The 57,671-nt window shown below is 45.7% G+C and carries 41 protein-coding genes and 2 tRNA genes (1 of these 43 only partly in view); 16 read left to right on the top strand and 27 right to left on the bottom strand.

What is annotated here, in order from left to right:
* Positions 1-2,426 carry the 5' portion of a YhgE/Pip domain-containing protein gene (locus BMY75_RS11015; protein WP_074833807.1) on the bottom strand. It extends 1,222 nt beyond the left edge of the window, so only the first 2,426 of its 3,648 coding nucleotides appear in the window; the start codon lies at positions 2,424-2,426; the stop codon falls past the left edge of the window.
* 33 nt (positions 2,427-2,459) lie between these two features.
* The gene (locus BMY75_RS11010; protein WP_074833805.1) at positions 2,460-4,571 is read right to left on the bottom strand and encodes an efflux RND transporter permease subunit; all 2,112 of its coding nucleotides are present in this window, start codon (positions 4,569-4,571) and stop codon (positions 2,460-2,462) included.
* A gap of 261 nt (positions 4,572-4,832) precedes the next feature.
* Here BMY75_RS11010 and BMY75_RS11005 point away from each other — a divergent pair, with 261 nt between their 5' ends.
* Both BMY75_RS11005 and carB (BMY75_RS11000) read left to right on the top strand, forming a co-directional pair.
* Entirely contained in the window at positions 4,833-5,444 is a 612-nt protein-coding gene (locus BMY75_RS11005; RefSeq protein ID WP_074833804.1) for a TetR/AcrR family transcriptional regulator, read from the top strand.
* Positions 5,445-5,811: 367 nt separating this feature from the next.
* Complete coding sequence (carB, locus tag BMY75_RS11000) at positions 5,812-9,036, top strand: carbamoyl-phosphate synthase large subunit (RefSeq protein ID WP_074833801.1); 3,225 nt, start codon at positions 5,812-5,814, stop codon at positions 9,034-9,036.
* Between the two features lie 118 nt (positions 9,037-9,154).
* On the opposite strand, the gene BMY75_RS10995 is transcribed toward carB (BMY75_RS11000), so the two are convergent.
* The 7 genes from BMY75_RS10995 to BMY75_RS10965 form a co-directional block, all read right to left on the bottom strand.
* Complete coding sequence (locus BMY75_RS10995; protein WP_074833800.1) at positions 9,155-9,751, bottom strand: hypothetical protein; 597 nt, start codon at positions 9,749-9,751, stop codon at positions 9,155-9,157.
* Positions 9,744-10,223, bottom strand: a complete 480-nt coding sequence (locus BMY75_RS10990) for a sigma-70 family RNA polymerase sigma factor (RefSeq protein WP_074833798.1) — start codon at positions 10,221-10,223, stop codon at positions 9,744-9,746. The genes BMY75_RS10995 and BMY75_RS10990 overlap by 8 nt, the downstream gene beginning before the upstream one ends.
* A gap of 580 nt (positions 10,224-10,803) precedes the next feature.
* Positions 10,804-12,657, bottom strand: a complete 1,854-nt coding sequence (locus BMY75_RS10985; protein WP_074833796.1) for a heavy metal translocating P-type ATPase — start codon at positions 12,655-12,657, stop codon at positions 10,804-10,806.
* 52 nt (positions 12,658-12,709) lie between these two features.
* Positions 12,710-12,931 carry a cation transporter gene (locus BMY75_RS10980; RefSeq protein WP_074833794.1) on the bottom strand — a complete coding sequence of 74 codons (222 nt, stop codon included), beginning with the start codon at positions 12,929-12,931 and terminating at the stop codon, positions 12,710-12,712.
* Positions 12,932-13,077: 146 nt separating this feature from the next.
* Complete coding sequence (locus BMY75_RS10975) at positions 13,078-13,686, bottom strand: class I SAM-dependent methyltransferase (RefSeq protein ID WP_074833792.1); 609 nt, start codon at positions 13,684-13,686, stop codon at positions 13,078-13,080.
* A gap of 59 nt (positions 13,687-13,745) precedes the next feature.
* The gene (locus BMY75_RS10970) at positions 13,746-14,099 is read right to left on the bottom strand and encodes an ArsR/SmtB family transcription factor (RefSeq protein WP_074833790.1); all 354 of its coding nucleotides are present in this window, start codon (positions 14,097-14,099) and stop codon (positions 13,746-13,748) included.
* A 651-nt stretch (positions 14,100-14,750) separates the two neighbouring features.
* Positions 14,751-15,890 (bottom strand): hypothetical protein, encoded by a 1,140-nt coding sequence (locus tag BMY75_RS10965; protein ID WP_074833788.1) that lies wholly within the window; start codon positions 15,888-15,890, stop codon positions 14,751-14,753.
* 435 nt (positions 15,891-16,325) lie between these two features.
* Here BMY75_RS10965 and BMY75_RS10960 point away from each other — a divergent pair, with 435 nt between their 5' ends.
* From BMY75_RS10960 to BMY75_RS10950, 3 genes are read left to right on the top strand one after another with little or no spacing between them, the layout of a single operon-like run.
* Entirely contained in the window at positions 16,326-17,015 is a 690-nt protein-coding gene (locus tag BMY75_RS10960) for an ABC transporter ATP-binding protein (protein WP_074833785.1), read from the top strand.
* A 5-nt stretch (positions 17,016-17,020) separates the two neighbouring features.
* A complete protein-coding gene (locus BMY75_RS10955) occupies positions 17,021-19,324 on the top strand; it encodes an ABC transporter permease (RefSeq protein ID WP_074833782.1) in 2,304 nt (767 codons plus the stop codon).
* Positions 19,325-19,351: 27 nt separating this feature from the next.
* Positions 19,352-20,254 (top strand): PfkB family carbohydrate kinase, encoded by a 903-nt coding sequence (locus BMY75_RS10950; RefSeq protein ID WP_074833780.1) that lies wholly within the window; start codon positions 19,352-19,354, stop codon positions 20,252-20,254.
* A 75-nt stretch (positions 20,255-20,329) separates the two neighbouring features.
* Here BMY75_RS10950 and BMY75_RS10945 read toward each other — a convergent pair whose 3' ends face one another.
* Together BMY75_RS10945 and BMY75_RS10935 are read right to left on the bottom strand one after the other, a co-directional pair.
* Positions 20,330-22,615, bottom strand: a complete 2,286-nt coding sequence (locus BMY75_RS10945) for a putative bifunctional diguanylate cyclase/phosphodiesterase (protein ID WP_074833777.1) — start codon at positions 22,613-22,615, stop codon at positions 20,330-20,332.
* 710 nt (positions 22,616-23,325) lie between these two features.
* Positions 23,326-24,375 carry an endo-1,4-beta-xylanase gene (locus BMY75_RS10935; protein ID WP_074833773.1) on the bottom strand — a complete coding sequence of 350 codons (1,050 nt, stop codon included), beginning with the start codon at positions 24,373-24,375 and terminating at the stop codon, positions 23,326-23,328.
* Between the two features lie 236 nt (positions 24,376-24,611).
* On the opposite strand from BMY75_RS10935, the gene BMY75_RS10930 reads away from it, so the two are divergent.
* Positions 24,612-25,343, top strand: coding sequence for a MerR family transcriptional regulator (locus BMY75_RS10930; protein ID WP_074833770.1), 732 nt, complete (start codon positions 24,612-24,614; stop codon positions 25,341-25,343).
* Positions 25,344-25,448: 105 nt separating this feature from the next.
* Here the strand turns inward: BMY75_RS10930 and dcd are convergent, their stop codons facing one another.
* The 6 genes from dcd to BMY75_RS10900 all read right to left on the bottom strand — a co-directional run bounded on the left by dcd (position 25,449) and on the right by BMY75_RS10900 (position 31,267).
* Positions 25,449-25,985 carry a dCTP deaminase gene (dcd, locus tag BMY75_RS10925; RefSeq protein ID WP_074833766.1) on the bottom strand — a complete coding sequence of 179 codons (537 nt, stop codon included), beginning with the start codon at positions 25,983-25,985 and terminating at the stop codon, positions 25,449-25,451.
* Between the two features lie 197 nt (positions 25,986-26,182).
* Positions 26,183-26,980, bottom strand: coding sequence for a TraX family protein (locus BMY75_RS10920; protein WP_074833763.1), 798 nt, complete (start codon positions 26,978-26,980; stop codon positions 26,183-26,185).
* Between the two features lie 105 nt (positions 26,981-27,085).
* Positions 27,086-28,042 carry an alpha/beta fold hydrolase gene (locus BMY75_RS10915; RefSeq protein WP_074833759.1) on the bottom strand — a complete coding sequence of 319 codons (957 nt, stop codon included), beginning with the start codon at positions 28,040-28,042 and terminating at the stop codon, positions 27,086-27,088.
* Positions 28,039-29,571 (bottom strand): AMP-binding protein, encoded by a 1,533-nt coding sequence (locus BMY75_RS10910; RefSeq protein WP_074833755.1) that lies wholly within the window; start codon positions 29,569-29,571, stop codon positions 28,039-28,041. The genes BMY75_RS10915 and BMY75_RS10910 overlap by 4 nt, the downstream gene beginning before the upstream one ends.
* Before the next feature lie 14 nt (positions 29,572-29,585).
* Positions 29,586-29,825, bottom strand: a complete 240-nt coding sequence (locus tag BMY75_RS10905; protein ID WP_074833754.1) for an acyl carrier protein — start codon at positions 29,823-29,825, stop codon at positions 29,586-29,588.
* Positions 29,826-29,878: 53 nt separating this feature from the next.
* Positions 29,879-31,267, bottom strand: a complete 1,389-nt coding sequence (locus tag BMY75_RS10900; RefSeq protein WP_074833752.1) for a condensation domain-containing protein — start codon at positions 31,265-31,267, stop codon at positions 29,879-29,881.
* Positions 31,268-31,682: 415 nt separating this feature from the next.
* Here BMY75_RS10900 and BMY75_RS10895 point away from each other — a divergent pair, with 415 nt between their 5' ends.
* On the top strand, positions 31,683-32,156 hold the full coding sequence (locus tag BMY75_RS10895; protein WP_074833749.1) for a DUF6985 domain-containing protein: 474 nt from the start codon (positions 31,683-31,685) through the stop codon (positions 32,154-32,156).
* A 15-nt stretch (positions 32,157-32,171) separates the two neighbouring features.
* Positions 32,172-32,696 (top strand): hypothetical protein, encoded by a 525-nt coding sequence (locus BMY75_RS10890; protein ID WP_074833747.1) that lies wholly within the window; start codon positions 32,172-32,174, stop codon positions 32,694-32,696.
* A 54-nt stretch (positions 32,697-32,750) separates the two neighbouring features.
* Here BMY75_RS10890 and BMY75_RS10885 read toward each other — a convergent pair whose 3' ends face one another.
* The 4 genes from BMY75_RS10885 to BMY75_RS10870 form a co-directional block, all read right to left on the bottom strand.
* Positions 32,751-33,077, bottom strand: a complete 327-nt coding sequence (locus BMY75_RS10885) for a hypothetical protein (RefSeq protein ID WP_074833854.1) — start codon at positions 33,075-33,077, stop codon at positions 32,751-32,753.
* Positions 33,074-34,303: an aminopeptidase gene (locus BMY75_RS10880; RefSeq protein WP_074833745.1), complete on the bottom strand. Its 1,230-nt coding sequence runs from the start codon at positions 34,301-34,303 to the stop codon at positions 33,074-33,076. The genes BMY75_RS10885 and BMY75_RS10880 overlap by 4 nt, the downstream gene beginning before the upstream one ends.
* Positions 34,304-34,412: 109 nt before the next feature.
* Positions 34,413-35,057, bottom strand: a complete 645-nt coding sequence (locus tag BMY75_RS10875) for a potassium channel family protein (RefSeq protein ID WP_074833743.1) — start codon at positions 35,055-35,057, stop codon at positions 34,413-34,415.
* Positions 35,058-35,076: 19 nt separating this feature from the next.
* Positions 35,077-36,429: a TrkH family potassium uptake protein gene (locus BMY75_RS10870; RefSeq protein WP_074833740.1), complete on the bottom strand. Its 1,353-nt coding sequence runs from the start codon at positions 36,427-36,429 to the stop codon at positions 35,077-35,079.
* Between the two features lie 273 nt (positions 36,430-36,702).
* Between BMY75_RS10870 and BMY75_RS10865 the strand changes: the two genes are divergently transcribed.
* The gene (locus BMY75_RS10865) at positions 36,703-37,821 is read left to right on the top strand and encodes a carbamoyl phosphate synthase small subunit (RefSeq protein ID WP_074833738.1); all 1,119 of its coding nucleotides are present in this window, start codon (positions 36,703-36,705) and stop codon (positions 37,819-37,821) included.
* An 18-nt stretch (positions 37,822-37,839) separates the two neighbouring features.
* The gene (carB, locus tag BMY75_RS10860; RefSeq protein WP_074833736.1) at positions 37,840-41,895 is read left to right on the top strand and encodes a carbamoyl-phosphate synthase large subunit; all 4,056 of its coding nucleotides are present in this window, start codon (positions 37,840-37,842) and stop codon (positions 41,893-41,895) included.
* 274 nt (positions 41,896-42,169) lie between these two features.
* Here the strand turns inward: carB (BMY75_RS10860) and guaA are convergent, their stop codons facing one another.
* The 3 genes from guaA to BMY75_RS10845 form a co-directional block, all read right to left on the bottom strand.
* The gene (guaA, locus tag BMY75_RS10855; RefSeq protein ID WP_074833733.1) at positions 42,170-43,711 is read right to left on the bottom strand and encodes a glutamine-hydrolyzing GMP synthase; all 1,542 of its coding nucleotides are present in this window, start codon (positions 43,709-43,711) and stop codon (positions 42,170-42,172) included.
* 165 nt (positions 43,712-43,876) lie between these two features.
* Positions 43,877-45,517: a PASTA domain-containing protein gene (locus BMY75_RS10850; RefSeq protein WP_074833731.1), complete on the bottom strand. Its 1,641-nt coding sequence runs from the start codon at positions 45,515-45,517 to the stop codon at positions 43,877-43,879.
* A 5-nt stretch (positions 45,518-45,522) separates the two neighbouring features.
* Positions 45,523-46,005 (bottom strand): RNA polymerase sigma factor, encoded by a 483-nt coding sequence (locus BMY75_RS10845; protein WP_074833729.1) that lies wholly within the window; start codon positions 46,003-46,005, stop codon positions 45,523-45,525.
* A 654-nt stretch (positions 46,006-46,659) separates the two neighbouring features.
* Here BMY75_RS10845 and BMY75_RS10840 point away from each other — a divergent pair.
* From BMY75_RS10840 to BMY75_RS10815, 5 genes are all read left to right on the top strand, one after another.
* Positions 46,660-46,736 (top strand) — tRNA-Met (locus BMY75_RS10840).
* 19 nt (positions 46,737-46,755) lie between these two features.
* Positions 46,756-46,827 (top strand) — tRNA-Glu (locus tag BMY75_RS10835).
* A gap of 533 nt (positions 46,828-47,360) precedes the next feature.
* A complete protein-coding gene (locus BMY75_RS10830; RefSeq protein WP_074833725.1) occupies positions 47,361-48,926 on the top strand; it encodes an AAA-like domain-containing protein in 1,566 nt (521 codons plus the stop codon).
* Positions 48,927-49,528: 602 nt separating this feature from the next.
* Positions 49,529-50,491, top strand: a complete 963-nt coding sequence (locus tag BMY75_RS10820; protein WP_139199806.1) for a hypothetical protein — start codon at positions 49,529-49,531, stop codon at positions 50,489-50,491.
* A 267-nt stretch (positions 50,492-50,758) separates the two neighbouring features.
* Positions 50,759-52,312 carry an RNA polymerase sigma factor gene (locus tag BMY75_RS10815; RefSeq protein ID WP_074833720.1) on the top strand — a complete coding sequence of 518 codons (1,554 nt, stop codon included), beginning with the start codon at positions 50,759-50,761 and terminating at the stop codon, positions 52,310-52,312.
* A gap of 98 nt (positions 52,313-52,410) precedes the next feature.
* Here BMY75_RS10815 and BMY75_RS10810 read toward each other — a convergent pair whose 3' ends face one another.
* From BMY75_RS10810 to BMY75_RS10800, 3 genes are all read right to left on the bottom strand, one after another.
* The gene (locus BMY75_RS10810) at positions 52,411-53,607 is read right to left on the bottom strand and encodes a site-specific integrase (protein ID WP_074833717.1); all 1,197 of its coding nucleotides are present in this window, start codon (positions 53,605-53,607) and stop codon (positions 52,411-52,413) included.
* Between the two features lie 67 nt (positions 53,608-53,674).
* A complete protein-coding gene (locus tag BMY75_RS10805) occupies positions 53,675-53,878 on the bottom strand; it encodes an excisionase family DNA-binding protein (protein ID WP_002851741.1) in 204 nt (67 codons plus the stop codon).
* A 114-nt stretch (positions 53,879-53,992) separates the two neighbouring features.
* Positions 53,993-55,777 (bottom strand): hypothetical protein, encoded by a 1,785-nt coding sequence (locus BMY75_RS10800; protein WP_074833715.1) that lies wholly within the window; start codon positions 55,775-55,777, stop codon positions 53,993-53,995.
* Between the two features lie 194 nt (positions 55,778-55,971).
* Here BMY75_RS10800 and BMY75_RS10795 point away from each other — a divergent pair, with 194 nt between their 5' ends.
* A complete protein-coding gene (locus BMY75_RS10795; RefSeq protein ID WP_074833712.1) occupies positions 55,972-57,375 on the top strand; it encodes a DUF6076 domain-containing protein in 1,404 nt (467 codons plus the stop codon).
* The last annotated feature ends 296 nt before the right edge of the window (positions 57,376-57,671 follow it).

The raw sequence follows: 57,671 nt of genomic DNA, 5'->3' as shown, positions 1-57,671 counted from the left end.
AGAGCCTTGCCGCCCTCATCTAGAGTTGCCAGTCCCGTATCCAGAGCCTGTGCGCCATCTACCAGAGCAGCAGCCCCTGTTTTAAGGCTTGCGATGCCGTTGGTCAGCGCGGTGGTGTCAGCTGATATCTGTGAAGAACCCTCTGCCAGACCTGCGGCTATCTGTTCCTGAGAAGCGATGGTCTGCTGAAGAGTGCCTATCATTGTGGCTATATCGTCGCTGGGGTTTGAAGCGTATATCTGCTGAAGACTTGCAAGCACCTGCTTGTTGTATTCTATCGAAGAATAAAGTCCGTTTGCAGCGTTGGTCATTGAATCCGAAATACCGTTCAGCTTTTCGGGGATAGCAGCTGCGCCCTCGGCGAGAGTATCTATACCGCCGGAAAGGGACTGTGCGCCCGCGAGCACCTTTGCAGAACCTGCCTTGGAGGAGGTTATTCCTGCGGAAAGTGTTCCTGCCGATGTGCTGAGTGAACCCGCACCTGTTGAAAGCTTTGAAGAACCTGCCGCTACGTTAGCCGCACCGGAATCGAGGGTCGCTGCGCCGTCAGCCAAAGCCTTTGAACCGCTTGCAACTTTCTTTGAACCGCTGTGAACATCTGCAGCGCCCTTGTCGGCGGAACTTATGCCCTCAGCAAGCTTTTCGGTGCCAGATTTGAGGTCATCTGCGCCATTTTTCAGCTGAGAAGTTCCTTCCTTTAACTTTGCTGAGCCTTCTTTAGCTGACTTTAAGCCATCGTCTAAAGTTTTAGCACCGTCAGCCAGAGATTTTGCACCATCCTTTGCTGATGCTGTGCCGTCTTTCAGTGACTTTGCGCCTGCTGCGGCAGTGTCAGCGCCGTCTTTGAGTTTATCAGCACCATCTTTCAGTTTTGCCACGCTGTCATCTGCATTTGCCATACCTGCCGCCAGCTGAGCAGTACCTGATTTGAGGTCGGCAGCGCCAGAATTTACCTGAATGAAGCCGTCAACCAGCTGCGTAGAACCGTTTCTGGCAGCTTTTATGGCGTCGACCAGGGAATGTGCGCCGTCATCGATCGCCTTTGTGCCGTCAGCCAGTGCGCCCGAACCGCTTGCGACTTTCTGTATGCCGTCATTGAGTTTCGATGCACCGTCCGCGAGAGAAGCTGCGCCCTCATCAAGGGTCTTTGCACCTGTGTCTGCATCACCCAGACCGTTGGCCAGCTTGGCAGAACCGTCTTTCAGCTGAGATGCACCGTCATTGACCTGAGTGAAACCACCCACCAGCTTATCGCTGCCGTCTTTAGCGCTCTTTATGCCGTTTACAAGGTCGCCTGCGCCGCTGTCCAGAGTTTTTGTGCCATCAGCCAGCTTGCCTGCACCGTCAGCCAGAGATACAGCACCATCATTGAGCTGTTTACCGCCGTCTGCCAGCTTATCTGCGCCGTCTTTCAGATCGCCGACACCCTTGTTGAGTTCCTTTGTGCCGTCGTAAAGCTGCTGTGAGCCATCAGAAAGCTGATCTACTGCGTCAGCCAGTTCGCCAAGTTTGTCTTCAAGCTCATCAAGCTTGTTGATGCCGCCAAAGTCGATATCATTGAAGAAGCTGTTTGTGCCTGCGGTGAATACGGTTTTCAGCTCGAAATCTGTAACATCGGCGGTGAACTCGAAGTACTCTGGTATGCCGATATCCTCATTGTCCTCAAGACCAAGGCTTGATGTCAGCCCCGGCAGAGCATAGCCGATAACTGCCTGTCTGTCGCCGTCGGAAACCAGTTTGCCGTTAGTTACCTGAATATTCTTAAATTTAGTGCCGTCCAGAAGTGAGCCCGTAGCCATCAGGAAAGGTGTGCATATAGTCTCGTTCTTGCCGTTTATCTTGACTGTGGTAGTCGAATTGTTGACATAATCGTATCTTACAGTTACCTTGCCGCTCTTGCCTGCAAGCTCCTCAGGGGTGATGCTCCTGCCGTCAAGAGTGTAGCTCACCTTTATCTCAACAGGCAGAGCTGCATTTGTGTAGCCCTTGTAGTAAATATCTCCGCCAGAAGTGTTCCACTGCATACCCTTTCCGCTGCCTGAGAAAGTATCATCGTTTTTCAGGTTCTCGATGTCGGTCAGGGTGGACATATCCATCAGTGTTGTAAGTCCCTGAGGGTTTACCAGATGATCGCTGACAATGATCTTGGTGGGATTGCCATTCGCATCGGTGAGTACGTAAACTGTCTCTTCCTTGCGGGTGGTGGTGCCGTCAGATGTCTTTGTTTCGTCCGACTTTTTATTGTCGCGCTTCTTTAGCTCGGGGGACTTGTAATCATCATCTTCCGAACTTTCCTTGTCGGAAGTTTTAGAAGAATCATTCGACTTTGAAGATTCATCTTTATTTGCAACTGCGTAAAATCCTGTTGAACCTGCTGATATCAGCACTGCCAGGACACCTGCTAAAAATCTGCCGTACTTTTTCATAACTATATCTCCTTTTTGATGTGAATTCTTTTGTTAACTGTTCAGCGCTGGCTTGCTGTAACCGCTCTCGCGTCTCGCAGTATCTTTCATGCCTATGGTGCTGTTGATTATGACCTTGTCGAACAGCAGAAGCATCGAGGGCAGAGCGCATATTACCGTTACCATGGATATGAGCGCACCTCTTGACATCAGTGTGCAGAGCTGTGATATCATATCAACGCTTGAATACAATCCCACACCGAAAGTCGATGCGAAGAAGCCAAGCGCGCTTACCATGATGGATTTCATCGAGGTGGCAAGTGCTATCGTTACGGCTTCCGTCTTGTCCTTGCCCGATACGCGCTCCTGCTTGTAGCGGGTGGTCATCAGTATCGCATAGTCAACGGTAGCACCCAGCTGTATCGTACCTATAACTACCGATGCTATGAAAGGTATCTTTGTATGAGTGAAGCAGGGAACTGCCATATTAACAGTTATGGCAAATTCGATGACTGCCACCAGAATTATCGGCAGTGAGAATGACCTCAGTGCTATCATGATTATCACAAATATAGCCGCGATGGAAACTGTGTTAACAACAGTGAAATCGCGCTTTGTGATGCTAATGAGGTCCTTTGTAGCGGCAGCCTCGCCGATCACCATGCCTGTATCATCGTACTTTTTAAGTATGTCTATCAGCTTATCCACCTGAGCGTTTACTTCAGGAGATGCTACCTTGTAATCTGAGCCTACCAGCATCAGCTGCCATTCGCCCTCTTTCAGCAGACCGCTTATGGATTCGGGGACAGCTTCCTCGGGGATAGATGAACCTATCAGCGTATCGAAAGCCATGGTCATGTTTACACCGTCAACTTCGTTCATTTCGTCGGTCATCTTGACAACGTCCTTGCGCTTCATATCCGACTTGCAAAGGATAATGTGTGTTGAGGATATATCGAACTCTTCCTGAAGCTTAGTGTTTGCCAGTACGCTGTTAAGGTCAGCGGGGAGAGTATCTGTCAGGTTGTAGTAAACATCCGTGTGAGTCTGTCCGTAAATTCCGGGGATAAGCAGTGCGATGAACAGTACCACGAATGCCGCGTGATGCTTTACTATGAAATCGGCAGCTTTGTCCATGCTGGGAATAATATCTCTGTGTATGGTCTTTTCCAGAAGTCTGTCAAATACCAGTATCATCGAAGGCAGTATTGTTACACAGCATATAACACCGATGATAACGCCCTTTGCCATTACTATGCCCATATCAAGACCAAGAGTGTAGCTCATGAAGCACAGTGCCAGAAATCCCGCAACGGTAGTTACCGAGCTTGATACTACAGAAGATATCGTCAGGGATATGGCTTCTGCCATAGCCTCGTATTTATCAGCGAATCTCTCTTTCTGTTCCTTGTAGCTGTGCCAGAGGAATATGGAGTAGTCGATCGTTACCGCCAGCTGTAATACAGCCGTGAGCGCCTGTGTGATGAAGCTTATCTGTCCGAGGAAAATATTTGTGCCCAGATTGTAAAGTATCGCCAGACCGACGCTCAGCATGAAGAATACAGGTATCAGCAGTGAATCCATAGTCACTGCAAGTATAATGCTTGTCAGCAGTACCGCTATGCCGACGTATGCGGTAGTCTCTTTCATGGTCAGGTCTTTTATGTCTTCGACTATGGCGGTCATGCCGTTGATGTAGCACTGCTTGCCCGCTATCTTTCTCATCTCAACAACAGCTTCAAGGGATTCGTCTGCCGATGTAGCCTTGTCGAAGAAAACAGCCATCATAGTGGAATTGCCGTCCTTGCTGTTAAAGACTTCATAAATGTCCTGTGGAAGAACTTCCTTCGGTATGGAGATATCAGCTATGCTGTCATACCAAAGCACCTCGCTGACCGTATCCACTTTCTCAAATTTCGATTTAAGGGCGGCTACGTCCTTGTCCTCCATGCCCTCAACTACCACAAGAGCAAAACCGCCCTTGCCGTATTCGTCCAGCATTATCTGCTGACCTTTCATCGTGTCGATATCTTCGGGAAGATATGAGAGTATGTCGTAGTTTATCCTTGTTTTCAGCATACCTATCGCCGCAGGCACCGCAAGCACGAATGCCAGTATGACGATGAGTATCCGCAGCCTTACCACTGCCTTACCGAAGTTTTTCATACTACCGTTCCTTTCTTTGCTGATTTAATGACTCTCGGTCATTTCTATTATCATATGCAAGTATAGCACTAAAATGACCATTGGTCAATAGGTGAAATGACCTTTGGTCATAATTTTGTAGAGATAAACAAAATGACTGTTAGTCATTTGCTATTGCTGTTACATTTGCCCTATTGACAAAAATTTCTAAATATCATATAATAAAAATAATGACCCATATAATTTTTGAAAGCATGGCTGTAAAAAACGGAGGATTGTCAAATGGGTAAGCTTGATAATAACAAAAAAGCCAAGGAAGATTCGCTCCTTGCCACTGCATATAAGCTGTTCACCACAAACGGTGTCAGCAAGACCTCGGTATCTGATATAGCTAAAAGTGCGGGGGTCGCAAAGGGTACTTTCTACCTTTATTTTAAGGATAAGTACGATCTTAAAAACAAGCTGGTGGCTCACCAGTCTTCAAAGCTTTTTAAAAGTGCTCTTGAATCTCTTGAAGCTGAGAAAAAGGATATGACTTTCAATGAAAAGATGATTTATGTTATCGACCATATCCTCGACCAGCTTTCGGGCAATCCGCCTATGGTGGCATTTATTGCGAAAAACCTTAGCTGGGGAGTATTCAAGCACGCTGTAACTTCGCCCACCAAGGGTGACGACATGGATCTCCGTGCCATATACGATGCTATCCTTGCTGACGCTCCCGACGGCATAGAAGAGCCCGAGATAATGCTCTTTATGATAGTAGAGCTTGTAAGCTCAGCCTGCCATTCAGCCATACTCTACGGTGAGCCTGTCAGCCTTGAAAAGCTGAAACCCTACGTTTACCGCAGTGTAAACGACATTATCAACCACCACACCGGGGTTAATTCATAATTCATAATTCACAATTCATAATTGTTGGCAGAGGACGTAAATTTCTTGCGCTCATATCGGGGGATGTGGGCGCAATTTTTGTGCCTTGATTTTTTTGTCAGAAGATAAAATATACTGCATAAATCATAAAATATACAAAAAACTCTGTTTGATTTTCTGCTTGTAAATGCAAACATAGGACAAGAAAATCATTCGTCAGTCCTATGCCAAATAATTATGAATTATGAATCATGAATTATGAATTATTAAGATTTTGGTCTTGCATTTTATGCGGAAGTATGGTATGATATACGTTAGGAATTTTTTAAGAGAAGTTTTTGGTAAGAAAAAATTTTACGCACGATACAGTGCGGGATAGGAGTTTAGTATGCCAAAGAAACAGGATATCAACAAGATAATGATAATCGGTTCCGGTCCTATTATAATAGGTCAGGCTTGCGAGTTTGACTACTCCGGTACTCAGGCTTGCAAGGCGCTGAGAAATCTGGGTTATGAGATAGTGCTGGTCAATTCAAACCCTGCTACCATCATGACAGACCCCGATGTTGCCGATATCACCTATATCGAGCCCCTCAATCTTGACAGGCTCACCCAGATAATCGATAAGGAGCGCCCCGATGCACTTCTGCCTAACCTTGGCGGTCAGTCAGGTCTTAACCTCTGTTCCGAGCTTGACAAGGCAGGCGTGCTGAAAAAGTACGGCGTACAGGTCATCGGCGTTCAGGTAGATGCTATCGAGCGCGGCGAGGACAGGATCGAGTTCAAGAATGCTATGAGCGAGCTGGGTATCGGTATGCCCAAGAGCCAGGTGGCTTATACTGTTGAAGAGGCTGTAAAGATAGCTGAGGAACTGAAATACCCCGTAGTTCTTCGTCCTGCTTATACCATGGGCGGCGCAGGCGGCGGTATGGTATACAACGTTGATGAACTCAAAGTTGTATGCGCAAGAGGTCTTCAGGCTTCTCTCGTTGGTCAGGTGCTTGTTGAAGAATGTATCTTCGGCTGGGAAGAACTTGAGCTGGAAGTTGTAAGAGATGCCGCAAACAACAAGATAACCGTTTGCTTCATCGAGAACATCGACCCCATTGGCGTGCATACAGGTGACTCCTTCTGCTCCGCACCTATGCTGACTATCCCTGAGGACGTTCAGAAGGAACTCCAGGATATGTCCTACCGCATTATCGAGAGCATCGAAGTTATCGGCGGATGCAACTGCCAGTTCGCAAGAAACCCCGTTGACGGCAGAATAGTTGTTATCGAGATCAACCCCAGAACTTCACGTTCTTCCGCACTGGCTTCAAAGGCTACAGGTTTCCCGATAGCACTGGTTTCCGCTATGCTTGCCTGCGGTCTTACTCTTGACGAGATACCCTGCGGCAAGTACGGAACTCTTGACAAGTATGTTCCCGACGGAGACTATGTAGTTATCAAGTTCGCTAGATGGGCATTCGAGAAGTTCAAGGGCGCTGAGGACAAGCTGGGCACTCAGATGAGAGCTGTCGGTGAGGTCATGAGCATAGGCAAGACCTACAAGGAAGCTTTCCAGAAGGCTATCCGTTCTCTGGAGACAGGCAGATACGGTCTGGGCTTTGCAAAGAACTTCCACGATCTTTCCAAGGAAGAACTGCTGGAAAAACTGCGCTATCCCACAAGCGAGAGACAGTTCGTTATGTACGAAGCTCTCCGCAAGGGCGCTACAATAGATGAGATATGGGAGCTCACCAAGATCAAGCACTGGTTCCTCGAGCAGATGAAGGAACTGGTCGATGAGGAAGAAGCTCTGCTGAAGAATAAAGGCGCTGTTCCCGCTGAAGCTGTACTGAAGCAGGCTAAGCTGGACGGTTTCTCCGACAGATATCTGTCCACTCTCCTTGAAGTTACCGAGGAGGAGATAAGAAATGCCCGCATCGGCTTCGGTATAAAGGAAGCTTGGGAGGGTGTTCACGTAAGCGGCACCAAGGATGCAGCTTACTACTACTCCACCTATCACCTTGCTGAGGACAACAGCCCCGTTAATACCGATAAGCCCAAGATCATGATACTGGGCGGCGGTCCTAACCGTATCGGTCAGGGTATCGAATTCGATTACTGCTGTGTACACGCTGCTCTGGCACTGAAAAAGCTGGGCTTTGAGTCCATAATCGTAAACTGCAACCCCGAGACAGTATCTACTGACTATGATACTTCCGATAAGCTGTACTTCGAGCCTCTGACACTGGAGGACGTTCTGGCTATCCACGATAAGGAGAAGCCCGTAGGCGTTATCGCACAGTTCGGCGGTCAGACACCTCTGAATCTGGCTAATGACCTGAAAAAGTACGGCGTAAATATACTGGGTACAACTCCCGAGACCATCGACCTTGCCGAGGACAGAGATCACTTCCGCGCAATGATGGACAAGCTGGGTATCCCCATGCCCGAAGCAGGCATGGCTGTCAATGTTGACGAAGCTCTGGAGATCGCAAACCGCATAGGCTATCCTGTAATGGTTAGACCTTCCTACGTTCTGGGCGGCCGCGGCATGGAGATCGTTCATGACGACGAGATGATGAGAGTTTATATGTCTGCCGCAGTAGGCGTTACTCCCGACAGACCTATACTTATAGACCGTTTCCTCAACCACGCAACAGAGTGCGAGGCTGACGCTATATCCGACGGCGAGCACTGCTTTGTTCCCGCTGTTATGGAGCATATCGAGCTTGCAGGTGTTCATTCCGGTGACTCCGCTTGCATACTGCCTTCCAAGAACCTTAGCGAGAAGCAGGTAGCTACCATCAAGGAATATACCAAGAAGATAGCTGTGGAGATGAACGTAAAGGGTCTGATGAATATGCAGTACGCTATCGAGGGCGATACCGTTTACGTACTGGAAGCTAACCCCCGTGCATCGAGAACAGTTCCGCTGGTATCCAAGGTTTGCTCCATCAACATGGTAAAGATCGCTACTGAGATCATCACAAGCGAGCTGACAGGCAATCCTTCTCCCGTACCTTCCCTGAAGGACAAGAAGATCGGTCACTACGGTGTTAAGGAAGCTGTATTCCCCTTCAATATGTTCCAGGAAGTAGACCCCGTTCTCGGACCTGAGATGAGATCAACAGGTGAAGTTCTGGGTATTTCTCCCAGCTTCGGCGAAGCTTACTACAAGGCTCAGGAGGCTACCAAGACCGCACTTCCCAAGGAGGGCACAGTTCTTCTCAGCGTATGCGACAGAGATAAGCCCGAGCTGGTTGAGATCGCAAAGGCATTCAACGATCTTGGCTTCAAGATACTTGCAACAGGCAAGACCTACGAGATGATAGTTGACGCAGGTATCCCCGCAAAGAAGATCTTCAAAATCTACGAGGGCAGACCCAACATCGCTGACGAGATAGCAAACGGCGAGATACAGCTGATAATCAATACTCCCGCAGGCAAGACCAGCGTTCATGATGACAGCTACATCAGAAAGAATGCTATCAAGCACCGCATACCTTACATCACCACCATGGCAGCTGCCAAGGCAAGTGCTGAGGGTATCAAGGCTATCAAGCAGAACACCCACTTCGGCGTTAAGTCTCTCCAGGCTCACCACGCTGATATCACCGAATAATTTTGATTATCGGTCAATAGAAAAAAATACAGCGCTCGCATCATTTCGATGCGGGCGCTTTTTCACATAAACACAGCGGAAAGTCTGTTGAACTTTCCGCCGTGTTGTTTTTCATATATCAGTCATTGCTTGTAATAAACTTGTCAGAGCTTGTGCAATATCCGCCGTCAGGTTCAACAGTCAGATATATTACGTCATCGCCGTCTTTCAGCTGAACATAGCAGTAACCGTCCTCATCGAACTTGTCGGTAATATCCATGGAGCAGCCCTTGTAGTATGCCCATACACTGCCGTCTTCCTTGTGGAGTACTTCCACCTGATTGCTGATATGCTCCATGATATCATCTTCGGAAAGAGGTGTTTCATTTCCGAAAGCATCCAGCGCAACTCCGCCACCGTGAACTTCTCTTTCCTCTCCGTTTTCATCGGTGTATTTAAGTTCGTATTGGGTCATGCTGTCCTGCTGCTGTATATCCAGCACCGCAGCGGTCTGGTCGCCGTGGAACCATATCTGCACTTTTCTCTGTATACCGCCGATATCTGCCGCATAAGCGCCGACGCTCATAGCTGCTACGATAGCTGCTGCTGCACAAACTGCTGTTATTCTCTTTGAAATACGTATACCTTTTCTCTTGTTCATTGCTGTTTCCTCCAAATCAAGTTCGGAGGCGTGAAGCACTGAAAATGTCCGCTGATATTTTTCCTTGTTAGTCATTGTTCCATTCCTCCGTCAACATTTCTTTCAACAGAGCCCGCCCTCTGCTGAGCTGACTTTTTACCGTGCCCTCACGCCGTTTCAGTGTTTTTGATATCTCTGTGATGCTCTGTTCCTCGTAGTAAAACAAGTGTATAACTATACGATATTTGTCGGGAAGCTTCATCACTGCCTCAAAAAGCTCGCTGTCCTCAGGTGCGGCGAATTCCAGCTCGTCCATGTAGTCCTCCCACGGTACGGAATTTTTTCTTGCAAACGAGCGTGTGAAGTCTTTAGCACGGTTGATAGCAGTACGCAGAAGCCACGCTTTTATATGTTCTTCATCATTGTAGTCCATATTTTTGGATATGTACTTTATAAAAGTGTCGTGTACCGCGTCATCTGCGTCAGTCTTGTCGCGGCATATACTGAACGCCGCGGCAAAGGCATTATCCGCAAATTTACGGTAGGCTTCTTCTGCTGTCAGTCTCATTGGGTGTCTCCTTTATTTTTCTGTTTGAAAGGTCCTTTCAGCAATAACACGTTTGAGAGTGTCAAAAGGTTGCAAAAAAGAAATACTTTTTCAAAAAATTTTTTTAAAGCCGTGAAACGCCGGATAAATCGGAATCTCACAAAATATGCGCCCGCAAAAAATGCGAGCGCATACGAATCTTTACGAACGCATACCAAATCATACGAGCGTATACGGATCTTTGCGAACGTATACCAAATCATACGAGCGCATACAAATCTTTACGAACGTATACCAAATAGTACGAGCGCATACGGATCTTTGCGAACGTATACCAAATCATACGTGCACATACGAATCTTTGCGAACGTATACCAAATGTTATGAGCGCATACGGATCTTTACGAACGTATACCAAATTATACGAGCGTATACGAATCTTTACGAACGCATACCAAATCATACGAGCGCATACGAATCTTTACGAACGCATACCAAATCATACGAGCGCATACGAATCTTTACGAACGCATACCAAATCATACGAGCGCATACAAATCTTTACGAAACTATACCAAATCATACGAACGTATTCGAAAAATTACGAACGTATCTTCATCGTCCTCATAGCATTGAGTATCGCAATAACCGATACTCCCACATCAGCAAAAACTGCCAGCCACATATTCGCTATGCCCAGTGCGCCCAGTACAAGCACCAGCGCTTTTACGCCAAGGGCGAATACTATGTTCTCACGCACTATGCGGACAGTCTTTCTTGCGATCTTCATGGCGAGGGAGATCTTAGCGGGGTCATCGTCCATCAGTACTATATCAGCCGCCTCGATAGCCGCGTCACTTCCCAGACTTCCCATGGCTATGCCCACATCTGCGCGGGTGAGAACGGGTGCGTCATTTATTCCGTCACCTACGAAAACCAGCGAAGAACCCTCATGCTTTTCTTTCAGCAGTTCCTCAACTTTTTCCACCTTGTCAGCAGGCAGAAGTTCAGCGTACACCTTATCCAGTCCCAGAGCCTTTGCGACTTCCTGCGCGGTGGACTCAGCATCGCCCGTAAGCATCACTGTCTGCTTAACGCCGTTTTCTTTAAGGTTCTTTATTGCCGCTGCAGAGGTCTCCTTGACCACATCGGATATAACGATGTGACCAGCATATCCGCCGTCTGCCGCAACGTGTACCATGGTGCCCCTGCATCCGCATTCCGGTACGCTGACACTCTGCTGTTCCATCAGCTTTTTATTGCCTGCGTATACTTCTCTGCCGTCGATAACCGCGCGTATTCCGTGACCCGATATCTCCTCGTTTGAGGTTATCCTGTTGTGGTCGACTTCTTTGCCGAACTTCGCGCATACCGATCTTGCTATCGGGTGGTCGGAGTAGCTTTCAGCATGGGCGGCAAGGTCGAGAAGTTCGTCCTCGCCCATGGAATCGGTGTGTATTTTCGTGACTTCAAAACTGCCCTTTGTAAGCGTGCCTGTTTTGTCAAACACAACAGTTTCAGCATTTGCGAGGGCTTCCAGATAGTTTCCGCCCTTTACAAGAATTCCGCGTTTGCTGGCTCCGCCTATTCCGCCGAAAAAGCTCAGGGGAACGGAAATTACCAGCGCACAGGGGCAGGAAATTACTAAGAATATCAGGGCACGGTGTATCCAGTCAGCCCAGCCGCCCCCAAGTATCAGGGGAGGAAGTACAGCCAGCAATACAGCCGCGATGACTACCGATGGCGTGTAGTACCTCGCAAATCGGGTTATGAAATTCTCGGACTTTGCTTTCTTCGTCGCTGAATTTTCCACCAGTTCAAGGATCTTTGTAACGGTGGAATCCTCGTATTCCTTGGTAACTTTCACTTTCAGCAGACCGCTCTGATTGATACAGCCGCTTATAACATCATCGCCGACCTTTACCGAGCGTGGCAGGCTTTCACCTGTCAGCGCAGCGGTATCCACAGAAGAACTGCCCTCAATTATAACGCCGTCAAGAGGTATCTTTTCGCCTGGCTTTACAACGATGATGCTGTCAAGCTCAACTTCCTCGGGGTCAACTTCTTCAAGCTGACCGTCCCTTTCGACGTTAGCGTACTCGGGACAGATATCCATAAGGTCGGATATTGATTTTCTCGACTTGCCCACAGCCACGCTCTGGAAAAGCTCACCTGTCTGATAAAACAGCATAACTGCCGAAGCTTCGGGATATTCGCCAACAAAAAGCGCTCCCACGGTAGCCACGCACATCAGGAAATTCTCATCAAAGACCTGCCCATGGATTATCCCGCGCACAGCCTTCCACAGCACATCATAGCCTATAACAAAATAGGGCACCAGAAATGCTGCCAGCCTCAGCAAGCTTTTTTCTTCCAGCGGGAGAAGTGCGGCTGTTACCAGCAGCACACCCGCCGCGATTATCCTTATCAGAACATTTTTCTGCTTTTTGGTCATGGTGATTCTTCTTTCTTAGATGACTTAGCTGTCGGCTTATATTAATATGGTATCAGAGAACTATCTGGCAGTCGGGCTCAACTTTTTTGCAGAGCTTAACCACCTTGTCCATCAGTGCATCCATGTCGGTGCCGTCGGGTACGCGCAGAGTCATTTTCTGGGTCAGAAAGCTTACTGTGCAGTCCTCCACCTCGGGCAGATCCTTGATAGAGTTTTCCATTTTAGCGGCGCAGTTTGCGCAGTCCAGATCGATCAGTTTGTATACTTTTTTCATAACAGTCATTCCTTTCGGGATATTTATTTTAGCCCGCCGTAATTGGTGAGCTTTACTTACTTATCATCGGCGCTTTTGTGAAATTTCACCTGCCGCCCGCCGAAGTCTGCGGCAAGTTATTGAAGAGTATGCAGTCGGTACTGCGGTTATTCCTTTGTGATTATCGCCAAAGCACAAGGCATCCTGCCATTCACCATGTCGAACTCAACGTTCTTGTAACCGCCGTCGATGAAAAACTGTTTGTAGCTGTCTTCATCGAACTGCTTTGTAAAGTGCGCCCCTGCAAAGCTGAACAGCTTTATCAGCAGTTCGCTGTCGCGTCTGCTCATGTTGATATATGTGGGGATTATAATTTTTCCGCCCTTTTTGCAGACTCTCAGCAGTTCGTCCACTGCCTTGTATGGTTCGTCCAGCAGGTGGATCACATTTCCCGCAACTACCGCATCGAAGTAGTTGTCCCTGCATTTCAGCGCCATAATATTGCATTTGCAAAGTCTGACGTTCCTGAACCAGCGAAGATTCTTTGCCGCCTGTCTAAGCATACCGTCCGAAAGGTCGGCGGCAGTCAGTCTGCCTGCTTTCTGTGCAAGAAAACGGCTTATAGAACCTGTCCCGCAGGCACATTCCAGAACTCTGCTGCCCTCTTTGATATATGAAGCGACTTTCGCTCCAGTGCCATCGTAGCATTTTCTGTTATATAGTCTCTCAAAAAGGTCGTAAACACCTGCTATGTTGTCCCAGAAGCTTTTTTTCATTTCTGAGGACTCCTTTCTTGCGTTCGCTGTTCTTTTACTTTATCTGTCCGAATTTTTGGTCATTCAAGGATATGTTCCATGCCCAGGGCGAGTATGCTCCTTACGTGCTCATCAGCCAGCGAATAGAACATTATCTTGCCGTCGCGCCTGAATCTGACCAGCTTGCTGTTTTTCAGCACCCTAAGCTGATGTGAGCAGGCGGTGGGGGTTAGTCCCAGCAGCTGAGCCATATCCCCGACACACATCTCTCTTTCGAGCAGTGCGTAAAGTATGCGTATCCTCGTGCTGTCACCGAATACCTTATACAGCTCGGCGAGGTCGTAAAGCTGTTCGTCCGATGGTGTCTCTCTTTCAAGCCTGTCTATATCTTCCTGGGAAAGCGCCAGATATTCGGGATTTTTGGATTCTTTCATCTATTTCACTGCCTTTCTGTTTATTCTTTTATCGACTGTTCATCACAACATCTGAACCACTGTTCATATGATAACATATTTGCAGTTGTTTGTCAAGGTGTTTTTGAAATTTTTTTGGGGGAAATTTTTTAGGGCGGGGTGAACGCAATTCTTAGAAATATGCCAAAGAAAAAAGTGCTCGGTTTATGCGACTGCGTCGGCATATGCCTCGCGGTCAAGGCGCAAAAGCGACGCGGCATCAAAGCCGTAAATAGAACAGCAAACTCCCGCCCATAAAATCGGGCTTTGCCGGTATAGTCATTGGTTTTGCTATGGTCGGAAGTTTGCGAGCTTTCGCCCCTCGTTCCTCGGGTCAAGCTGTCGGATAACAGCGACTGCGTCGGCTGTGGCTTCGCTGTTTGACCGCGGGCGGTCATTTCACACGTATAGAAAGAGCGTAGACGTTTGTATTGTCCACGCTCGTGATTTTGTTATTGCCGCGCCTTTTTGACAGGGCGGGTCGATTGCTGTGCTCTTAATGTTCGCTGTGCATTTTAGTTTTGTACCTTGGTGATTGAGGGACTCCGCCCCTTAAACTCCTCGCAAGCTTTTCGCGAAAAGCTTGACCAAAAGCTCGCCTCTTCGGAAGTTTTCCGCTGGTTTGATCTCTGCTCAAAATATCCCGCTCACAAACTTTGCATCAGCATACTTCATATTGAAATACAGCCATACATTAGTATTGGTTTCAATGCTGTCGAAAACCATGGGGTCTATCCTGATATTATCTACATACTGCTTACTTTCGGGAAGTATGATGCTTACTATACACTGTCCCGAGAACTTTTCTTTGCGTATTACAACGCAGTCGATGCAGTATGTCCTGCCAAGTTTCAGCGGTGTGCGGAAGACTTCTTTTGTCAGTAAAAGCTCGATTATAATAATGCACAGCACTCCGCCGAACAATGGGAAAGCTTTTTCGATGTCGCGGGCTTGGATGAACTTCGCTAGAAGTACACACATGAATGCTGTTATCGCAGTGAATACCACCCAGCTTCCGCTTGCCAGACCACGGCTAAACGGACGCACGGAACGGTATTTCTTCGGTATGGCAAGAAATTCCTCTCTGTCCAGATAATGCTTGCGCACAGCCGTGAATGGGGTCTTTTGATACTCGCTGAGGTCGCCGATGTTGACGATGCTATGCTCGGATATCTCGGCACTGTAATCACTGCCGATGTAGTTCATATCCGCGGCATCACGGGATATCGGCACAAGGTTGAAATTCATTTTCGGTGATTTCACTATCAGCACTGTTGTACCTGCGTAAAAGGGCTTGTAATACCTTATGACCACTATCTCACGGGTAGCGTGTACAGCTATGGTGTGATCGGCGTACATTATGCCGCCTCTTCCTCGGCGCACAACATTTACTTCCAGCACCTCCCCCGCCGCTGCAAGAGAATCGCGACGTACTAACTTGTCAAGGTGAAATGCTGTTATCATGGCGAAGATCACCAGCATGAACAGATCAACACTGCCGAATATCATCAGGCTTATGTATCTGTCCTTATCTCCGCTTATGAACTGATCCGCTGTATATTTTATGCTGCCTAGCACGAAAAATGCCGTGAAAAGCAGTCCTAAACCGCCTTTGCCCATAAACATCCTAAGCTTTGACTTGTAATTATTGGGAATCGACTCATACTCGTATCCCGTTATGGGGCGAAACCTGCTCTGTCCCTTGTCTGAACGTTTATAATTGCTGTACTGATTATAAATGCTTTCTTTTTCTTTTTTTCTGAAAATGTCCATTGTGTCCTCTCTTTTCGTTTGTTGATAATTGTTGTCTTCTTTTAAAAATATGGTTCTCCCGCTGACTCACCTGACTTAAAAACGTCAGCATAATATATTCCTGTTGATCCGGAATTTTAAGTGATGTGGTAAAGAGATAGTCGGATTTAAAAATATTATATCATATCCCCGCCCCATTATCAATATCGCGAGTATAGATTCTATAGTGCGGGAAGTATGGTTTTCAGGCAGTTTGCCGTTTTTGTAACATACTTTACCGAAAAATACAAGGCTATGGAATGACTGTACCCGCTTATTTCTACCTATGAATGAATACGCTTTCAGGTGTATTATGCATTTTACACTTATGTCGGAAAAATAATTGAGCTAAATTATTGAAATGGGCGAAAACTTGTGGTATAATATTACTAATATATTAATGGGGGGAATCATACCATGAGTTTTCTTACAGCCGAAGCTATATGCAAGACCTACGGAGACGGTGAAAATGCCGTAAAAGCAGTAGATAATGTCAGCTTTACAATACCGAAAGGGCAGATGGCGGCTATAATAGGTGCATCGGGTTCTGGTAAATCCTCACTGCTGCACATTCTCGGCGGTGTTGACCGTCCGACCTCTGGCAAAGTGATCATCGACGGCACCGATGTATATTCACAGAACAACAAGGAGCTTGCCGTATTCAGGCGGCGCAGAGTGGGGCTGATATATCAGTTCTACAACCTGATACCCGTGCTTACGGCGGCTGAGAACATTACTCTGCCCACTGTGATGGACGGCAAAAAGCCCGACCCTGCAAAGGTGGAGGAAATGCTGGAGCTTATGGACTTAAAAGACAGGAGCGGACATCTGCCTTCACAGCTTTCCGGCGGACAGCAGCAGAGGGTATCCATAGGCAGGGCGTTATTTACTGCCCCCGATGTTATTCTTGCTGACGAACCTACGGGCAATCTTGACAGCAAAAATTCAGCTGAGATAATCAAGCTGCTTCGCGAATCGAATATCAAGCTGGGTCAGACCATGATAATAATAACCCACGATGACAACATCGCCAGACAGTGCGACCGCATAATCACCATGTCCGACGGCAAAATAGTCAACGACGAGCTTACTGAGTCGGGGAGGTGAGGCGGATGTTCGAGAGATCACTGGCGCTGAAATACATAAAGGCACAGAAGCGCCACAGCATCTTCACCATATGCAGTATAACCGTGGCGCTTGCGCTGATGACGCTGCTGTTTACGGGATATGCGACTTTTCGCGGAATTGTCCGCGGCTCTGTGTATATGGATAAGCCTTACCATTTCAAGCTGATGAAGCTCACCGATGAGGAGTACGAGGAACTGGCAGCTAATGACGATCTCAGCTCCTGCGAACGTATAGACGAGGCGGACGGTACTGTATCGGCTGAAGTGATGATAAAGAGCTATCACGAGGATATAGGTCTTTTCATATACGAACTTTTCCCTGAAAAACAGCTTTACAACGACCGATTTGAGGAGTTTGATACATCGCAGATAGATGTTAACTACGATCTTATAAGCGCTGACAGGCTTGATTTTTCATCAAGGTACGAGGCTGTCCGAGACCTTGCGGCGTTCTTCGTGTTCGTGCTGCTGCTTGCCATCGCACTGAGACTTATGATAGATACCGCCTTTGAGATAAGCTCAAAGGAGAGGGAAAAGCACTTCGGCGTATTGCAGTGCGTAGGTGCTGAGCCTGCACAGATAGTCCGCATGGTGACTTTTGAGGGTCTGTTCCTCAGTGTTATCGGACTGCCCCTTGGTATGCTGCTGGGCATCGGAGTAAGTGAGGGCACTCTGAAAGTGGTTGAAGCCAGCGGTGTTGCCGAGACGTTTTTCACCGCCGAAAAAGCAGAGAAGCTCATGCACCTGCACATCGACCCGCTGATGATGGTGCTTGCCGCGGTTACGGGACTTGTATGGGTATTCCTTTCGGCATATCAGACAGGTATGCGCGTTATCAAAAAGACCCCTGTACAGGCTATATTCGGTGACAGCGACAAGACTGTAAAGGTGAGAAAGGCGGCTTTCTTCGGTTCGCTGTTCGGCTGGAAAGGCAAGCTTGCATCACGCAACAACAGCCGTCAGCCCAAGCGTTTCGCCGTAACGGTGATATCGCTGACAGTTTCTATCGCGTTGTTCGCATCATTCACGATAGTGCTGAAACAGTCATTGAATGCCTTTGAAAAGCTGGTGGATATCGTAGGACTGAATTACGATATGGGCATAGCCATAAAGAGCGAGCAGGATAAGCCCAAGAGCTACCAAGAGGGCTATGACGCTGTAATTAACAGCGGTCTGTTTGAGGTAAATGATTTCTGCAAGGAGCAGGTATCCTATATTCAGATGTCCGACGGCACATTGCAGACCTGCGTACTGAGGTACTATCCCAGAGGTGTGCTTGAAAAGAAATTCCAAGGCGACCTGCCTGTGACCTATGATGAACTCACAGAACAGGGTTCGTACATTATGATGTCAGTGAACGAGGAAGAGCCTGCTCAGTTATACGATGAGCCTAAGCAGATAGAAGTCGGCGTGATGGAGAAGACCATTATCTCCGATGAAGAGTATTCAATTATGAGCGATGAGGAAAAGGAAAACGTCAAGGAGTATGTGACCGAGGACTATAAGACCGGTGAGAAGAAGCTGGAATACCGTTTTACCACAGAACTATACCCAACTACACTCAATTTAGTGTCTTCTGCTCCGATGTATAAGACCGAGGAAGGTAAAAAACAGACCTCCGAGGAGGAACTGGCGGGTAACGCATATATACTGGCAAGTACCCTGGATTACTACAACAACAGCGCATATACTCTGGCAGGAAAAGGAAGTCTTGCAAACCTTGAGGGCGTGGAGTATATCCACGTTGACCTTATAAATGACGATGACTACGAAAAAGCCAAGAGCTTTGTGAAAGCCAATGCAGGGCTGATGACCCTTGACGAGGACTATCACGGCGATCTGCTGAAAATGCGTTCCGGCGTGGGTGCGATAAAGATAGGCTCGGCATTCCTGAGCGTGCTTATCGCTCTGATAGCGTTGGTAAATATGGTGAATATCCTTTCAACAGGTCTGCTGAACCGCAAATCGGAGCTTGCATCGATGCAGTGCATGGGCATGACGAGAGGTCAGCTGTATGGCATGACCGTTGTGGAGTGTTTACAGTATTCGCTGACATCGGGCGTGCTGGCAACAGGACTGATAGAGGCTCTTATGGGGCTGACACTGTTGCTGCTGAAACGTGTGAAGCTTGATGATGAACTGGGCGACCTTGTGAACTTTGCAGAGCCTGTACCCAGGGTATGGATAGCGGCGGCTGTGGCATTTGTGGCGGCTGTTATCGCATCGGTGATAACACTGCACAGGATAAACAAGGAAAGCCTGACAGATCAGATGAGGACTGTAGAATAAAGACTGTAAAATGGAGATCAAGAGAAAATGGCGGATAAAAACAGAGCATATCTTTACGGACAGATACTTGGAACGCATTCATTTCTGCTGAAAGACAGCTTTCTCAGACCCGATGAATATTCCGAGATAAGTGAGAATTATTTTCTGCCTGGCGGTGAGACAGGTACTGCGGCAACGGTGCTGGCATCGCTGGGAGTGTCCGTTAAAATGGACGGTACACAGATAGGCAGCGAGGTCGCGCCGATGCTAAAGGAGTTTTACAAGGATAAGTCCGTTGACCTTTCATCGCTTGGTTCTTTGCAGGACGATGCAGGCGTGATGGACTACGTGGTCATAGCAGGTCTTGTGCGCTCACCCATGGGCAGATTTCAGCAGCTGTTTTCAAGTGGTAAAAGATGGTGGAGCATACCCCGTGAGGAAGATATAGCAGGCTGCGGCGCTGCGGGTATAGACCCCTTTTTCGGTGAAGAATCGCTGCTGGCAGCAAAGCTTTGCATGGCGAATGATGTGCCATATGTGACCATAGATACGCCACACAGCTCGTTTTTGCACCGCCATGCGGCAGTGAATGTGGTGTCCCGTGAGTGTACTTCAATGCGGTATGATGGAATGTCTGCGGAAGAAGTAATGGCGCAGATGCAGTCCGAGAGCGAGGGACTTACCATCATCACACAAGGCGGAGAGGATATGCTCTACGCAAGGCGCGGCGGAGAGATACACCGTATGAAGCCTTTTGACATCGAAGTAAAAAGCACTTTGGGCGCAGGTGATACTTTCAAGGCTGGTTGTGTGTACGGTCTGTTGAAAGGAATGAGCGATGATGAGCTTGTGCGCTTTGCAAGTGCGTGCTCGGCGGTAGCGATATCGAGATTTCCGCTGCCGCTGTTTCCGCCGAAGCTTGAAGAAGTTCAGGTAATGATAGCAAGATGAACTGACCGTCCGCGGCAATAATTTTACGGACATAGTTTGAGCGTATGCATTGTTTTTGCATACGCTCGATTTTTGTTATTGGCTCGAAAGATATTTTTTCGCCATACTCTCCCTGATAAGCTTTTCAGCGTCCTCGGGTGACAGCGGTCTGCCCCAGATGAAACCCTGTATGTAATCACAGCCTATGAGTTTCAGGGTCGCCAGCTGCTCTTTTTCTTCAACTCCCTCAGATACTACCTCGAAGCCCATTATATGACCGATGGAGATTATCGCCGCTACGTACTGTTTTGAAGGGTCGCTGGTGTTCATCTTGTCGATGAAGCTTTTGTCGATTTTCAGTATGTTCGCAGGGAAATTATTCAGGTAGCTGAGGGAAGAATATCCTGTACCGAAATCGTCTATCGCTATCTGTATGCCCATCTTGTGAAGCTGTTCTATGCAGTGCTGGGCTTTTTCGGCTGAATCTATCATGATGGATTCGGTAATCTCTATCTCCAGATGGTCGGCGGGTATGCCGCTGGAACTCAGGATATCCTTGACTTCATCAAGAAAATCGTTCTTCATCAGATGACGTACTGAGATGTTCACGCTGAGCATTATGTCAGCACCTGTTTCGCGTATAATTTCGCCGATGAACATTGCAGACCGCCTGAACACAGCGCCGTCAACCTTATCGATCAACCCCATTTTTTCAGCCACGGGTATGAATTCCCCCGGAGATACCACTGCACCGTCGCTGTCCTTCATACGAGCCAGGGCTTCAAAGCCGCGAAGCTTGTGGTCTAGGTCGAACTGAGGCTGTAAATTGAAATACAGCAGGTCGTTTTCAAGGGCGTATATCAGCTTGCGCTCTATCTCCAGTGTGTGTTCTTCTTTGAGTAGCTCGGGAGAGAAACGCATTATATGCTGACTGTTTTTCAGACGCTTTATCTCGTTCATCGAAGCGTTTGCCGAAGATATCAGGCTGTCGCTAGTCACTGCATCATCGGGATACAGGCAGTAACCGAAGCTTGCGCTTATGTAAAGGTCACAGCCGTCTATGGTCAGCGAATTGCCGAGGGCATTTTCGTAGGTCTTGATAGTAGGTATGACAGCAGCGTCATTTTCGTAGCCCTGTATCACAAGCTGGAATTCGTCACCGCCCATACGCGCGATATGATCTTGTGTAGCGGTAAGATTATTTTCTGCTATCTTTTTCCAGCGGGAAGCTATTTTTGCCAGTACCCTGTTGCCGGCGTCAAAGCCAAGGCTGTCGTTTATGCTCTTGAAGTTGTTTATATCGATAGAAACTATGCAGAACTTTTCACCTCGCTTGATAAGGCTTTCGATAAGCTCGGTACAGGCAAACCTGTTAAATATTCCTGTGAGCTGGTCGGTGTAGCTTATCTGTTTAAGGTGTTCCATCATGCGGCAGTTTGAAAGCTTTGAAGATATGAAAAATGTAGTAAGTTCCAGTGTTTCCTTGATGCGGATAGTATCTTCCACCGCGAAATTAGTCGCCCACATAAAGCCCAGTATCACGCCGTCATACCTCAGCGGGAACATGACAAGGCTGTCCACACCTGCCGCCATGAGGTTGTTGTACCAGAAGACGTTCCTTTGGCGGATATATTCCATATCATCAATATCTTTCGCGACTATGAAGTCGCTTTCGCCGAACATATCTATCCAGGTCTTGGCGATATCACCGAATTCATTGAACTGGGTCACACGCTTGACCTTGCAGTCCTTGCCGAAACTTGTGGCAAGTATCGAAGCTTCCTTGGTTTCGGGGTCGATGAGTGCTATCGTGCAGACATCAGCCCTGCAAAGCAGGCGTATATCCTTGATAACATCGTTCATCGTTCCGTTGAGATCATCTGAACCGTTGAGCTTTATGCAGGTCTTTATAACATTCTCGGCATAAACTCCCGAGCTTGCCGAGCTTACCATAAGGTCTGAATTTGCAGTAGCTATGACACTGTAAGTGCAGTAGCATATATCTCCGTCCTCGATACTCAGCGGCATCGCATAGATATCGAACCATATATTAAGACCGTTGAGATGTACGTAGGTATGCACAGGAACTTTCAGCACGGCAGCACGAAAACAGACTTCTTCAAAGCCCATCTCTTTCGGCAGATAGTCTTCATAGGGTGAATTCGGCACAAAGGTCCGGCTTTTACGGAAAAATTCGGGTACCTCGGAGCCATCGGTAATTTCTTTTCCGACGCCCTGATTCATAGGGTCTTCGATTTTATTTATGTACAGTTTATTGCCTGCCACAATACGTATCTGACGATATCCGCCGTCATTATCCTTTTCAACTGAAATTATACAGGTAGGTTCTGCAAAGCTGTCAGCTATCATCTGAAAGTCCATAAAGCCCTCCTTTCCGCGGTTGCTTTCTGTAAAGCTCTGCTGATAATATGTTTGTTTAATTATAACATAAAGTTGAATTAATTGTCAAGAGAGTTTAAGAAAATCTGACAAGTTATTATAATGTTTTTGTTAAAAATGCACAAGGCTTGAAATGAAATTTTAATGTTTGGTTAATTCGGAAACATGGAAGCTGACAGATATTTCAGTCTGACTTTGTTAAAAAACAAACATCTGCCAGAAAAGATATCCGTTCCGCCGTCGAAATCAGACTTTGCTTGGATAGTCGGATATTTGTCGTGTCAGATAGTTTGCGAGTTTTCGCCCCTCGTTCCTCGGGGCGAGCTGTCAAATAACAGCGACTGCGTCGGCTGTGGCTTCGCTGTCCGATGACGGGCGCGGCAATATTTTTACGCAGATAGTTTGAGCGTGAACACAAGATTTGTTCACGCTCGATTTTTTGATATTGCCGCGCCATATTGGGGCGGGAGTTTGCTTTTCTATTTACAGCACTCTTGCCACGTCGCTTTTGTGCCTTGACCGAAGGGCTCTGCCCTTCAGCCTTTCGCGAAAGGCTTGAGCCAAAGCTCTATTCGCGGCATAGTTTGATTGGTGCGCAGATTTGTAGCCGCGAAATTGGCCCGTCCGGCCGAGGACCCTGCTGGCGCGAGGCTTGACCGCGCGCTTTGCCTCTTTGGCATTCTCCGCGCACATTAAGTTGCCGCTATCAGATTTGCCACACAAGCTTTCGGAGCGTGTTTTACATCGAAAAGCAGTGGATACTGCTTTACAGCAGGTGCGTTGTCATGGGGAACGAATCCGTCCATCCATGTGTAGTCATCGGCTACGCCCCATGTGGTGACACAGTCTATAACATCGCTGTAACTGCGGTATATCTCGAAAAGTTTAAGATAGATATCCTCTATCGCTGCAATATCCTCGGGGCGTGAAGCTTTCAGCCTTTCGATATCCTCTGCACTGGGCGGGAAAACGTTATGCCCGAAGGTAGCCATGATTGATACATCAAGCTCGGTGATATGCAGGCGCAGACCCAGTTCCGCGTATATCTCTATAGAGCGTTTCAGCTCGTCATAATCGGGAGAGCCAAAATAATGCTGCTGCATACCAAGTCCGTCCACGCGGCAGCCCTGCTCTTTCAGGCGCTTTATCAGGCTGACTATCCGTCCGCGCTTTGCGGGATCGCACTCGTTGTAGTCGTTGTAGAAAAGCTGTGCATTTGGTGAATACTTATCCATCGAACGGAAAGCCGCAGCAATGAAATCGGCGCCGCAAAGCCTGAAATAATCGCTGTCGCGGTAGATGGCTGCATCGCCAACAGCACCATCGGGAACAGCGTCGGTCACGGCTTCATTTACAACGTCCCAGGCGTAGACATCGGCGTTGTAGCGTTCGCACAGTGCCTTTGAATGTGCGTCGATACGCTGATAGATAAGCTCCGGGGAAGCGGTCTTCTCGCCGTCTTTGAACATCCAGTCCCCGGTCTGATTATGCCATACGGGGGCATGGGCGCGCACCTTGATGCCCAGCGCTCTCGCGGTATCGAAGATCTTATCCGCATCACCGAAAGTGAATCTGCCCTCCTCGGGCTCGGTGGAGATGTATTTCATCTCGTTCTCGGGAGTAACGCTGTTGAAGTGTTTACGCAGGACCTCTGTGTAGCTGTGGATATTTCCGCTTGCGACCGCCGCACCTATCTTGAAATATCTTTCGTAGCTTTTTGCAAGTGACAGGATATTGCTCATGATAAACCTCCTCTTTTTTTGTTTTTTCATATTATAGCATAATATTGTAAATAGTTCAACCACCTTTTTCCAATTTGCTGGATATTGTATTGATTATACTACTGTTTGTAAAAATGCAACATCTGAACACGCTGAATAGCCTATGTGATTGTACATATAAACAAATTGAATATAACAGGGTTGACTCTGACGTTACGTAATAGTATATAATGTAATCACACGAGGAGGTAAGGCTTATGAAAACAGTAAACGAGGTAAGCAAGCTGACAGGGGTGAGTATACGCACCCTGCAATACTACGACAAGATAGGTCTGCTGACGCCTGCGATGCGCACGGAGGCGGGTTACAGGCTGTATGACGATACAGCGCTGGAACGTTTGCAGCAGATACTTCTTTTCCGTGAACTTGAATTCTCACTAAGCGATATCAAAGCCGTACTTGAAGCCCCTGATTTTGACAGAAAAAAGGCTCTCACACAGCAGATAGAACTTCTTACGCTGAAAAAACAGCGGCTTGAAGCCATTATCGGGCTCGCTCGTGAAATAAGAGACAAAGGAGAAGATATTATGGATTTTAACGCATTTGATACAAGCAAAATAGAAGAGTATACCAGCCGTGCAAAGGCAGAATGGGGCGATACCAAAGAGTACCAAGAGTATACCAAGAAAAGCACCAAGCGTACCAAAGAGGACGAAACCAACATCGCCGCAGGGCTGATGGCTGTTTTTGCAGACTTCGGCAAGCTGAAAGACGGTTCACCCGATGCTCCCGAAGCCGCTGAACAGGTGAGGCTGCTGCAAAAGTATATCACCGAAAACTACTACAACTGTACAGATGAAATGCTGATGTCACTGGGGCAGATGTATTCTGCAAACGGTGAATTTAAGGAGAATATCGACAAAGCAGGCGGCATCGGCACAGCGGATTTCGTTACAAAAGCGATAGGCGCGTATATAGGTAACAAGTGATAAATAAAAGGACAGCATTTTATGACAGATAACCATATAGAAGTTTTGCCCCGAAGCGTTTCAAATCGCTTCGGGGCATTGAATTAATTATCCTGCTCAGATAAATCAGAATTTATCTGAATCCATAAAGACCTTTGAGCCTGTTGCTCCTGTTTGTCCTTGATACTTTCCATTGTATGGATTTAGTGCATGATCGTCCATTTCTGCAAATACTAACTGTCCTACTCTACGTCCGCACTTAAGCTCGATAGCACATCTGTTAGCATTATATAATTCTAATGTTATCTCACCTTTGAAGCCAGGATCGACCCACCCTGCATTCTGAATAAACAACCCCATTCGACCAAGAGAACTTCTGCCTTCAACGAATGCCGTTAGATTATCAGGCAGTTCAAAATACTCCATCGTTGTTGCCAAAACGAATTGCCCGGGTAAAATCAAGTAAGTATCGGTTTTAATGGTATTATAGCTTATCTTATTGTCCAAGGTTATTATTCCTGAAGGAGTGTCATCAACAACGCTGAATGTATCGCCTAACCGTATATCAACACTTGCGGGTTGTATTTGTTCTTTTATAAGCGGTTTGATCACCAAAGAGTTTTCATCAAGCATTTTTATAATCGTTTTATCGGATAATATCATTTTTATAGCTCCTCTCGATGCAGATCCGATTTGTATTCGCATTCATTATAACACAGTATTACTGCCATGTCAACAGAAACTCCATAGTACTTCTGACCTTGCATCAGAAATACTATGGCGAAAAACTTCTATATCAGCATCGCATATATGTGCTGTCCTTTTATTTGTACTATATAGAAATATCATGATGTGTCCGATCAGTATTTTCCTGCCACTGTTTTTGCTATGTATATCAAAAAAAGATGCGCGGGATAGAAAATGTAGAAAAACCATTTTGTAAAAGCAGGATTTTTCCCCTTTTCGCCATTGTAGAACAAAGTAACAATAAAATAACCCGCTATCAGGAAACAGAGATCGATCACCGAACCCACAATGCATAAATTAAAATACTTTGTCAGACCTTTTGAGTAATAAAGCGATGCGGCAGGCAGTGTTGTAATTAACAGGCTTCCGATACAGCAGAGAGCGAAAAGTGAAAAGCGCAGTGTTGGTCTGTCCTTGAAATAATACAGTATCAGTATGATCGGGATGCCGAAAATGAGCCATTGTATCTGCAGTAGATAAGTTACAGTATCCAGAATCACAACAAGCGCGATCTTTGCCAACTGATTCAAATTGCTTTCGCATACTGCCAGCGAGATCAATCCGAGAAACAATGTGAAGAATACATTCAGGTACGTATACATACCTGATATAACCAGCGTTCCGTTGCACATCATGCAGTATGGAATCTGGGTGATTACTGCGAATATAAACAACCGGGCTGCGTATTTCTTCACTGAATGAGTATGCCTGAATCCTTCGGCAATGAAATAGAAAAATATCGGCGAGGCTATCAGTGAAGCTTGTGCCAGCAGAAACAGTATCAACGAGTTCTTTAAACTTGCCGAAGCACCGCAGTAGAAATCTACAAAATGTCCGATAGCCATAGGTATTATGGCTATAAATTTGATCATATCACGATCAATGATCTTGTACTTTTGGTTTGTTTGCATTATTACCTCCCATATAAAATTGGAAAAAGCAGAATAATATTTCCAATTATTTACTAAAATTATAACACAAAAAAACGCAAATGTAAAGTCCCTGCGCGGGTTTACTCATTCCTCGATCATCCTCAGAATATCGCAGTATACCTTATGCTTTTCCTTTTCATGCAGGATATCATGGCGCATACCGTTGTACAGTTTTCCGCGTACATTGGTGTAGCCTATCTTTTTCAGCAGGTGAAGCGCACCGATGAATCGCTTTTTTGAGATAGCACATGGGTCATTCGCGCCCGAGAAGAACCTTATTGGCATATGGGGATTCTGCGGGGTATATCCGCCCGAATAAGTCAGCATTGACATTTTCAGCATCTCTTCGTAACCGCTTAGGGTGAACCTGAACCTGCAAAGCGGGTCATTGTTGTGCTCGATGACTGCGTCCCTTTCTGTGTTCGTCCAGGCGTTTTTCAAGCCCTCTTTGCGGAACTTGAATTCGTAGTTCACGCCGATTATGAGAAGATCGGCAAGCTTTGAACGTGCCTTTTTGCCCTCCAGTTGTTCAAGTGACCTCAGCAGCATCAGTCCCTGACGTATCTTGCGGGACTTCGACGGCGAACCGATAAGGCAGAGCTTGTCGATATCAGCATCGTACTTCCTGATATAGCACCTTGCCGCCAGTGACCCCATGCTGTGTCCCAGCAGAGTGATCGGCAGGTCTTTTCGACCGCATACTTCCTCGGCATAGCGCTTGACTTCCAGCGTTATCTCGTGAACATCCTCGATAAGCGCCTGATACCCGCCCTCGTAGAGATAGCCCCTATCCTGTGGATGATGTACGCTTTCGCCGTGACCGCGGTGGTCGTTGGCAATGGTCAGGTATCCGTTTGATGCAAGATACCTCATAAATGGTGCATACCGACCCTTGTGCTCGTTTTTGCCGTGTACCATCTGCACGATGCCTTTTATGCTTTTCGGGTCGGTGGGCTCTATCCTCAGCACTCGCAAGGGAAGTCCGTCAGTGCCCGAGATATGGGTGTAGGTAGTTTCGATTATATTTATAAGACTGTTCATGCGCCCTGCTCATCTCTGTAAACTTCCGCACGGATTATTTTTCTGGTGGTGTTTTTCAGGAAGGGGTACTTCCTTACAACAAGCTTTGAAAGCTGTTTGTAGGTTGGCTGCTGTTTGTTGTAATCGTTCAGTATCTTCTGAAGCGCATTCCTGATTTCTTCATCGCTCATACCTCCAGTCATATCCGGGTCGGGGAATATCCTTGCAGTCAGCAGATTGTCTTCGCCTGTAACTACAATCTCGCCGATGAGATCATTCAGCGCAAGACGGTTCTCTATTTCCTCGGGGGAGATGTTCTCGCCGTTTGAGAGTATGATAAGATTCTTCACCCTGCCGTTTATGAACAGGAAGCCGTCCTCATCGATATAGCCCTTGTCACCCGTGTGGAGCCAGCCGTCTTTGAGTGTCTCTTCCGTCTCTTTCTCCATTTTGTAGTAGCCTTTCATCACGCTGGTACTGCGTACAAGTATCTCGCCGTCTACGAATTTTATCTCAACATTGGGCAGAGGTCTTCCGATTGAACCCGGCTTGCTGTCGCCTATCTTGTTGGAGCTTATAACAGGGGAACACTCCGACATTCCGTAGCCCTCATAAACATCGATTCCGTACTTGTTAAATTCTTCTATGTAGTAGGGTTCAAGATGTGCGCCGCCTGTGAAAATGTATTTCAGGTTTTTGCCGAAGACTTTCTCTGATACCACCTCGTGCGGGATAGATGGGTCAAGAGTCCTCAGACGCTTGTAGATGGTCTCCACCATCAGCGGAACCATCAGCATGACATCGGGATTGAATATAGTCATATTCCTTACCATGTGCATCAGCGAATCATTTATGCAAAGCACAGCACCCATCCAGAAACCGTTGAGCCAGTCCATAACAAGGCAGAAACAGTGATGCACGGGCAGTACGCTCAGGAAGATGAGCCCCGGGTCCATATCGTAAAGTATGGCTTCGATATTTGTGTAAAGATTGCTCTGGGTGAGCATAACACCTTTGCTTTTGCCTGTTGTGCCCGAGGTGTAAACTATCATGGAGATATCGTCTTCATCGGGGGCAGAGGGTTCGTCAGCACCCCTGCCTGCGGCTATCAGGTCTTTGAAGGAGTCTGTGCCTTCAATGGCTTCATCAGATAGCATCCATATCTTTTTGACCTTTTTACATTTGTCCTTTATCTCGGTCGCAAGGGAAGCGAACTTAGGGTCAAGGAAAACGCCTGCGGAATCCGAACGGTCGATAAGTTCGATGAGGTCATGGGCAGGCAGTGCCGAATCAAGGGGAACAGCGGTATTGGTACTTGTCACCACAGACATATATGCTTCTATCCATTCTGCCGAATTAGTTCCTACCAGTGCGATATGTCTGTGCTCAAATCCCAGTGCATAAGCGCCCTTTTTCAGCCCGCTGATGACTTCATCAGCCTGTTTGTAGCTTATCTCCTTTATATCCTTTTTCACCAGCCAGCGTACAGCAGGGAGGTCGGCATAGTCTTTTGCACTTCTGTTCCATAGGGTGTGAATGGTCTTTTTCATGCTATCACCCCGAATCAGCCTACATACTCGTTCAGCAGGCCGATAGCATCACCTACAGTGCGTATATTGCCCAGCTTCTGTTCGTCAGCACCGAAGTCGAATTCTATATCGAACTCGTCTTCCAAGTCGCCGAGGAATGTCATAAGGTCAAGGGAGCTGAGCCCCAGGTCTTCGCGTATAGCCATTTCAGGTGTTATCTCGCCAACGTCGCCCTTGCAGTAGCGTGAAGCGATCTCTTTGAATTTCTGTTCCATAATAAACTCCTTTCGGGGGATATCCCCATTATATATAAACTTTCTTTTGTTTTTTAAACCATGTCGATTATCTCTGAAATAGTCCTGCCCGGGTCTTCGATGCCCCTGAAAAGTATGCGCATCATGTAATAGTACATCAGCTCTGCATCCTTTTCGGTCAGGTGTGCTGTCTGATAGTGGTAGGAGAAATTCAGCTTTCTGTCAGGCAGATGAGATACAGTCAGGTACATCTTCTTAGTTGCCGCACCGTTTGCGAACCACTTTACATAAAGAGGAAGCTTCTGTGCATTGGGGTCAAGATCCTGAGAAGTCATGGGCGGCTGATAGGTGAGATACACGCTGACATATGTGGTATCATCGGGGGTGTTGTAGCGCTTCTTCATCTCATCGCGGATAAACTCTGGGTCGTATCCGCTGAACATATATATGCGGTTCTGATGGTTCTGTATCTTTCTGGCGGCATCGATGAAAGTGGTATCGCCCGAAATTACTGTTCGGCAAGGGAAACACAGTGTTCTGCTTCCGCCCGAGGTCAGCTCATCATGGGTGGAGCGCCTTGATATGAAATTCTCCACCGTGATATCCTCCTGACCGCCGTTCACCTTTGAAAGATAGGTGCGTATAACCAGCAGTATCAGGTTGGTGGGGGATATCTGATTGTGCAGACAGAAATTTATCGCCCTCTGCATACTGTCAACTTCAAGCTGATAATCCTTTACCGCTACGAAAAGCTTTTTTCTCTCGATATCCGCGGCACGGAGATTCGGGTCGTTGTGTTTCCTGCGGGCTTCTTCCAGTACGGAAGTTCCCTGAATATCCGAATAAAGGGGCTCACCCAGAGTATCGAGCTCCTCGTCCCAGAAACGCTTTGCCTTTGCGTGACGCTTTTCATTCGCCGCCTTTTCAAGGTCGCTTACGAGAACCTTTTCAAAATCCGCCAGAGGAGCAGGCTCTTCATCGCCGAATTTGAAATGTTTGTAAAGGTTCATGATATCCGTAGCCATGACAGCCACACCAACCGAATCATTCAGCCTGTGATCCATATGCACGAAGAACCCTGTGTAACCCTCGGGGAGCTTTACTATGCGGAATTCGCACATGGGTATGTCGTCGCCGTCAAAGGTATCATAAGCCCAATTCTGCATGATATCGTCAGCTTCGGGCAGTGTCATGTCCCTCAGGTCGAATTCTCTGATTTCCTCGGGCTGATAGTCGGCTATGTACTGCTGAACATCTCCGTGTTCATCAGGCTTTGTGAAACGCAGTCTCAGGCACGAGTATCTCTGCTTTTCAAGTTCGATACATTTTTTCAGCAGTCCGATATCCAGTTCAGCCCCGAAAGCTGCAACTATGCTAAGTCCCGACACCTGCTGTGTGCCGTATTCCTTTATCCACCTGTAGTGCATTTTCTGCGCGGCGGTAAGTTCGTATCTCTTCTCCATGTTGTTCCTCCCGACAGTAGAATTTTATTCGCTTTTGCTTTTACGAGGTTAATTATACACCGAACCATTGACTTTGTCAATAATTAACAATGCTAAATATAACTCTCTTGTAACAGAAAATTTTTGTTATATACACATACACTATGTAAATATATGGAAATATCATTGACTTTTCTGTGATGGCAATCGTCGTAAAGTAACTGAAAATCGCTGTGATAAAACGATTTTCGATGTAAAAAACATTTTGGTTGACAGTTCAGCAAGGCTGTGCTATAATTATTTCTAAAATATATCGAAATTTAAAAATAGACACAACATTATAATGACGCTCATTTTGAGAGTGTTGTCATAATGGTTGACAAATCTTATGGTATCTGAAATGCAATTAGGCATTTATATAAAGGAGGAAACTGATATGCAAAACAATCTGCTGCTTGATCCTGAGAGATTCGAGATAGTTCATGACATCGATGATGAGGAGAAGAATAACCTTTACTGCAAAAGACTGATAGAGAAATGGACACCCGAACTTGAAAAAGAGATGCTTGAAGCATTCATCCGTTTTTACTATGATAATATGTATATGCAGTGGGGTCCTGATGACGAGGAAGAATGTAAGGAATATTGGCCTGAATTCGGTTCTCCCGCCGATCTTGTTAATTACATAGGAACAGATGTTGAGATATATGCTCTGGAAGATGCTATTTATGCAAGCAATCCCGACAGAAAAGAGGGTGATCCCCCTTATGTGTCGCAGAATGTCCCGGTATGTGTCATAATGGTTCTAAATTGTCCCTGGGATGAAGATCACGGCTGGGCGGCTGTTTTTGCAGACGAAAAATTTCTTAAAGTCGATTCCGATATCGTTGATTGTGTCTGGCTGGATTAAAAGGAGAAACCTACTATGAATGAACTATGCATGGTAATCAAAGATATGGTAAAGCCAAACTTCCTGAACATCAGGACATCTATACAGACATACGACAGAGATGCTCTGTGCTGTGGTGCGCCTTGCTGGAGATGGGCATATCATGCACTGCATTCTGCTGATAAGTGGTTTGTAAATCCATGCGTATATGATGAGCCCTCTTTCCACGAGGATGGTCTGGATAACCCTGATAAGCCTGCATCTGTGGTTTTGACAGATGAACAGCTTCTTGAATATCTCGATAGTGTTGAACAGAAAACATATGCATATCTTGATTCTCTTACAGATGAAATGCTGTATGAATGTCCCGAAAACTGCGATCATACAAGGCTGGAGCTTGTGCTCAGGCAGTTCCGTCATATCTCATTCCATACGGGTATGCTGAACGGTCAGACCGCTGTTGCCACAGGAAAATTTCCTATGTGGGTATCTCAGGCAGATAAATACGTTGATGACGGTATACTTTTCGGAAGATATCGTAAGGGACAGGTAATAAAATAATCGTCAGAACGCAACAAAATGCCCCCGAGTTTTTAAATCTCTCGGGGGCATTATTTATTCTTCTTCGTTGGTATCCAGTCCGCAGTTCAGCAGCTGTGTATAGGCTGCGTTTGCCTCCTGACTTTCCTTGCGTTCGCGCCAGGTGTCTATCTCGCTTTTTATCGCCAGCATCTCATCGACTATCAGCTCGGTCTTTTCAGGGCGGACGTAATTCACGTACCACGCCATGCGCTGTATACCCTTGGGACTGCCTATGTACTTTGCTATGGTATCCGCAAACTCGTTGGGGTAGCCTAAGGATTCCAATGCCCGCCTTAGTTCATCGCGGCAGTCAGCCCACTGGCTTCGGCTGTCGGCTGTGCTGAAAATATCCTCGTTCATGCCCATGTACCGTTGCGGAAGATCGCTTCTCTTGTACCGTCGGGTCTTATGCCGTCTATCGAGAGGTCGTCAGCACCTATCATGAAATCAACATGGATGATGGAATCGTTGATGCCGCGCTCCTTAGCTTGCTCTACTGTGAGGTCAGCACCATCGGGGAGAACTTCCTTGAAGCCCATGCCAAGGGCACAGTGACAGCAGGCATTCTCATCGAAGAGTGTTTCGTAGAACAGGAAACCGCACTGATTAACAGGGCTCTCCTTGGGTACAAGTGCGACTTCGCCCAGCATACAAGCGCAGTCGTCCATCTTTATCATCTGCTCCAGAAGCTCCTGACCTTTGCCTGCCTTGCATGATACAGCCTTGCCGTCCTTGAAAGTTATGGAGAAATCCTCGATAAGCTGGCTGTTCCACGAAAGGGGCTTCACTGCCACAAGGGTGCCCTCACATTTTCCGGCATAGGGAGAGGTGAATATCTCCTCGGTGGGTATATTGGGGATATACTCAGCGCCGTTAAGGGGATTGAGGTCTTTTGCACCCTCCCACTTAGCACCCTCTATCAGGCTGACCCTGAAATCCGTGCCGTTGGAGCTCTTGTATTCAAGGGATGAAAATCCCTGCTCATTCAGCCATGTCGCTTTATTAACGATGGTATCCATGTGAGCTTTCCAGTCGGCAACAGGGTCGTTATCCTCGCTGACGCGGGCGGTCTTCAGTATAGCTTCCCACAGCTTGTCAACAGCGTCCTCTGCATCGGGGAAACACTTCTTAGCCCACTTTTCCGAGGGGTGAGCCGCTATCACCCACTGGTGCTTGCCCTCGATGGCATTGCGGTAGGGCTTGAAAACAGCCTGTCTGCTCTGCATCACCGCTGATATCTTCTTAGGGTCGATGCCGTTCAGTGCGTCCGGGTCATCGGATACTATGAATATCCTGCAGGGCAGATCGTCCACCATCTGCTTCATTTTTGCTTCTTCCCAAGGCAGGACTTTTGCAAGGGTGTCTTCCTCGGCATACAGCAGGTCGAGCCTGTTCTGCATATCGCTTGACCAGTTCATATTGACTCTCTTAGCACCTGCTTTGTAGCATTCTTCCATAACCAGCGCTGCAAATTCGTGCTGTTCAACAGCTGCCGTCAGCTGAACTATCTGCCCGCGCTGAACGTTCGCTCCTGTCAGGACTATCAGCTGTGCGTATTTTTTCAGCAGTTTTTCAGATATTGCCATTTTATATCCTCCGTTTTCTTATTATCTATCGTTTGACCCGCCCTTGTCAGCTGACAGGAGCGGGTCAGTATTTTCATATCAAAGTTTTATTATGTGAAATTACAGATGTTTATATCCTGAAGCACTTGTTGATGTCCTTGACCTCGCCGATAACGAAAGCCACATCGCCTTCCAGCATCGGCGAATCAGGTGACGGCAGGAAAACAGAGTTCCCGCGTTTGAAAGTTACTATATTGATATTGTATTTCTTTCTGATATCAACCTGTGCAAGGGTCCTGCCGTACCAGTCCTTGGGTATCTTCAGCTCGTATATCGAGTAGTTGTTGTCCAGCTGGATAAAGTCAAGTATGGTCTCGGAAGCGTATTTTGTAGCCAATCTGATAGCAGTCTGCTTTTCGGGGTAAGCTACTTCGTCAGCGCCCACCATTCTCAGGAACTTCATCTGAACATCATTTGTAGCCCTTGCAAGAACGAACTTTGCTCCAAGCTCTTTCAGTGTGCAGGTAGTTTCCAGCGATACCTGGAAAAGTCCGCCCACAGCGACTATACAGATATCATAATTGCCTACACCCAGCGAACGCAGGAACTCAGCATCCGTGCAGTTGCCTATCCTTGCGCTGGTAACGTAGGGCAGTATCTCGTTTATGCGGTCTTCGTTGGAATCAACTGCCATTACTTCGCAGTTGAGTTCGCTCATTCTCTGGGCGATATGGGCACCGAATTCGCCCACACCTATTATCAATGCACTTGTCATATCTTTATTCTCCTTTCGGTCAGCCTACGGATATCCTTTCCATTGGCAGTTTGCTCTTTACATTTTCGGTTGAAGGAAGTGCTGCGTATATAAGTGTAAGTGGTCCTACTCTTCCGAAGAACATCAGTATCATCAGCAGTATCCTTGAAGCCAGTGAAAGTATGCTGGTTATACCAAGGGTAAGACCAACAGTTCCGACTGCCGAACCCGTTTCAAACAGGCAGGTAAGTATGGGCAGATCTTCTATACGGCTGATGACTATGCCTGTTGTTATGAACAGTGTGAGATAAGTGAACAGTATAGCTGCCGCATTTCGTACAGCTTCCTCGGGAAGTCTGCGCTTGAAGCACTGAACATCGTTTCTGCGGCTGAATACGGTTATCGCCGAGAAGAACAGCACAGCGAGAGTAGCAGTCTTCATACCGCCCGCAGTGGATCCGGGTGAACCGCCCACCAGCATCAGCATTATCATAACCAGTGTGCCTGAGCCTTCCATAGCGGCAAGATCCTGAGTGTTGAATCCCGCGGTTCTTGTTGTTACCGACTGGAACAGCGAGCTTATTATCCTGTCGCCCATAGGCAGCTTGCTGTATTCGCAGAAGTAAAAGAAAACCGCAGGTATGAATGTCAGCAGCAGGGAAGTTATAAGAACCACCTTGCTCTGAAGGCTGTATTTTTGGAGATGGTGCTTGTGGGTCTTGACATCGTTCCATACCAGAAAGCCGATGCCGCCCACGATTATCAGCAGCATTATTACTATATTTAAATAGATATTGTCATGATAGGAACAAAGTGACGAGAATGGCTCGCGTACACCCATAAGGTCAAATCCCGCGTTGCAGAATGCCGAAATCGAATGCCATACCGAGTAACCGATGCCCTTAGCAACTCCGAAATCCTTTATGAATACGGGTAAGAGCAGTATCGCACCGATAAGCTCTATCATCAAAGAAGTTTTAAGTATAAATCCTGTAAGCTTGACTATGCCGCCTACCTGTGGCGCGGATATGGAATCCTGCATGGTGCTTCGCTGTGCAAGACCAATCTTTTTACCCGAAAGCCGCATGATGGTCACACCCATTGTGACAACGCCCATGCCGCCTATCTGTATAAGCAGCAGTATTATCGCCTTGCCGAACAGCGACCAGTAAGTAGCCGTATCCCTTACCACCAGACCTGTAACGCAGGTGGCAGATACCGCAGTGAAAAGGCAGTCCGAGAATGGCGTAACAGCCCTGCTCTGCGAAGATATAGGCAGCATCAGCAGCAGTGCGCCGAGTATTATCATTCCGAGAAAACCAAATATGATTATCTGGAATGAATTAAGATGTTTGTTTGTTTTCTTTTTTTCCATATTGTTGTAACACCTCATTTTCCAAACAATTATATCATATTTCGGATTAATATGCTATTAATAATTTGTAAATAATATTAACGGCGGATGGATATGCCAAAGAGCTGGAATATATCGGTAATTCCTGTAAATGCTGCGCTGAATGAAGCATGATTGAAAAATCTTTATTTCACGCCACACTGTTTATTACCAACACAGCAAAATGAGGTATGAATGGCAGATCATAATATCTGAATTTTGTATTAAATGCCCTTTACAAATAAGTCGGGATATGATATAATAGCTTGAAGAATGTTTAAAGGAGGATTTAAAGTGCAGAAGGCATATCTAATTCTTGAAAACGGCACAGTTTTTGAGGGCAAAAGCTTTGGCGCTGTCGGCGAAGCTGTTGGTGAGATAGTATTCACTACCGCTATGACAGGCTATCTTGAGACCCTTACCGATCCCAGCTATTATGGACAGATCGTTGTTCAGACATTCCCGCTGATCGGCAATTACGGAGTTATCCCCCAGGATTTTGAAAGCAGCCGTCCCCATGTAAAAGCATATATTGTAAGACAATGGTGTCAAGAGCCCAGCAATTTCAGATGCGAGGGTGATCTTGACATTTTTTTGCGCAATAACGGCATTGTCGGTATGTACGGTATAGATACCAGACGTCTGACAAGGATAGTCAGAGAGCACGGCGTAATGAACGGTAAGATAGTTACTTCCACCGACGGTACTGTACCCGAGGAAGTAAAGAACTATAAAATAGTAGAGGCTGTAAAGAACACAACCTGCGATAAGGAAGAGACTTTCTCTCCCGAGGGTGAAGCTAAGCGCCGCGTTGTTCTGTACGATTTCGGTGCAAAGGCTAACATCGGTAGATGTCTTGTCAACAGAGGATGCGAGGTAACGGTAGTTCCCGCATACACCAAGATAGACAGGATAAAGGAACTTGCTCCCGACGGTATAATGCTGTCTAACGGCCCAGGAGATCCTGCTGAGAACGTTGAGATAATCGAAGAACTGAAAAAGATAAGTGCACTTAAAATACCGACCTTCGGTATCTGCCTTGGTCACCAGCTGCTGGCGCTTGCACACGGTGCGAAGACCGAAAAGCTGAAATACGGTCACAGAGGTGCTAACCAGCCTTGTAAGGAGACCGCAACGGGCAGAGTTTATATAACCTCCCAGAACCATGGCTATGCAGTTATCAGTGATACTCTGCCTGCGGGTGCTGAGGAGAGCTTCGTAAATGCCAACGACAACACCTGCGAGGGCGTGCGCTATACCAGCGAACCCGCTTTCTCGGTGCAGTTCCACCCCGAGGCTTGCGGAGGTCCTCTTGATACGGGCTTCCTCTTCGACCGCTTCTGCGAGTTGATAGACGAGTACAAAAATTCTCCCGAATCTGAAAATGTCTGACAGAAAGGATAGATAAAAATGCCTTTGAATAAAGAGATACGTCGTGTTCTGGTCATAGGCTCCGGCCCTATCGTTATAGGTCAGGCAGCCGAATTCGACTATGCTGGCACACAGGCTTGCCGTGCGCTGAAGCAGCAGGGTCTTGAGGTAATACTGATAAACTCAAACCCCGCAACTATAATGACCGACAACGCTATGGCGGATAAGATATATATCGAGCCCCTGACACTTGAAACAGTCAAGAGAGTTATAATCAAGGAGCGCCCTGACAGCCTGCTTTCCACACTGGGCGGACAGACAGGTCTGACCCTTTCGATGCAGCTGGCTAAGGAAGGTTTCCTCGATAAGTATAATGTTAAGCTGCTTGGCGCTAACCCCGAGACCATCGACAAAGCCGAGGACAGACAGCTGTTCAAGGATACCATGGAATCCATCGGTCAGCCCTGCATACCCTCCAAGGTAGTAAATACCGTTGAAGATGCTGTTGCTTTCTCGAAAGAGCCCGGCATCGGCTTCCCGCTTATCATCAGACCCGCATTCACACTGGGCGGTACAGGCGGCGGTATCGTTAATAATGAAGAAGAACTCATCGAGATAACCAGAAACGGTCTGTACCTCTCGCCTATCACTCAGGTACTGGTAGAGAAGTGCATCGCAGGCTGGAAAGAGATCGAGTTCGAGGTAATGAGAGACTCCAAGGGCAACGTTATAACTGTATGTTCCATGGAGAACTTCGACCCTGTTGGCGTACATACAGGTGACTCCATAGTTATCGCACCTGCTGTTACCCTTGCCGATAAGGAATATCAGATGCTGCGTTCAGCTGCGCTGAAAATAATCGACACACTGAAAGTAGAGGGCGGCTGTAACTGTCAGTTCGCACTGAACCCCGAGACTTTCGAGTATGCTGTAATAGAAGTTAACCCCAGAGTTTCCCGTTCTTCCGCACTGGCTTCCAAGGCTACGGGCTACCCCATAGCAAAGGTTGCTGCACAGATAGCAATAGGCTACACTCTCGACGAGATAAAGAATGCCGTAACAGGCAAGACCTATGCTTGCTTCGAGCCTGCGCTGGACTACGTTGTAGTTAAGCTGCCCAAGTGGCCTTTCGATAAGTTCGTTTATGCTAAGCGTGAGCTGGGCACCCAGATGAAGGCTACAGGCGAAGTTATGGCTATCGGAACAACATTCGAGCAGGCTATAATGAAGGCTGTACGTGGTGCCGAGATAGGTCATGACTGCCTTATCTCGCCCAAGATGCTTGAATTTTCCGATGATGAGATTAGATCAAAGCTGCATGAACCCAGCGACGAGAGAATGTTCGTTGTATACGAAGCACTCCGCCGCGGCGTGAGTGTTGATGAGATACACTCCATCACTATGATAGATGAGTGGTTCCTCAACAAGCTCTGCAAGCTGATAGATATGGAAAAGGAACTGGCTAAGGGCAACATTTCCAAGGAGACCTACCTTGAAGCCAAGAAGATGGGCTATCCCGATAAGGTCATAGAGCGTATCTCGGGTGAAAAGGTCAAAGAGCCTGCTCACGCAGTATTCAAGATGGTTGATACCTGCGCTGCTGAGTTTGCTGCTAATACACCTTACTTCTACTCAACCTACGATGACGAGGACGAAGCTGCTGAGTTCATCGCTGAGCAGAAGCAGAAGAAGGATACCGTAATAGTTTTCGGTTCGGGTCCTATCCGTATCGGTCAGGGCATCGAGTTCGACTATGCTTCCGTACACTGCGTATGGGCGCTGAAAGAGCATGGCTATGATGTAGTTATCGTAAACAACAACCCCGAGACAGTTTCCACCGACTTCGATACAGCTGACAGACTGTACTTTGAGCCTCTCACCAACGAGGATGTTATGAACATTATCCGCGTTGAAAAGCCTGTGGGAGTAGTTGTAGCTTTCGGAGGACAGACCGCTATCAAGCTTACAAAGCACCTGAACGAGAACGGTGTTAAGATACTGGGTACACCCCCTGATTCCATCGATGCCGCCGAGGACAGAGAGCGTTTCGACGAACTTCTCGAAGATCTGCACATCAAGCGTCCTGAGGGCTTTACCGTTATGACCTGTGACGAGGCACTGGAAGTTGCTGACAAGATAGGTTATCCTGTACTGATGCGTCCTTCCTACGTGCTTGGCGGACAGAACATGATAATCGCGTTCAACGAGGCTGATATCAAGGAGTATATGGCTATCATACTTGATCAGGGTATCGAGAACCCTGTGCTTATCGATAAGTACCTCATGGGTATCGAGCTTGAGATAGATGCTATCTGCGACGGCGAGGAAATACTTATCCCCGGTATCATGGAGCATATCGAGAGAACAGGTATCCACTCAGGTGATTCCATAGCTGTTTACCCCGCTTGGAACGTATCCGACAGACTGATCGACAAGGTAGTTGACTGCTCCAAGAGACTGGCTCTCTCCCTGAAAACAAAGGGTCTTGTAAATATCCAGTACCTGATCTATGATGATGAACTTTATGTAATAGAAGTTAACCCACGTTCTTCAAGAACTATCCCCTATATATCCAAGGTAACAGGCGTGCCTATGGTAGACCTTGCTACAAAGGCTATGCTGGGTGAAAAGCTCAGAGATATGGGCTATGGCGTTGGTCTGCACCCCAATTCGCCTTATGTGGCTGTCAAGGTACCTGTATTCAGCTTTGAAAAGCTTATCGGTGTTGATAACCACCTTGGACCTGAGATGAAGTCAACAGGTGAAGTTCTGGCAGTTTCCAGCTCACTGGAAGAATCTCTGTACAAGGGTCTGACTGCAGCGGGCTACAAGCTTGAGCAGAAGGGCGGCGTATTCATCACTGTCCGTGATTCCGATAAAAAGGAGATACCCCAGACAGCTAAGATGTTCGCTGACCTTGGCTTCACTATCTACGCTACAAAGGGTACTGCAAAGGTATTGAAAGAACACGGCATAGATGCTATCCCCGTAAACAAGATACACGAGAGCGACGAGAACACCCTCACCCTCATCGAGAGCGGCAAGGTAAATTATGTTATCTCCACATCTTCCAAGGGTCGTATCCCCTCACGTGATTCCGTTAAGATCAGAAGAAAGACAGTTGAGTGGAATATCCCCTGCCTGACTTCCATAGATACTGCAAACGCTATCGCTTCCTCCATCAGGAGCAAGTACAACGAGAGCAACACCGAGATAGTTGATATAAACAATATGCGCCGTGAAAAGACCACTCTGCACTTCACCAAGATGCATGGCTGCGGCAACGACTACGTTTACTTCAACTGCTTCGACCGCATGATAGATAACCCCGAGGGCTTTGCGCTGAATCTTTCTGACAGACATTTCGGTATCGGCGGTGACGGCGTAATACTGGTATGCCGCTCAAAGGTGGCTGACGGTCGTATGAGAATGTTCAACCTTGACGGTTCAGAGGGCAAGATGTGCGGCAACGGCATCAGATGCGTGGCTAAGTTCATGCGTGATAACGGTCTTGTTGACCGCGATCTGATGACCATTGAAACTCTGTCGGGCATCATAAAGGTGAAGCTCAGCAGACATTACGGAGAGGTAAATGGTGCTACTGTTGATATGGGCGCAGCTATCCTCGACCCGGTAAAGATTCCCTGCACTCTGCCTGCGGACGAAAACGGCATGGTAGTAAACAGAGAAGTTGAGATCGCGGGCGAGAAGCAGAACATCACCTGCGTATCCATGGGCAATCCTCACTGCATCGTATTCATGAACAATATCGACGATATGGATATCGAGAAAGTTGGTCCTCAGTTCGAGCATGACGCTATCTTCCCTGAGAGAGTTAACACCGAGTTTATCAAGGTGATAGACGCTCACACTTTGAAGATGCGTGTCTGGGAGAGAGGTTCAGGCGAAACATTTGCCTGCGGTACAGGTGCCTGCGCAGCTGTGGTAGCAGCTGTGCTGAACGGCTATTGTCCTAAGAACGAGGAAGTTACAGTAATGCTTCGCGGCGGCAACCTGAAGATACGCTACACAGACGAAACTGTATTCATGACAGGCGAAGCTGTTACCGTATTCGAGGGCGACATCAACGTTTAACTGTTCTTCGAAACATAAGTCTGCATAAAGTATTTCGTGAAAAATTGCAGACTGACATATAACAAAGCGCCCTGTCTTTTATTAGACAGGGCGCTTGCGCTATAATATTGAACGGAACTGATAACCATACACTCCGACAGCATCTGGGATTTGGAGTAGATACCGTTGGAGAAGATAACATAGTTATTGATATAATTAAAAGAGCTATCCGATTCACAACTGAATCAGATAGCTCTTATCTTTTAAAACAGAAATTTATTACCGTAGCCGATAATTATTCCCACTCAATAGTAGCGGGCGGCTTTGTAGTGATATCATAGCAAACGCGGTTGATGTTCTTTACCTCGTTAACTATTCTTCTCGAAGCAGCCTCAAGTACCTCGTAGGGGATACGGCTGAACTCGGCTGTCATGAAATCGGTAGTTTCAACAGCTCTCAGTGCCAGCGTATAATCGTATGTGCGGAAATCGCCCATAACACCAACAGAACGGTTGTTGGTCAGAACCGCAAAATACTGGTTTATGCTCCTGTCAAGACCTGCCTTTGCGATCTCCTCACGGAATATCCAGTCAGCGTCCTGAAGTATCTCCAGCTTGTCATCGGTTATCTCGCCGATTATTCTTATAGCAAGTCCGGGACCGGGGAAAGGCTGTCTCCAAACCAGTGTCTCGCTGAGACCCAGTTCCTGACCGAGCTTTCTTGTCTCGTCCTTGAAAAGCATTCTCAGGGGTTCGATGATCTCCTTGAAATCAACGTGATCGGGAAGACCGCCAACATTGTGGTGGCTCTTGATCACAGCTGCATCACCCGCACCGCTCTCGATAACATCGGGATAGATGGTGCCCTGTGCCAGAAAATCAACATGACCTATCTTCTTGGCTTCTGCCTCAAATACTCTGATGAATTCCTCACCGATGGTCTTGCGCTTTGTCTCGGGGTCTGAAACGCCTCTCAGCTTGCCCATGAACTGCTCTTTAGCATTTACGCGGACAAAATTGATGTCCCAGTCCTTGAAAGCAGCCTCAACTTCGTCGCCCTCGTTCTTTCTCATGAAACCGTGATCGACGAATATGCAGGTGAGCTGTCTGCCGATAGCCTTTGAAAGCAGTGCAGCCAGAACAGAGCTGTCAACACCGCCCGAAAGTGCCAGCAGTACCTTGCCGCTGCCGACTTTCTCGCGAATTTCCTTTATGGACTTTTCAGCGTAGTTCTCCATAGTCCAGTCGCCTGTGCAGCAGCATACATCTTTAAGGAAGCTGTCCAGCATTTTAACGCCGAACTGTGTGTGGTTTACCTCGGGGTGGAACTGTACCGCATACAGCTTCTTCTCCTCGTTGAACATAGCAGCACAAGGGCAGTTTGAAGTGTGCGCCGCTACCTTGAATCCCTCGGGTACTGCGGATATGAAGTCGGTATGGCTCATCCAGCTTATTGCACTTTCGGGTATCTCAGCATCAGCAAAAAGAGCACATTTCTTGTCATAGAAAGTCTCTGTCTTACCGTATTCCGATACCTTGCAGGTCTCGACCTTGCCGCCCAGAACATGAGCCATCAGCTGTGAACCGTAGCATATGCCCAGCACGGGGATACCAAGTTCAAAAATCTCCTTGGGAACGCTTGGTGCATCTTCACCGTAAACGCTCTGAGGACCGCCGGTGAAGATAATGCCCTTCGGCGAGAGCTTTTTTATTTCATCTATGCCTATCTTGTTGTACGGCTTGACCTCGCAGTAAACGTTACATTCACGCACACGTCTTGCGATGAGCTGATTGTACTGTCCGCCGAAGTCAAGTATGAGAACATATTCATTGGTCATAGCGCAAACCTCTTTCCTGAAAAAATATATTTTAATTATATCACATAGCCTGCCTGTTTGCAAGTGGTATAATGTTAATTTTTTAAAATGGGGTTCACAGGTGAAATGAGTTTTTTAATAGTAAAAGTGGGGGCTGCAATATGCTTCACAGCTCCCCACTCTCTGTTACTGAACGTTTACAGATTTTTCGCCCTCTGTTTCTTCCTTTGGTACTACGAACTTTCCGGTGCTGACATACAGCGTCACATTCTTTCCGCGCTCGTATGCGCATTCGGATTCGTCTTCACCTTCAGGGTCGGTGTCTGCTACAGTTCCCTTGGGATATATTCCGGAGTTTATTGATTCTATAGTTGTGCTAAATCCCAAAGATTCGAGTTCTGATACAGCTTCATTTACGTTTTTGCCCCTGACATCGGGAAAGATAATCTTTTGTCCTAGCGGTCCTTGGCTGATATTTATAGTAACATAACGTCCGAATTCGCTGTCTGCTCCTGCTGCGGGTTCGGTAGATATAACAGTACCCTTGGGAACGGTATCTGAGAACATCTCGTACAATTCTGTGTGAAGTCCAAGCGAAACCAGTTCTTCTGAAGCTTCGTCAGGATCTTTGCCTGCAACATCGGGAATGGTCACGGTCATTTCATTCATTTTGTTCTCATCTGGGTAAACAAAGCGTTCGTTTTTATGTTCACCATTTTCATCTGCTTCATCTTTGAACACCTGAACATAAACCTTCTCCACACCGTTTACATTACCTTTGCTGTCATGTGTGAATTTAATAACAAAATTGTTGCTGTCCTTGCGCAGCTGCATAGTCATGCTGCCCTCGTTCATAAGAGCCTGAGCGAATCTCATTTTATCGTTTTCTTCAATATCCTCTCTCACATGATCATCCGTCATATAAAGGTACTCATGTTCAACGGCAGTCATGTTTAAACTGTCTATCGCAAATCTTTCTCCGTTTTCATTGTAGTATTTTATAGCTTCTTCTGCTTCTTCATAAAGCTTCTTTGCACATGAACTGTCATATTTGAATTGTTTTGCTATGCCGTTTTCAATGATACCACCTTGTGAGCCGTATGGCGGATAGGAGTAAAATGTTTTATGTTCAGCATCCAGGTAGATATACACATAGTTTATCTGTACGACTTTCTTGCCGTTCTCATCAAACATGAAGTCCACAGCATAATCATACTGTGAAATGTCCAGATCACAGCCTTCTGAATACTTGCTGATTGTAGCTGCAAATTCCAAAACAGAGCATTTTCCGTCCTCGTGTGTTATCTCACTCTCTTGTGACTGTTTTACCATTTCAGAGGTTATCATCTTCTCCTCGCCGAGAACAAGCTCATAGTCTAAAGCTTTAATATCAGCTAAAGCTTCGCAAGCTGAATTGTATATTGTTTTTGTAGCTGATAGTGTGGACTTATCGACATCGGCGATGTATCCTTCTTTTTGGGAGTATTCTTTTACCGAATCTTCACTGTCTGTTGTAGAATTATCCTCTTCATGACTTGCAGGAGTCATATGCGACCTTTCGATATACTGATCTCTTGCCAGCTTCATTCCGCCCATAACAGCCACAACAGCTGCCGCAGCGATGACCGCACCTGTTCTCCACTTGCTGCGAACCATTATTCGACCGCCGTTTTCGTATACTTTATTATCATTCATACCAATGACCTCCGTTTTATCTTCCATGCTGTCCGCATACCGAGGAAAGCGCTCACCGAGCGCAGCTTTAAGCTCGGCTTTTTTATCTTCGGAAAGCTTTGTCTTGCCGTACATATTTTTAATTGCGCTCAAATTGCTCACTCCTCTCTGTAGTCCGAAAGCACGTCCCTGAGTCTGTCACGCGCCCTTTTCAGCCTCGAGACCACAGTCCCTTTCGGCAGACTCAGTATCCGCGCTATCTCCTCTGTTTTGTACTCCTCATAATAGTAAAGATAAACGATGGCTCTGTATTTTTCGGGAAGCTTATTCACCGCCCGTTTAACATCAAGCTCGGCTTCAGTCCACCCGAATTCGGTTTTATGTACATCTTCAAGAGCGGAAGTTCGCTTCCACCTGAAAGCCTTCCGTATGTCCTTGCATCGGTTGATAGCAGTGCGCAGAAGCCAGGCTTTAAGATGTTCAGCTGTATCGATATCAAGTTCCTCGCAAACCGAAAAATACTTCATCAGCACATCGCTGACTACGTCCTCAGCCTCATGCGTATCACCGAGATACGCATAAGCCGCACGGTAGATGTGGTCGGCATAATTATCAACCACTTCTTCAATGCACATCGTCATATCTTCACCTCCCCGCGAGCAGTAATGAAAGCTTTCACCTATAAAACGAATGTCATCAGTGTTTGATTGCATTATTTGAAAAAATTTTTTTCAGCCCCTAACAGCATAATACCGGCAGGGAAGAGCTGTCCGCACAAAATAAAAACTAATCTGCATGACACAGCTTGAACTTCAACAGTAATTGAAACCGTATCCGTCGATCTCCCAAATGACCGATCATCACATTTCCTGTAGAGTTTCTGCGATGTGTACGGCATTAATTATATCACATTATAATATTATTATCAAGAAAAACATCATCGGTTATGTTGTCTGGGATTTGCTGAACAAAAAAGCGTTTATCATTTGATTGTCTTTCTTTTATAAAAAAGAAAACGAAGACCTATCTAGCAAAAAAATAGATCTTCGTTGAAGACTTTTTTCAAAATATATGAAGCTCTCAGCAGAAAAACGGAAAAATAACTGAGAAAACGGTAGTTCAAAAGCAAAATATCGGTTGAAAATCCTATGCTTTTGAACTTGAAATACAAAATTAATGCAAAAAGTGCAGTAAAATAGTATATGTATACAAAGCTGAAATTTTTCTCGAAAAACTATTGACAACTGCGTTTATTTGGTGTATAATAAACAAGTCGTTACGGGAGATAACAAAATGGCGGTATAGCTCAGTTGGCTAGAGCACTTGGTTCATACCCAGGGTGTCACCGGTTCAAATCCAGTTACCGCCACCACTTATCTCCCGTATATTATGGCCCGTTGGTCAAGAGGTTAAGACGACGCCCTTTCACGGCGTAATCATGGGTTCAATTCCCGTACGGGTCATATCAACAGAAAGCTTCAAAACAGCGCAGATACGTTGTTTTGAAGCTTTTCTTTTTTTGCTTACAAGTCAAAAACCTCTTATTTACCTCTTATTGCAAAAATACGATTTTGTAAGAACACATTGGTCTTGAATCACAGAGTTAAACAGCATATCTGGTTTGGATACATATAACTAGAATATGTAAAATTAAAGCTCTTCTTGAGGCATTCTTCAAGAAAAGCTTTTTGCTTGGAAATTTATTTGTTACATGAATTGGCAAACATTATTTCTTATGAATTTGAATATCTATTGCATTATCCTCGCTTCTGATTTCATAAATATATTCGGGCAGTCCATATACATTAACACTTCTTCAAGGCTAAGGCTGGATATCTTAGCAATCTTTTCAAGTGAAAGAGTATCATCTTAGATCATTGCGACAGTGATTTTCTGTTTATTATAATAAACAGCTTTATTATTTCCTTTATTGACTAAACACTCCAAACGTGCTATAATAATACCAATAAGACATCACAGCAAGGAGGCGAAAACAGTGCCGAAAAAATTCAATATCACAGGCAACTGCATACCAGACAGGCATTATATGGTAGACCTGACGAGCAGGCTTGAACAGATAAAAGCGCAGGTCGATGACGGGCAGTATCTTGTCATAAACCGTGGCAGGCAGTATGGTAAGACCACAATGCTTCGTGCTCTGGCAAAGTTCCTTGCCGATGAATACTATGTGTTATCGCTGGATTTTCAGATGCAGATGAGCAGTCAGAAATTTGAGAGCGAGAATATTTTTTCTGTCACACTTGCTAAGATCATCATCAGGGCTTTCAGACAGCTCGGTATTGACAGGCAGTTTGAAAAAGAAATAAACGACATTGGTTCCGATATTGCTTATATGAAAGAGAATTATGGACTGGTCGATCTTTTTATTTCGCTGAATGATATATGCGCTGCTTCCGACAAGCCTATCGTGCTTATGATAGACGAGGTGGATCAGGCATCGAATAATCAGGTCTTTCTCGATTTTCTGGCGCAGCTGAGGGGCTATTATATAAACCGTGATGTTTCTCCGACGTTCCATTCGGTCATACTTGCGGGCGTTCATGACATACGCAATCTCAAACAGAAGATACGTCCCGATGAAGCGCACAAGCACAACAGCCCATGGAACATAGCATCGAGTTTTGATGTGGATATGGATTTTTCGCCTGCGGACATTTCAACAATGCTGAGCGAGTATGAGAATGACCATCATACCGGAATGGATATCGACAGACTGGCGCAGCTGATCTACGATAACACCTCGGGTTATCCGGTGCTTGTATCGACTATTTGCAAACACATTGACGAACAGATACATGAATGGGATGAGCATGGTGTTACGGAGGCAGTAAAGCTGCTTATCAACAGTTCTTCGCCGCTTTTTGATTCTTTGATAAATAAGCTGGAGGATAACAAACAGCTCAGAAACATGGTCTATGATATCCTGATAAACGGCAGGACTTTCATTTACGGACCTGACAGCGAAGTTACACGTGAGGCGGAAATGTATGGCTTTGTCACCCGCTGTGATACTCATGTTGCGATAGCAAACAGGATCTTTGAAACAAGATTGTACAACTGGTTTATTTATGACACAGTGGCTGACAATGACAAGAAGGATTGGTCTGCGGACAAGAACCGTTTCATCACAAACGGCAGACTGAACATGAAGCTTGTGCTTGAGAAGTTTGTCACACATTTTGATGACCTTTACGGTGACTCCTCCGAGAAGTTTCTTGAAGAGGACGGCAGACGTTTCTTTCTGCTGTACCTGCGCCCGATCATAAACGGAACAGGCAACTATTATGTTGAAGCACGGACACGAAATGATCGTCGCACAGATGTAATAGTTGACTACAAGGGCGAACAGTTCGTTATCGAAATGAAGATCTGGCGTGGAGATGAGTACAATGCCAGAGGTGAACAGCAGTTAACGGAGTACCTTGATTATTATCATATCGACACGGGTTACTTGCTGAGTTTCTGTTTTAACAAGAGTAAAAATGTCGGCGTGAGTGAACTGAAGATCGGTAAAAAAACGATCATAGAAGCCCTTGTCTGATTTACGCCCAAACCCCAAAAACATGATAATAAATACATGGTTTTATGCGTATTGTGGTGCCTCAAAACAACGTAATATCGGCTTTTATTAGAATATGACAGGGTATGATCTTGGGAGCATTTTTCTCTGTACGATGAAGAGTATTGACTAATAAACGGCGTAAATATGCGGCCTTTATGACCTGACAATCAAGATTTACGACCAACTTACGACCGAATTATTGAGGACGCGTTTGATATGAAAAATAAGATCCCGAAGCTGACTTGCGTGGTTGGCTTCGGGAGTTTTGTTATTATGAAACATGGTTATCCTGTCATCCGAAATATTCACCAAATCGAGAAGATCGAGAGCGACAATGCCTAGGGATATAAGAAACCGTTGGCTCAGAAGTAATTTCATGTTTTTGAAACATACGATCCTGAAAGCGGTCAGCTGGTCTGGACGCACAAGGTCATTTCGAACTTCAAAGCTATGATCGCAGGAACATACCACGTTAATGAAAAGATGGTGAGCTTGAAATGTATAAAACCGTTAATGATGTTGAACGCAGTGGAAAGAAAGCTGACTTGAAAGGGCAATGGCTGGAAGAATGGAAACATTATATGGAAGAAGGTTTTCCCTCTTTTGTTGGAGATAAAGATGCTGTTCTTCATTGGTACAATGTCCAAGAGCTTCATGATGCAATTAGTGCAAATTCTCCCGAGCATACTTGGTTCAGGCTTGTGCTGTTGGAAACAATGCTATTTGAACCTTATTATCCTCTCAGCACTGAGATCGACAAGAAGGGAAATGAAGTTCCGAGTACAAAGTATAAGGAACTACATCTGCCGTTGGTTGGCTATAGTAAATCAGATGGTGACAAGTTCCTTGATGGCTTTTTCAATGAGAGCTTTTACCAGAAAGGCTATATCGCAAGACTTAGGAAATGCCACGATAAGGTTATCCGTGAATTGAATGAAGTGTTGAAGAACGCTATCAAGAGTATTACTATCACTGCGGGAGTAGCCATTGTAACTATCGCAACCGCAGTAGCGTTTGCTCCTGCTATTGCCGTGGCTCTTGTAGGCTCTAATTTTGCAGGATTAAGCGGAGCTGCACTAACAAGTGCCTGCCTTGCATATCTTGGCGGTGGAGCGATTGCCGCTGGTGGATTAGGTATGGCAGGCGGTACAATGGCTATTTTAGGTGGCGGTGCTGTGCTCGGACTTGGAGTGGGAGCCGGTATCGGCGGAGCAGTTGGTGCTGCAGGTGTTCTCGGAAAGAAAGATACGATCCTGCAATCGGCAAAGCTCATGGTTTCTGTTCGGGAAATATTCCTTAATGACGAACATGATGTGGAATACTCAAATACAGTATATGAGCAGTATGTTCAGAACATAGCCGATATAGAAAAAGGACTTGTAGAACTCAGACTTAAAGCCGATGTCGCTGACAAGGAAGAAAAGAAACAACTCAAAAAGCAGATAAAGAACACCGAGGAAGCTGTACAAGCTATGAAAATCGCTATGAAGAGTATGAACAAGTTCAACAGCTCTTTTGCTCTTGGTGAAAGCGTATCTGAATAATACTATTGATTGTCTCATTTGTGAGTACCTCTTACAATATGGGCATGTATAGAGAATCGGCAAACTCGGCGGTCTGTAAAACCGTGCACTCGATCTCGGCACTATTTAGCTTGACCGACAGAAGGCGTATAGTGAAGATCTTTTTTAAGGAGTACACGAAGAACAGATCAAAGTCTGAAATAATTTTTTCTTTCCCCCTAACCAACTCATGACTTCTGCATTATACGTACAGAAGCTTCTAAGAAACACACGAAAGAGGTAAAAGATATGAACCGTGACGAATACAGCGAACAGATAGCTCAGATGTCGAAGTCTATGTTCCGCTACTGCCTTTCGCGGACGAACAGCTACCATGACGCGGAAGACTTAGCACAGGAGATACTGCTTATAAGCTGCAAGGGCGAGAACAGTTTTCCGAATGAGAAGGCATTCTATGCGTTTGTATGGCGCACCGCAGAAAATATCCTCCGCGGCTGGTATCGCGATAAGAACAGGCACGACATTTCCGAGCTTGACGAGACGTTATCCGACGGCAGCTGGGAGTCGCTCGAAGAACAGGCAGCCGAGAATGAACAGCTCCGCCTTTTGACCCGCGAACTTTCGCATCTGAACTCGAACTACCGTCATGTCATGGTTGCTCACTACGTTGACGGGCTGTCGGTAAAGGATATCTCCGAACGATTTTTGCTTTCTCAAAGTATGGTGAAATATCTTCTCTTTCAGTCAAGGAAACGAATACGGGAGGGCGTAAATATGGAAAGAAATTACGGAAAGCTCAGCTATCAGCCGATAAATTTGAATCTCTTTTTCTGGGGCGGAAAAAACAATTACTATGACAAGTTCGATAGCAGACTCGCACAGAATATAATGATGGCGTGCTATTACGACAGGCAGAACGAGGAACAGATAAGCCTGCAGCTTGGCGTACCCACGGCTTACCTTGAGGACGATATCAGGAAGCTTGTGAAGTACGAGCTGCTCACTGAGAAGAACGGATTCTATCAGACCAATGTGCCGATCATCACGAAGGAGACCCTAGACGAGATCACTCGCGCAAACAAGCAGGCAGTCGGTGAGATCACAAAGTATCTGTCCGGGGTGATCGACAAAATGCTCATAGATGTCAAAGAACTCGGTTTTTACGGTAGCGATATGTCAAACAATTCCCTGAAATGGATGCTGCTCTCGCTGATACTTCGCCTTGCTTATGTGGATATGGCTCAGAGCGATCACGAGCCTGATTATCCAACCGATATCTTCGGGGAGAAGTGCTTCAGGTTATTTGTGGAGAACGATCCGGGGGAGAGCTCGAGCGGATTCTTAACGGGCATAAGCGCTTCCTACTGCAAGAACGGACTGATCGCATTCTGTGACGTTGCGATAAACGGAGCTATGCGTCATCCTAAAGTGACTGCGGCACGCGGTGATATGCTGTGCAGGCTGATGAATGAACAGCCGCAGACAGATAACGAAAAGCTGGTCTGCTCGGAGCTTATCGAGCTGGGACTGGCGGTAAAGACAGAGGACGGTATCAGGCCAAACTTCCCCTGCCTGACCAAGGAGCAGGGCGACGTGCTGAATAACGCTATCCGTGGTATCGGAAGGGAAATCTGTCAGGACGCGCTCTCACGCCTCGACATGATTAAGGAAATCCTCACCGACCACGCCCCAGCGCACCTTGTGGACTATGTGGGCAAACTTCCTGTGCTGCTGATCTTCAATGAAACAGAACAGATAATGCGTGAACTATGCGAAAGCGGCTGGCTCATTCCGATGAAAAGCGGTATGTCGGGAACGACTGTGATGTATATGTATGAGTGATATTAGGGTGGCACACGTTTACACTTCTGCATCGGATGAAACTCTGTCTAAGTAAAAAAAAGCCGCAGTCTGATCTGCGGCTTTTTATGTACTAACTGTCACTTGTTTTTGTCAGCGTTGTACTCATTCTCACCGAAATCCAGTGCCTTGGTTATAGCATCGCAGTTGCGGGCTTTGGCTTCCTGGAACATATGGGAATACAAGTTCAAAGTTGTTCCCACGACGCTGTGCCCCATATCGGCTGAAACTGCTACAACGTCTACGCCTTCGTAAATCAGAAGACTAGCGTGAAGATGACGCAGGGAATGAATGTTACGGAATGGTACGCCTACTCGCTCGCAATAGCCTTTCAGCCACTCAAAAGGAGTCTGGGGATTCATGGGTTCGCCGTTCCATTTGGTGAAAAGCCTGTCATGTTCCTCCCACTTGGAGCCGAGCTGATTGGCGTATTCGTCCTGTTCTTCCTTAAAGCGCTTCAGCAGATCCATTATAATCGGTGGAAATTTCGACACGCGCTTGGACTTCTTGGTTTTCGTTGTGTCTGTGTAGATACCTTTCTCCTTGGTGTACTGGGATGTCCGCCTGACGTGGATGATCTCGTTATCAAAGTCGATATCCTTCCATTCAAGCCCCAGCATCTCACTGCGACGGAACCCGCTGTATATCGCCAGCATTAGATATACCTGATATTTCATCGGTTCCCCTTTGAGACTTCCGAACAGCGTTTTCACCTCGTCTAAAGTGTAGATCTCCTTCTCTTCATTTTCACTCTTGGGGATAAATACACGTCTGCATGGGTTGTCGCTGAGCATTCCCATACGTATGGCGTAATTGAAGACATCCGAAATAAAGCTCAGATGATGAACTGCCGTTTTTCGCGAGAGCGGCTTTCCGCTGTTGTAGTTTTTGCCGTTCACTTGCATATCAGTTGTGAATGCCTGTATATCACGGCTGGTGATCTTGTCCATCTTCTTATGACCTAGAACAGGGTAGACCCTTTTGGTGAGCTGCCTCATTCTGGTGTACGATGTGGGACGAAGATTTACTTTAGCGTACTCTTCAAACCACTGTTCAGCGAAGGTCTCAAACTTTATCGATGCTGTGATCTGTCCGCGTTTGCAGTCCTCTTCAAACAGTACAGCGACTCGCTGGACTTCTTTGTCGATCTGCTTCTGGGACATTCCCGGTGAAGGTCGCCAGGTTTTGTACTGGCTTCGCTGTTTCCCATCTACTCCGTATCCGCAGGAGACTTTTATCTCGTAAGCCCCGCTTTTCAGTTTTTTAATTGATGCCATAATTATTCCTCCTCAAAATAAAGGCGCATACCCTCTGCAGCATGCTTTGGATATGCGCCGTAAGTAGTTAGGCGTTCGGACAACCCAGATAATTAAGGAAGATGTCCTTGTTGATAAGGTACTTCTTACCCGCCATGATGCAGGGTATCTGCTTGTTGATACACATCTGACGTACTCTGTACTCAGTAAGTCCGTCTACCAGTTCAGCAGCCTCCTTGATAGTCAGCATGACTATCCTGGATTCAGTTGTGTTCCTTGTGCTGTTATCCATGCTCAGCCCTCCTTTCGTATTGGTTATATTGTGTCCATAAGCACCTCGCTCTGAAGCTGGTGCTTATGGCTTTTGACAATAAAATAATGTATAAGTCCGGGCTCGGGGTATGCTCTAAGTAAGAATCTGCTTAACATACTTTTTAGCCGTTTTCTTATTGATACAGATAAAACGTTTGTTGATCTGAAAATCCGATAAAGCATGGACTGTCAGATTTTTGCCTTCGGTTTCGATAAGACAGTTCTCTTTATCCTCGTTGATATCCTTAGCTAATATTTTAGTTATACTCTTGCCGCTGAACGATTTTTCGCACTTCTTCCAAAAATGCTTCTCCAGATGCTTGGAACGTACAATGTACTGATTATTAAAACTTGAGTAGTAAACAAAATGGGGAGGAAGTTTATCGCCGTAGTCTTCTAGCTCTTGTTTGAACTGCTCTATGTCGTGTGTGACATACTTTGGATCCTCTAAAATGATTTCCTTAAGAAACTCATTTATTACATCGTATTTCCATGAATCCTTGCTTGGTTCTAACATACGCCAGGTATCTGCTATGCAGTTATCAATGCTATCGAAGAGATCTTGTTTTGAGTGATGAATTACAACATTACCATTAGTTGAGTCAATTAAACACGCTGAATCATCGTAATTATTTGTTTCAAAGTAAAACTTCAGAAAAATCTCAGCTGTTACGTGCATAATAGCGTTATAATCGCTGAGTTTACGACTGGCGGTCTTATACGAATACTGGTTCAGCAGCAAGTTCGCTGTCTCTTTTAATTCGTCAAAATTTTTAAGAATGAACTGTATAAATAGTACCTTCAATCCCATTAGATACCTGGCATTTTCCTGATACCAAGTCAGTTGCTTTTTCTTGCAGGAGGAATTCATTAAAACGAATATACATCTCCTGAGTATAGCCGGATCTTCAAAAAAGTAATCTGCTATTATAGCAAGGTTGGATTTTATTGACAGATTTTTGCCTTTATGAGCATCGTTGTTTAATCCATCCATTCTGAAGATCAACTTTGCTACTGTTTGCTTTATTTTTCGATCCAGCTCTTTAACGTCTGTTTTCCTCAGAGAATCAAGCACTACAGTACAGTTATTCATCTGAGTTGCAGTCTCGATATCGGTTAAATCGCTGTCAAGATCGAACAAATTGTAAGGTCGCTCGGGATCATTCTTGTAGACATACATTGAGAAAAAAATCTTGCACAGTTCAGTAGCAAAAGTCTCTCCATTTTTCAATAGCACAGTGACTAGATTGTACCTTGAACGTTCAGAAGGATTAATTAGGATTAAAATATAGGGAATCAGTGATGCAATGAACAGATTCTGCACAGCAGGGATATCATCCATAACTTTTTTTGCAAATTTCCAACATTCAGGACCGATTTCATAGTCTTTTAATCTGTAATCTGAATTACTCAGATAGGCTTTGATCTTGTCAGGGTAAATCAGTGTGTCACCGGTATTGAAAACACGCCAGGAATCAATTATGTTGTATCCTATAGGGAATTCATAATGTTTCACGTAGTCCATGGAGTGTGCTATCTTTGTTATTGTTGCAAAAAGTGATTTTTTAACTTTAGCAGTTAATTGAAAATCCCAAAGTACCCAATCGGGATAATAAAACTTTTTGCGTGGATCATTGAAGTCAGATCCCTTGTATACCATAGTCTCACTATACTCCGGGTGTTGGTACTCTTTATCTTTGTATAGAGTGTATTTAATTGGGATCTGGTACTCTAATGATCCATTTTTTTTGAGATTCATAACCGTGGTTAGAACCTCAAGTCTACATTTGGAAGAAATATCAATACAGTTGCTGCCTTCTTCCGTTTCCCGATTAGAGTAAGCGATGTTCTCGGCGTTCTGATAGTTTTCGTTATTCATAATGAACCCTCCCAGATTAAGTTGTTGACAATTGTCCTTGTCTGAATTATAATGATATGATACAGACTTGGCTAATGTCATGTGATTGTAGTTTATGTAAGTATTTTACCACTACTAGAACTAATATTGTACCGATAATGTAGAAAATTTATTTCAACAATAAAAATTGTCTACCAGCCAAAGGGGGATGTAGAATGACAAACAAGGAAAACGATAATTATTTAGATGACATAGATGTGTGTAAAACGCTGTTAACTTGTCCTGTTAGTTATGATAAAAACCAAGTGACTTGGATAGAAATAAAAGATAATGCCCATGAACAAAGAAGGTTGAATAGTGTAAAACTGATAGTAGATGCAATAACTATGGATTATCATAAGACTTTGGAGGAAACTCAGATTTTGTCTGCAAATTACCTCGATTTAAAACTAACTCCCAAGGAATATGCTGATCACTATTGCTTCCTTTTAAGTAAAGTACACCCGTATTTTATCGTGAATCTCACTTACTCTTCATTTCCGACTAATAACTTGACTTCCGGGGTAATATTATCGTGTTATGAGATAGTATATAAGATAATGGACTTGATAAGGCATGGGAATTATTGGATGATATATGGCGTCACTGCCCCAGAAAAGGTATTGTCAGATTATATAAGTCCTATCATCTATGAGAGGATTATAGACAAAGAATATGCGGAAAAAATAATAGGCTATTTTATAGAGGAATATAATGTTGCGATCAATGAAGTGAATTTGAGATATGATGTTAATACGCTTGAAATAACACTTGACACTTTCAAAAAGACCTTGTGTATATATGCGAATTCCGATCCGCATGAGATCAAGAGTAAGAAGGATAGTTTCCTAAAGCTGTTTATCCTGCAATTAAGTCCGGATATAAGAAAAAGGGTATTGATGATGGAAAGGTCTATTGCAGATATTAAGAAGGAATATATCTTGGGTGCAAATCTTGACCTTGATGAAACACTAAGTATTGATGATTATGAGGCAGACCTTGATTTTGATGAGTATTATTATTTTGAATTTTACACGTTTGATCAACTGCTTTATATGTATCTGATCCAAATTCTTGACAATGAAATTAAAATAAAAAGATGTGAGTCATGTAAGAAGCTGTTTATTGCCTATAGTCTTAGGGAAAAATATTGCGATTACAAAATAAACGGTTCAGATAAGACGTGTCGATCGTTGGCAGCTCAGGAAAAATATAACAGAAAATGCAAAAGTGATCCGGTGATTGAAAAGAAACGTAAGATACAGAAACGTTTCAGTAAAAATGCAGCGTCAACTGAGGACGTAATTGATAAGGATCTTTTTAATGCAGTAAAGAAAAGTTACTACCACTATATCGATATGATAATAGGGGATTATAATTCTGGAAAACTAACACAGGAGGATACATTAAATAGGTTTGAAAAGTCTTATAAAGAGGTACTTAAATTAATTAATACTAAAGCGAAATTTAAGCCGTCCAGAGAAGAGAGAAAACGTGCAAGTAAAGAAGAGAAGATGGAACTGGAGAATGATGTCAGACTTATAATGGAAAAATATATAGATATAAAAACCACCAAATAGAAAATTTTCCTGGTTGAAATTATATTTTGGTGGTATAATAACTATATATTGTAATAAGAACAATAATAGTTAATAGATCTATTGGCTTATATTGAAGGCTAACTTAGCTTAGATATGGCGATTGACTTAATATGAAAGCAGTAGCCTGTATTTCATTTCTACAAAGCCATTCATTCTCTTGGAGTTAGAAAAAACATTTAGAGATGCAGTGTATTAATTTATAATCAAACCACGATGCTCTTCACAGGGCATCTTTTTTTTGCATATATATAAGCGGTAAACAAAACCACGTTTTG

Origin of the sequence: Hominimerdicola alba (assembly GCF_900109655.1) — a bacterium.
GTDB lineage: Bacteria > Bacillota > Clostridia > Oscillospirales > Ruminococcaceae > Hominimerdicola > Hominimerdicola alba_B.
The sequence above is the reverse complement of the archived record's forward strand: the minus strand, read 5'-3'. Positions and strand labels throughout refer to the sequence as shown.

Bases quoted from the DNA above. Each gene is read 5' to 3' on its own strand.
- BMY75_RS10795 (WP_074833712.1), top strand. From the start codon at position 55,972: ATGACAAACAAGGAAAACGATAATTATTTAGATGACATAGATGTGTGT.
- BMY75_RS10975 (WP_074833792.1), bottom strand. From the start codon at position 13,686: ATGAAAAAAAGCTTCTGGGACAACATAGCAGGTGTTTACGACCTTTTT.
- BMY75_RS10875 (WP_074833743.1), bottom strand. From the start codon at position 35,057: ATGACAAGTGCATTGATAATAGGTGTGGGCGAATTCGGTGCCCATATC.
- BMY75_RS11010 (WP_074833805.1), bottom strand. From the start codon at position 4,571: ATGAAAAACTTCGGTAAGGCAGTGGTAAGGCTGCGGATACTCATCGTC.
- BMY75_RS10985 (WP_074833796.1), bottom strand. From the start codon at position 12,657: ATGACCAAAAAGCAGAAAAATGTTCTGATAAGGATAATCGCGGCGGGT.
- guaA (WP_074833733.1), bottom strand. From the start codon at position 43,711: ATGACCAATGAATATGTTCTCATACTTGACTTCGGCGGACAGTACAAT.
- BMY75_RS10990 (WP_074833798.1), bottom strand. From the start codon at position 10,223: ATGAGACTGACAGCAGAAGAAGCCTACCGTAAATTTGCGGATAATGCC.
- BMY75_RS10885 (WP_074833854.1), bottom strand. From the start codon at position 33,077: ATGAACGAGGATATTTTCAGCACAGCCGACAGCCGAAGCCAGTGGGCT.
- BMY75_RS10810 (WP_074833717.1), bottom strand. From the start codon at position 53,607: ATGGCATCAATTAAAAAACTGAAAAGCGGGGCTTACGAGATAAAAGTC.
- BMY75_RS10845 (WP_074833729.1), bottom strand. From the start codon at position 46,005: ATGACGATGTGCATTGAAGAAGTGGTTGATAATTATGCCGACCACATC.
- BMY75_RS10960 (WP_074833785.1), top strand. From the start codon at position 16,326: ATGAGTTTTCTTACAGCCGAAGCTATATGCAAGACCTACGGAGACGGT.
- BMY75_RS10920 (WP_074833763.1), bottom strand. From the start codon at position 26,980: ATGCAAACAAACCAAAAGTACAAGATCATTGATCGTGATATGATCAAA.
- BMY75_RS10800 (WP_074833715.1), bottom strand. From the start codon at position 55,777: ATGAATAACGAAAACTATCAGAACGCCGAGAACATCGCTTACTCTAAT.
- carB (WP_074833801.1), top strand. From the start codon at position 5,812: ATGCCAAAGAAACAGGATATCAACAAGATAATGATAATCGGTTCCGGT.
- BMY75_RS10820 (WP_139199806.1), top strand. From the start codon at position 49,529: ATGGAAGAAGGTTTTCCCTCTTTTGTTGGAGATAAAGATGCTGTTCTT.
- BMY75_RS10980 (WP_074833794.1), bottom strand. From the start codon at position 12,931: ATGAAAAAAGTATACAAACTGATCGATCTGGACTGCGCAAACTGCGCC.
- BMY75_RS10880 (WP_074833745.1), bottom strand. From the start codon at position 34,303: ATGGCAATATCTGAAAAACTGCTGAAAAAATACGCACAGCTGATAGTC.
- BMY75_RS10890 (WP_074833747.1), top strand. From the start codon at position 32,172: ATGAATGAACTATGCATGGTAATCAAAGATATGGTAAAGCCAAACTTC.
- BMY75_RS10910 (WP_074833755.1), bottom strand. From the start codon at position 29,571: ATGAAAAAGACCATTCACACCCTATGGAACAGAAGTGCAAAAGACTAT.
- BMY75_RS10965 (WP_074833788.1), bottom strand. From the start codon at position 15,890: ATGGACATTTTCAGAAAAAAAGAAAAAGAAAGCATTTATAATCAGTAC.
- BMY75_RS10895 (WP_074833749.1), top strand. From the start codon at position 31,683: ATGCAAAACAATCTGCTGCTTGATCCTGAGAGATTCGAGATAGTTCAT.
- BMY75_RS10935 (WP_074833773.1), bottom strand. From the start codon at position 24,375: ATGAGCAATATCCTGTCACTTGCAAAAAGCTACGAAAGATATTTCAAG.
- dcd (WP_074833766.1), bottom strand. From the start codon at position 25,985: ATGATATTATCCGATAAAACGATTATAAAAATGCTTGATGAAAACTCT.
- BMY75_RS10970 (WP_074833790.1), bottom strand. From the start codon at position 14,099: ATGAAAGAATCCAAAAATCCCGAATATCTGGCGCTTTCCCAGGAAGAT.
- BMY75_RS10870 (WP_074833740.1), bottom strand. From the start codon at position 36,429: ATGAGGTGTTACAACAATATGGAAAAAAAGAAAACAAACAAACATCTT.
- BMY75_RS10945 (WP_074833777.1), bottom strand. From the start codon at position 22,615: ATGGACTTTCAGATGATAGCTGACAGCTTTGCAGAACCTACCTGTATA.
- BMY75_RS10915 (WP_074833759.1), bottom strand. From the start codon at position 28,042: ATGAACAGTCTTATAAATATAATCGAAACTACCTACACCCATATCTCG.
- BMY75_RS10815 (WP_074833720.1), top strand. From the start codon at position 50,759: ATGAACCGTGACGAATACAGCGAACAGATAGCTCAGATGTCGAAGTCT.
- BMY75_RS10900 (WP_074833752.1), bottom strand. From the start codon at position 31,267: ATGGAGAAGAGATACGAACTTACCGCCGCGCAGAAAATGCACTACAGG.
- BMY75_RS10905 (WP_074833754.1), bottom strand. From the start codon at position 29,825: ATGGAACAGAAATTCAAAGAGATCGCTTCACGCTACTGCAAGGGCGAC.
- carB (WP_074833736.1), top strand. From the start codon at position 37,840: ATGCCTTTGAATAAAGAGATACGTCGTGTTCTGGTCATAGGCTCCGGC.
- BMY75_RS10865 (WP_074833738.1), top strand. From the start codon at position 36,703: ATGTTTAAAGGAGGATTTAAAGTGCAGAAGGCATATCTAATTCTTGAA.
- BMY75_RS10930 (WP_074833770.1), top strand. From the start codon at position 24,612: ATGAAAACAGTAAACGAGGTAAGCAAGCTGACAGGGGTGAGTATACGC.
- BMY75_RS10955 (WP_074833782.1), top strand. From the start codon at position 17,021: ATGTTCGAGAGATCACTGGCGCTGAAATACATAAAGGCACAGAAGCGC.
- BMY75_RS10805 (WP_002851741.1), bottom strand. From the start codon at position 53,878: ATGGATAACAGCACAAGGAACACAACTGAATCCAGGATAGTCATGCTG.
- BMY75_RS11005 (WP_074833804.1), top strand. From the start codon at position 4,833: ATGGGTAAGCTTGATAATAACAAAAAAGCCAAGGAAGATTCGCTCCTT.
- BMY75_RS10950 (WP_074833780.1), top strand. From the start codon at position 19,352: ATGGCGGATAAAAACAGAGCATATCTTTACGGACAGATACTTGGAACG.
- BMY75_RS10995 (WP_074833800.1), bottom strand. From the start codon at position 9,751: ATGACTAACAAGGAAAAATATCAGCGGACATTTTCAGTGCTTCACGCC.